Source organism: Pantoea sp. Fr-CA_6, from assembly GCF_024520895.1.
GTDB classification, from domain to species: domain Bacteria; phylum Pseudomonadota; class Gammaproteobacteria; order Enterobacterales; family Enterobacteriaceae; genus Pantoea; species Pantoea agglomerans.
In genome coordinates this window covers 1-57,671 of sequence record NZ_JALNPO010000014.1, presented here as the reverse complement: position 1 = coordinate 57,671, position 57,671 = coordinate 1, and the positions used below count along the sequence as shown (strand labels likewise).

At 56.6% G+C, this 57,671-nt stretch carries 52 protein-coding genes (1 of these 52 running past the window's edge); 12 read left to right on the top strand and 40 right to left on the bottom strand.

Annotated elements, in window-relative coordinates:
- Both NR201_RS19685 and NR201_RS19680 read right to left on the bottom strand, forming a co-directional pair.
- Window positions 1-48, bottom strand: partial view of a nitrate reductase subunit alpha gene (locus NR201_RS19685; protein WP_256850089.1) — the start only. Its footprint begins 3,714 nt before the window's first position; only the first 48 of its 3,762 coding nucleotides appear in the window; the start codon lies at window positions 46-48; the stop codon falls past the left edge of the window.
- A gap of 101 nt (window positions 49-149) precedes the next feature.
- On the bottom strand, window positions 150-1,541 hold the full coding sequence (locus NR201_RS19680) for a NarK family nitrate/nitrite MFS transporter (RefSeq protein WP_256850088.1): 1,392 nt from the start codon (window positions 1,539-1,541) through the stop codon (window positions 150-152).
- A 316-nt stretch (window positions 1,542-1,857) separates the two neighbouring features.
- Between NR201_RS19680 and narL the strand changes: the two genes are divergently transcribed.
- Window positions 1,858-2,505, top strand: coding sequence for a two-component system response regulator NarL (gene narL, locus NR201_RS19675; protein WP_010672127.1), 648 nt, complete (start codon window positions 1,858-1,860; stop codon window positions 2,503-2,505).
- Between the two features lie 306 nt (window positions 2,506-2,811).
- Window positions 2,812-5,373 (top strand): DNA mismatch repair protein MutS, encoded by a 2,562-nt coding sequence (gene mutS, locus NR201_RS19670; protein ID WP_122889669.1) that lies wholly within the window; start codon window positions 2,812-2,814, stop codon window positions 5,371-5,373.
- 139 nt (window positions 5,374-5,512) lie between these two features.
- Here the strand turns inward: mutS and rpoS are convergent, their stop codons facing one another.
- The 13 genes from rpoS to cysG form a co-directional block, all read right to left on the bottom strand.
- Complete coding sequence (gene rpoS / locus NR201_RS19665; RefSeq protein ID WP_003849090.1) at window positions 5,513-6,505, bottom strand: RNA polymerase sigma factor RpoS; 993 nt, start codon at window positions 6,503-6,505, stop codon at window positions 5,513-5,515.
- Window positions 6,506-6,562: 57 nt separating this feature from the next.
- Window positions 6,563-7,663, bottom strand: a complete 1,101-nt coding sequence (gene nlpD, locus NR201_RS19660) for a murein hydrolase activator NlpD (RefSeq protein WP_010248535.1) — start codon at window positions 7,661-7,663, stop codon at window positions 6,563-6,565.
- 162 nt (window positions 7,664-7,825) lie between these two features.
- Entirely contained in the window at window positions 7,826-8,452 is a 627-nt protein-coding gene (locus tag NR201_RS19655; protein WP_010248537.1) for a protein-L-isoaspartate(D-aspartate) O-methyltransferase, read from the bottom strand.
- A complete protein-coding gene (surE, locus tag NR201_RS19650; protein WP_003849099.1) occupies window positions 8,446-9,207 on the bottom strand; it encodes a 5'/3'-nucleotidase SurE in 762 nt (253 codons plus the stop codon). The genes NR201_RS19655 and surE overlap by 7 nt, the downstream gene beginning before the upstream one ends.
- A 191-nt stretch (window positions 9,208-9,398) precedes the next feature.
- Entirely contained in the window at window positions 9,399-10,439 is a 1,041-nt protein-coding gene (gene truD, locus NR201_RS19645; RefSeq protein ID WP_033786729.1) for a tRNA pseudouridine(13) synthase TruD, read from the bottom strand.
- Entirely contained in the window at window positions 10,436-10,918 is a 483-nt protein-coding gene (gene ispF, locus NR201_RS19640; protein ID WP_010248541.1) for a 2-C-methyl-D-erythritol 2,4-cyclodiphosphate synthase, read from the bottom strand. Before ispF ends, truD begins: the two co-directional genes overlap by 4 nt.
- Window positions 10,918-11,634, bottom strand: a complete 717-nt coding sequence (gene ispD, locus NR201_RS19635) for a 2-C-methyl-D-erythritol 4-phosphate cytidylyltransferase (protein ID WP_031593988.1) — start codon at window positions 11,632-11,634, stop codon at window positions 10,918-10,920. The genes ispF and ispD overlap by 1 nt, the downstream gene beginning before the upstream one ends.
- Window positions 11,635-11,637: 3 nt before the next feature.
- A complete protein-coding gene (gene ftsB / locus NR201_RS19630) occupies window positions 11,638-11,955 on the bottom strand; it encodes a cell division protein FtsB (RefSeq protein WP_010248545.1) in 318 nt (105 codons plus the stop codon).
- A gap of 177 nt (window positions 11,956-12,132) precedes the next feature.
- Window positions 12,133-12,453, bottom strand: coding sequence for a DUF3561 family protein (locus tag NR201_RS19625; protein WP_010248547.1), 321 nt, complete (start codon window positions 12,451-12,453; stop codon window positions 12,133-12,135).
- Between the two features lie 54 nt (window positions 12,454-12,507).
- Window positions 12,508-13,113: an adenylyl-sulfate kinase gene (gene cysC, locus NR201_RS19620; protein ID WP_033786734.1), complete on the bottom strand. Its 606-nt coding sequence runs from the start codon at window positions 13,111-13,113 to the stop codon at window positions 12,508-12,510.
- Window positions 13,113-14,540, bottom strand: a complete 1,428-nt coding sequence (gene cysN / locus NR201_RS19615; RefSeq protein WP_010248552.1) for a sulfate adenylyltransferase subunit CysN — start codon at window positions 14,538-14,540, stop codon at window positions 13,113-13,115. The genes cysC and cysN overlap by 1 nt, the downstream gene beginning before the upstream one ends.
- Before the next feature lie 11 nt (window positions 14,541-14,551).
- Window positions 14,552-15,460, bottom strand: a complete 909-nt coding sequence (gene cysD / locus NR201_RS19610; RefSeq protein WP_010248554.1) for a sulfate adenylyltransferase subunit CysD — start codon at window positions 15,458-15,460, stop codon at window positions 14,552-14,554.
- Between the two features lie 9 nt (window positions 15,461-15,469).
- Window positions 15,470-16,885, bottom strand: coding sequence for a siroheme synthase CysG (cysG, locus tag NR201_RS19605; RefSeq protein ID WP_010248556.1), 1,416 nt, complete (start codon window positions 16,883-16,885; stop codon window positions 15,470-15,472).
- A 363-nt stretch (window positions 16,886-17,248) separates the two neighbouring features.
- Here cysG and NR201_RS19600 point away from each other — a divergent pair, with 363 nt between their 5' ends.
- Both NR201_RS19600 and NR201_RS19595 read left to right on the top strand, forming a co-directional pair.
- Complete coding sequence (locus tag NR201_RS19600; protein ID WP_187484743.1) at window positions 17,249-18,262, top strand: aminopeptidase; 1,014 nt, start codon at window positions 17,249-17,251, stop codon at window positions 18,260-18,262.
- 9 nt (window positions 18,263-18,271) lie between these two features.
- A complete protein-coding gene (locus NR201_RS19595) occupies window positions 18,272-18,556 on the top strand; it encodes a YciI family protein (protein WP_010248560.1) in 285 nt (94 codons plus the stop codon).
- Window positions 18,557-18,616: 60 nt separating this feature from the next.
- Here the strand turns inward: NR201_RS19595 and NR201_RS19590 are convergent, their stop codons facing one another.
- The 3 genes from NR201_RS19590 to cysJ are packed head-to-tail and all read right to left on the bottom strand — an operon-like array spanning window position 18,617 to window position 22,880.
- Window positions 18,617-19,351: a phosphoadenylyl-sulfate reductase gene (locus tag NR201_RS19590; protein WP_010248562.1), complete on the bottom strand. Its 735-nt coding sequence runs from the start codon at window positions 19,349-19,351 to the stop codon at window positions 18,617-18,619.
- The gene (gene cysI / locus NR201_RS19585; RefSeq protein ID WP_022623798.1) at window positions 19,348-21,069 is read right to left on the bottom strand and encodes an assimilatory sulfite reductase (NADPH) hemoprotein subunit; all 1,722 of its coding nucleotides are present in this window, start codon (window positions 21,067-21,069) and stop codon (window positions 19,348-19,350) included. The genes NR201_RS19590 and cysI overlap by 4 nt, the downstream gene beginning before the upstream one ends.
- Window positions 21,069-22,880 (bottom strand): NADPH-dependent assimilatory sulfite reductase flavoprotein subunit, encoded by a 1,812-nt coding sequence (gene cysJ, locus NR201_RS19580; RefSeq protein ID WP_256850087.1) that lies wholly within the window; start codon window positions 22,878-22,880, stop codon window positions 21,069-21,071. The genes cysI and cysJ overlap by 1 nt, the downstream gene beginning before the upstream one ends.
- 299 nt (window positions 22,881-23,179) lie before the next feature.
- Here cysJ and queD point away from each other — a divergent pair, with 299 nt between their 5' ends.
- Window positions 23,180-23,539, top strand: a complete 360-nt coding sequence (gene queD / locus NR201_RS19575) for a 6-carboxytetrahydropterin synthase QueD (protein WP_010248568.1) — start codon at window positions 23,180-23,182, stop codon at window positions 23,537-23,539.
- Window positions 23,540-23,648: 109 nt separating this feature from the next.
- On the opposite strand, the gene queE is transcribed toward queD, so the two are convergent.
- From queE to rlmD, 6 genes are all read right to left on the bottom strand, one after another.
- Window positions 23,649-24,320: a 7-carboxy-7-deazaguanine synthase QueE gene (gene queE, locus NR201_RS19570; RefSeq protein ID WP_010248569.1), complete on the bottom strand. Its 672-nt coding sequence runs from the start codon at window positions 24,318-24,320 to the stop codon at window positions 23,649-23,651.
- A gap of 400 nt (window positions 24,321-24,720) precedes the next feature.
- A complete protein-coding gene (gene eno, locus NR201_RS19565; RefSeq protein WP_010248571.1) occupies window positions 24,721-26,016 on the bottom strand; it encodes a phosphopyruvate hydratase in 1,296 nt (431 codons plus the stop codon).
- A 76-nt stretch (window positions 26,017-26,092) separates the two neighbouring features.
- Window positions 26,093-27,730, bottom strand: coding sequence for a glutamine hydrolyzing CTP synthase (gene pyrG / locus NR201_RS19560; protein ID WP_010248572.1), 1,638 nt, complete (start codon window positions 27,728-27,730; stop codon window positions 26,093-26,095).
- Window positions 27,731-27,959: 229 nt separating this feature from the next.
- Window positions 27,960-28,748, bottom strand: coding sequence for a nucleoside triphosphate pyrophosphohydrolase (mazG, locus tag NR201_RS19555; protein ID WP_256850086.1), 789 nt, complete (start codon window positions 28,746-28,748; stop codon window positions 27,960-27,962).
- A 158-nt stretch (window positions 28,749-28,906) separates the two neighbouring features.
- A complete protein-coding gene (gene relA, locus NR201_RS19550; RefSeq protein WP_010248576.1) occupies window positions 28,907-31,138 on the bottom strand; it encodes a GTP diphosphokinase in 2,232 nt (743 codons plus the stop codon).
- Window positions 31,139-31,167: 29 nt separating this feature from the next.
- Entirely contained in the window at window positions 31,168-32,484 is a 1,317-nt protein-coding gene (gene rlmD, locus NR201_RS19545; protein WP_256850085.1) for a 23S rRNA (uracil(1939)-C(5))-methyltransferase RlmD, read from the bottom strand.
- 94 nt (window positions 32,485-32,578) lie between these two features.
- Between rlmD and barA the strand changes: the two genes are divergently transcribed.
- The gene (gene barA / locus NR201_RS19540) at window positions 32,579-35,308 is read left to right on the top strand and encodes a two-component sensor histidine kinase BarA (protein WP_010248580.1); all 2,730 of its coding nucleotides are present in this window, start codon (window positions 32,579-32,581) and stop codon (window positions 35,306-35,308) included.
- A 54-nt stretch (window positions 35,309-35,362) separates the two neighbouring features.
- On the opposite strand, the gene NR201_RS19535 is transcribed toward barA, so the two are convergent.
- From NR201_RS19535 to NR201_RS19510, 6 genes are all read right to left on the bottom strand, one after another.
- Window positions 35,363-36,502: a glycerate kinase gene (locus NR201_RS19535; protein WP_187495234.1), complete on the bottom strand. Its 1,140-nt coding sequence runs from the start codon at window positions 36,500-36,502 to the stop codon at window positions 35,363-35,365.
- Window positions 36,503-36,577: 75 nt separating this feature from the next.
- Window positions 36,578-37,462, bottom strand: a complete 885-nt coding sequence (gene garR, locus NR201_RS19530) for a 2-hydroxy-3-oxopropionate reductase (RefSeq protein WP_010248583.1) — start codon at window positions 37,460-37,462, stop codon at window positions 36,578-36,580.
- A gap of 19 nt (window positions 37,463-37,481) precedes the next feature.
- Window positions 37,482-38,252, bottom strand: coding sequence for a 2-dehydro-3-deoxyglucarate aldolase (garL, locus tag NR201_RS19525; RefSeq protein WP_033769945.1), 771 nt, complete (start codon window positions 38,250-38,252; stop codon window positions 37,482-37,484).
- Window positions 38,253-38,297: 45 nt separating this feature from the next.
- Window positions 38,298-39,629 (bottom strand): glucarate dehydratase, encoded by a 1,332-nt coding sequence (gudD, locus tag NR201_RS19520; protein WP_010248587.1) that lies wholly within the window; start codon window positions 39,627-39,629, stop codon window positions 38,298-38,300.
- Between the two features lie 10 nt (window positions 39,630-39,639).
- A complete protein-coding gene (locus tag NR201_RS19515) occupies window positions 39,640-40,986 on the bottom strand; it encodes an enolase C-terminal domain-like protein (RefSeq protein ID WP_010248589.1) in 1,347 nt (448 codons plus the stop codon).
- On the bottom strand, window positions 40,983-42,344 hold the full coding sequence (locus NR201_RS19510) for an MFS transporter (protein ID WP_010248591.1): 1,362 nt from the start codon (window positions 42,342-42,344) through the stop codon (window positions 40,983-40,985). Before NR201_RS19510 ends, NR201_RS19515 begins: the two co-directional genes overlap by 4 nt.
- Window positions 42,345-42,918: 574 nt before the next feature.
- Here NR201_RS19510 and garD point away from each other — a divergent pair.
- On the top strand, window positions 42,919-44,478 hold the full coding sequence (gene garD / locus NR201_RS19505; protein WP_256850084.1) for a galactarate dehydratase: 1,560 nt from the start codon (window positions 42,919-42,921) through the stop codon (window positions 44,476-44,478).
- A gap of 78 nt (window positions 44,479-44,556) precedes the next feature.
- Here garD and NR201_RS19500 read toward each other — a convergent pair whose 3' ends face one another.
- From NR201_RS19500 to syd, 4 genes are all read right to left on the bottom strand, one after another.
- On the bottom strand, window positions 44,557-45,003 hold the full coding sequence (locus NR201_RS19500) for a flavodoxin (protein WP_010248594.1): 447 nt from the start codon (window positions 45,001-45,003) through the stop codon (window positions 44,557-44,559).
- 12 nt (window positions 45,004-45,015) lie between these two features.
- Complete coding sequence (truC, locus tag NR201_RS19495; protein WP_163762499.1) at window positions 45,016-45,795, bottom strand: tRNA pseudouridine(65) synthase TruC; 780 nt, start codon at window positions 45,793-45,795, stop codon at window positions 45,016-45,018.
- On the bottom strand, window positions 45,795-46,124 hold the full coding sequence (locus tag NR201_RS19490) for a YqcC family protein (protein WP_022623807.1): 330 nt from the start codon (window positions 46,122-46,124) through the stop codon (window positions 45,795-45,797). The genes truC and NR201_RS19490 overlap by 1 nt, the downstream gene beginning before the upstream one ends.
- Window positions 46,125-46,711: 587 nt before the next feature.
- Window positions 46,712-47,260 carry a SecY-interacting protein gene (gene syd / locus NR201_RS19485; protein WP_256850083.1) on the bottom strand — a complete coding sequence of 183 codons (549 nt, stop codon included), beginning with the start codon at window positions 47,258-47,260 and terminating at the stop codon, window positions 46,712-46,714.
- A 62-nt stretch (window positions 47,261-47,322) separates the two neighbouring features.
- Here syd and queF point away from each other — a divergent pair, with 62 nt between their 5' ends.
- The 3 genes from queF (at window position 47,323) to xni (ending at window position 50,492) form a co-directional block, all read left to right on the top strand.
- Window positions 47,323-48,168: an NADPH-dependent 7-cyano-7-deazaguanine reductase QueF gene (gene queF / locus NR201_RS19480; RefSeq protein ID WP_256850082.1), complete on the top strand. Its 846-nt coding sequence runs from the start codon at window positions 47,323-47,325 to the stop codon at window positions 48,166-48,168.
- A gap of 169 nt (window positions 48,169-48,337) precedes the next feature.
- Window positions 48,338-49,702 (top strand): nucleotide 5'-monophosphate nucleosidase PpnN, encoded by a 1,365-nt coding sequence (gene ppnN / locus NR201_RS19475; RefSeq protein WP_010248605.1) that lies wholly within the window; start codon window positions 48,338-48,340, stop codon window positions 49,700-49,702.
- A gap of 34 nt (window positions 49,703-49,736) precedes the next feature.
- The gene (gene xni / locus NR201_RS19470; RefSeq protein WP_158131411.1) at window positions 49,737-50,492 is read left to right on the top strand and encodes a flap endonuclease Xni; all 756 of its coding nucleotides are present in this window, start codon (window positions 49,737-49,739) and stop codon (window positions 50,490-50,492) included.
- A 24-nt stretch (window positions 50,493-50,516) separates the two neighbouring features.
- On the opposite strand, the gene rlmM is transcribed toward xni, so the two are convergent.
- From rlmM to NR201_RS19450, 4 genes are all read right to left on the bottom strand, one after another.
- Entirely contained in the window at window positions 50,517-51,617 is a 1,101-nt protein-coding gene (gene rlmM / locus NR201_RS19465; protein WP_256850081.1) for a 23S rRNA (cytidine(2498)-2'-O)-methyltransferase RlmM, read from the bottom strand.
- Window positions 51,610-52,005, bottom strand: a complete 396-nt coding sequence (locus NR201_RS19460) for a DUF423 domain-containing protein (RefSeq protein ID WP_010248611.1) — start codon at window positions 52,003-52,005, stop codon at window positions 51,610-51,612. Before NR201_RS19460 ends, rlmM begins: the two co-directional genes overlap by 8 nt.
- A 50-nt stretch (window positions 52,006-52,055) precedes the next feature.
- Window positions 52,056-52,973: a transcriptional regulator GcvA gene (locus tag NR201_RS19455; RefSeq protein WP_003854641.1), complete on the bottom strand. Its 918-nt coding sequence runs from the start codon at window positions 52,971-52,973 to the stop codon at window positions 52,056-52,058.
- Window positions 52,974-53,307: 334 nt separating this feature from the next.
- Window positions 53,308-53,532, bottom strand: a complete 225-nt coding sequence (locus NR201_RS19450; protein ID WP_010248613.1) for a YgdI/YgdR family lipoprotein — start codon at window positions 53,530-53,532, stop codon at window positions 53,308-53,310.
- A gap of 209 nt (window positions 53,533-53,741) precedes the next feature.
- Here NR201_RS19450 and csdA point away from each other — a divergent pair, with 209 nt between their 5' ends.
- Together csdA and csdE are read left to right on the top strand one after the other, a co-directional pair.
- Window positions 53,742-54,950 carry a cysteine desulfurase CsdA gene (gene csdA, locus NR201_RS19445; RefSeq protein ID WP_061901165.1) on the top strand — a complete coding sequence of 403 codons (1,209 nt, stop codon included), beginning with the start codon at window positions 53,742-53,744 and terminating at the stop codon, window positions 54,948-54,950.
- 2 nt (window positions 54,951-54,952) lie between these two features.
- Window positions 54,953-55,408, top strand: coding sequence for a cysteine desulfurase sulfur acceptor subunit CsdE (csdE, locus tag NR201_RS19440; RefSeq protein ID WP_010672147.1), 456 nt, complete (start codon window positions 54,953-54,955; stop codon window positions 55,406-55,408).
- On the opposite strand, the gene tcdA is transcribed toward csdE, so the two are convergent.
- Window positions 55,387-56,199, bottom strand: coding sequence for a tRNA cyclic N6-threonylcarbamoyladenosine(37) synthase TcdA (gene tcdA, locus NR201_RS19435; RefSeq protein WP_033786744.1), 813 nt, complete (start codon window positions 56,197-56,199; stop codon window positions 55,387-55,389). The two genes, csdE and tcdA, sit on opposite strands and share 22 nt — an antisense overlap.
- Before the next feature lie 48 nt (window positions 56,200-56,247).
- Window positions 56,248-57,396, bottom strand: a complete 1,149-nt coding sequence (gene mltA, locus NR201_RS19430) for a murein transglycosylase A (RefSeq protein WP_010248620.1) — start codon at window positions 57,394-57,396, stop codon at window positions 56,248-56,250.
- Window positions 57,397-57,671 lie beyond the last annotated feature (275 nt).

The window sequence follows — 57,671 nt, the reverse complement described above, 5'->3', positions numbered from 1 at the left end:
CTCGGCCAGCTGTTTGAAATAGCGAAACCGATCAAGAAACTTGCTCATCCGGAATACTCCTGAAGGCTTAATGTGACATTGCTGACTCTGCATCTGTCCCGACACAGAAAGTGAAATTGTGCCGGTGCGCCACACCGGCTTTGTCGTTATCAGGCGCGTGCTTTTCGGCCGTAAACCAGCCAGGTCACCGCGATGCAGCAGAGATAAAAGACCAGGAAGATTTTCATCGCGCCGGCGGGTGAACCGGTCATGGCGAGCGACAGGCCAAAAGTCTGCGGAATAAAGAAACCGCCCAGCGCGCCAATGGCGGAGATAAAGCCGAGCGCAGCAGAGGTTTCTGTTGCCGCTTCGCGCTGTGCCAGCGCATCGTCGCCGCCCTCAGTTTTGATACGTTCCAGCGTCAGCTTACGGAAGATCACCGCAATCATCTGGTAGGTGGAGCCGCTGCCCAGACCGGACGTCAGGAACAGGCCCATAAACACGGCGAAGAAGGCCACGAACGAGCCATCATGTCCGGCACCCGGCAGGGTGAGGAACAGCAGCGCAGCAAACAGCGCCATCAGCACGTAGTTGACAAGCGTGACGCGGGTACCGCCGAAGCGGTCAGAAATGATGCCGCCTGCTGAACGGGCCAGCGCGCCAATAAAGGGGCCGAAAAAGGCGTAATGCATGATCACGACATCAGGAAATTGCGTCTTCGTCAGCATCGCAAAACCGGCAGAGAAACCGATAAATGAGCCAAAGGTGGCAAGATAGAGCAGCGCCATAACCCACAGGTGTGGACGTTTTAGCACCGGCAACTGCTCACGCAGCGAGGATTTCGCCGCCGCCAGGTCGTTCATGCCGAACCAGGCCGCCAGTGTGCCGATCGCCAGGAACGGCACCCAGATCCAGGCGGCATTTTCCAGCCAGATGCTGTCGCCGGTGACGGTGGTCTGACCCACATCGGCAAAACCAAAAATGGCACAGGAGATCGCCAGCGGGGCGACAAACTGCATCACGCTGACGCCGAGATTGCCCAGGCCGCCGTTGATACCCAGCGCGCCGCCCTGACGGGCTTTGGGAAAGAAGAAGCTGATATTGCCCATGCTCGACGCGAAGTTAGCGCCACCAAAACCGCACAGCAGGGAAATCACCATAAAAGTGGTGAATGAGGTCTGGCTGTCCTGTACGGCAAAACCGAGCCACAGGCAGGGGATAATCAGGATGCCGGTACTGAAGGCGGTCCAGCGACGTCCCCCAAAGATGGGAATAACAAAAGAGTAAGGCACACGCAGCAACGCGCCAGAAACCGACGGCAGCGCGGTCAGTAAAAAGAGCTGCTCAGTGCTGAAGGTAAAGCCAACTTTATTCAGGTTAACCGCAACGGTGCTGAACAGCATCCAGACGCAGAAGCCCAGCAGCAGACAGAAGACAGAAATCCACAGGTTACGGCTGGCGATACGTTTACCACGCGCCTGCCAGAACGCATCGTTTTCCGGTTGCCAGTCCTGAATTAACGCGCCGCGCGTCGGGGTTTGCAAAGAGGTGGATTGGGTCATAAATCTCTCATCAGCAGAATAATAATTGTGCGTATCCTGCGCATCCGGCGTGGTGTCGGGCTTGATACAAATCAACGGCAATGCAGGTTACAGAGGCACGCCGCCCTCTCTTCACCCCGGTTAAGTAGTTGACTGAATTCAGATAACCCTTATAAATCATAGGGTTTAAACACGGCCGCCCATGCCTTCTGTAAAAGGGTGTCCGACTGGAAATAAAGGAGTAGTCCATTGGGGGTATATAGCGACCCCGCTTCACCGGTAAGATAGGCTCTCCGCCCGCTCAGGGCTGGCGTATGTGACAGGAACAGGAGCCATTGTGACGGCAGAGAAATTTACGCTTTTATTGATCGACGACCATCCCATGCTGCGCAACGGCCTGAAGCAGCTGATTGCGCTGGATGAAAGACTGCAGGTGGTTGCCGAAGCGGGTAATGGCATTGATGGCCTGGCGCTGGCACAGCAGCATGATCCCGACCTGATCCTGCTTGATCTTAATATGCCAGGTCTGAACGGACTGGATACCCTGACCCAGCTGCGTGAGATAGCCCTTTCTGGCCGGGTGGTGGTGTTCAGCGTTTCAGATAATGAAGAGGATGTGGTCAGCGCGCTGAAGCGCGGCGCTGATGGGTATCTGCTGAAAGATATGGAACCGGAAGCCTTACTGAAAGCGCTGCATCAGGCTGCTGCCGGTCAGATCGTGCTGAGCGAGGCGTTAACCCCGATTCTGGTCGCCCGGTTGCGTGAAGCGCAGCCTGCTCAGACGCGCGACATCAATCAGCTGACCCGGCGCGAACGCGATATTCTGCAACTGATCAGCGACGGGATGACCAATAAAGCGATTGCCCGCAAGCTGGTCATCAGTGAAAGCACGGTCAAGGTTCACGTTAAATATCTGCTGAAAAAGATGAACCTTAAATCCCGACTTGAAGCCGCCGTCTGGGCGCTGCAGAACGGGCTGCACTGACACTTTCCCCTTCCCGATGCGGCGCATTGCCCTCCTGCCGGCCGTAAACTACCGCAGAAATCGCGAGCCGCCTCGCAGCCCCGCCTCAGCATCATGAGAACAGGCACTTTTTTGTCGCCAGCCGCCGCCACATTTGCCAGGATGCCTGTCAGGTTACACCCGGTCAGGATCGCGGCTGTGCATCACGCTGGCATATGCCCTGCCCTATTCGTTATCATCTGATTATCCTGCGCGCCTGGAATCCCTTTCGGTTTCATGGGCGTTGACCGCCAGAAATTTACCGCATTAAAAATGAGCTAAAACCTTATGCAAGAGCCAACCGAAAAGGACTTTCCTTCCCATACGCCGATGATGCAGCAGTACCTGCGTCTCAAGGCGGAGCATCCTGACATTCTGCTGTTTTACCGTATGGGTGACTTCTACGAGCTGTTTTATGACGACGCAAAACGAGCCTCGCAGCTGCTGGAGATTTCACTCACCAAGCGCGGTGCGTCAGCGGGCGAACCGATCCCGATGGCGGGTGTGCCCTATCATGCGGTTGAAGGTTACCTGGCTAAACTGGTGCAGCTGGGCGAATCCGTTGCCATCTGCGAGCAGATAGGCGATCCGGCGCTGAGCAAAGGCCCGGTCGAACGCAAAGTGGTGCGCATCGTTACCCCAGGCACCATCAGTGATGAGGCGCTGTTGCAGGAGCGACACGACAATCTGCTGGCGGCGATCGTGCAAAGCCCGCGTGGTTTTGGCTACGCCACGCTGGATATCAGCTCAGGCCGTTTTCGCCTCAGCGAACCTGCCGATGCTGAAACCATGGCGGCAGAACTGCAGCGCACCAATCCGGCGGAGCTGCTCTACCCCGAAGATTTCCAGGCGATGTCGCTGATCGATCAGCGACGCGGCCTGCGACGCCGTCCGCTGTGGGAGTTTGAGATCGACACCGCACGCCAGCAGCTGAACCTGCAGTTCGGCACCCGCGATCTTAATGGCTTCGGCGTGGAGAATGCGCACCTCGGACTGAGCGCGGCGGGCTGCCTGCTGCAGTATGCCAAAGATACCCAGCGCACCACGCTGCCCCACATCCGCTCTCTGAGCATGGAGCGGCAGCAGGACAGTATCATCATGGATGCGGCCACCCGCCGTAATCTGGAAATCACCCAGAACCTGGCAGGCGGCACCGACAACACCTTAGCGGCGGTGCTGGATAAAACGGTCACCCCGATGGGTAGCCGGATGCTGAAACGCTGGCTGCATATGCCGCTGCGCGATGCGCGCATCATTAACCAGCGTCAGGAGTCGATTGCTGAGCTGCAAAATCTCAGCGACGTGCTGCAACCGGTGCTGCGTCAGGTAGGGGATCTGGAGCGAATCCTGGCTCGCCTGGCCCTGCGCACCGCACGTCCGCGCGATCTGGCTCGCATGCGTCATGCGTTTCAGCAACTGCCGGAACTTAACCAGTTGCTGGCCGATGTTGAGGCGCCACAGTTGCAGAAGCTGCGCACGCAGATGGGCGAGTTCACCGCGTTGCGTGAGCTGCTGGAGCAGGCGGTGATTGAGTCACCGCCGGTGCTGATCCGTGACGGCGGAGTCATTGCGCCCGGCTACAACGCGGAACTGGATGAGTGGCGCGCACTGGCAGATGGCGCAACCGACTATCTTGACCGGCTGGAGATCCGCGAACGCGAGAAGCTGGGACTGGATACCCTGAAGGTCGGCTTTAACGGCGTGCATGGTTATTACATTCAGGTGAGCCGCGGACAGAGCCATCAGGTACCGATGCACTATGTCCGTCGTCAGACCCTGAAAAATGCTGAACGCTATATCATTCCGGAGCTGAAAGAGTACGAAGACAAAGTACTCACCTCCAAGGGTAAAGCGCTGTCGCTGGAAAAAAGCCTGTATGAGGCGCTGTTCGATCAGTTGCTGCCGCATCTTGAAGCGCTGCAGCTGAGTGCCGCCGCGCTGGCAGAGCTGGATGTGTTAAGCAACCTGGCAGAACGTGCCTGGTCCCTGAACTATTGCCGCCCGGTATTGCAGGATAAAGCCGGGATTAAAATCAGCGGCGGACGCCATCCGGTGGTGGAACAGGTTCTGAAAGAGCCGTTTATTGCCAACCCACTGTCACTGGCACCCCAGCGCAGAATGCTGATTATTACCGGCCCCAACATGGGCGGTAAAAGTACCTATATGCGCCAGGCGGCACTGATTGCGCTGATGGCATGGATTGGCAGTTTTGTTCCTGCCGATGAGACGCTGATTGGCCCGCTGGATCGCATCTTTACCCGTGTCGGTGCCGCTGACGATCTCGCCTCCGGGCGCTCGACCTTTATGGTTGAGATGACCGAAACCGCTAACATCCTGCACAATGCCACCGAAAATAGCCTGGTGCTGATGGATGAGATTGGACGCGGAACATCCACCTACGACGGTTTATCGCTCGCCTGGGCCTGCGCCGAAAACCTGGCGAACCGTATCAAGGCGATGACGCTGTTTGCCACCCATTACTTCGAGCTGACAACCCTGCCGGAAAAAATGGAAGGCGTGGTTAACGTCCATCTGGATGCCGTTGAGCATGGCGACACAATCGCCTTTATGCACAGCGTCCAGGAGGGTGCGGCCAGTAAGAGCTATGGTCTGGCGGTGGCGGCGCTGGCCGGCGTACCCAAAGAGGTAATTAAGCGGGCACGCAATAAGCTGAAGGAACTTGAGACCGTTTCAAACCACTCCGCGTCATCGACGGTCGATGGCTCTCAGCTGCCGCTGCTGGTTGAAGAGACCTCGCCTGCCATGGAGGCGCTTGAGGCGCTGGATCCGGATACGCTGACACCGCGTCAGGCACTCGACTGGATTTATCGTCTTAAATCGCTGGTCTGACATTACATCCCGTACATCGCACCGCGTTAATGCGCGGTGCTATGCTCGCTCGCCCGCAAATCACTTTTCTGCTGACATAAAAAAAGCGATGGTTTTCACCATCGCTTTTCGCATTCAAACTCAGATTTACTGTTAACGATTATTCACGAAACAGTGCTTCAATGCTGAGGCCCTGCGCCTGCAGGATTTCACGCAGACGGCGTAAACCTTCAACCTGAATCTGGCGTACACGCTCGCGGGTTAAGCCGATTTCACGACCCACATCCTCAAGTGTTGCCGCTTCATAGCCCAACAGGCCGAAACGACGTGCCAGCACTTCACGCTGCTTGGCGTTCAGTTCGAACAGCCATTTAACGATGCTTTGTTTCATATCATCGTCCTGCGTGGTGTCTTCCGGGCCGTTGTCTTTCTCATCGGCCAGAATATCCAGCAGCGCTTTTTCAGAATCACCGCCTAATGGCGTATCAACCGAGGTAATGCGTTCGTTGAGACGTAACATGCGGCTTACGTCATCAACTGGTTTATCAAGCTGCTCTGCGATCTCTTCCGCACTCGGCTCATGGTCGAGCTTGTGGGAAAGTTCACGCGCAGTACGCAGATAAACATTCAGTTCTTTCACAATGTGAATCGGCAGACGGATGGTACGGGTTTGATTCATGATCGCCCGTTCAATAGTCTGACGAATCCACCAGGTGGCGTACGTTGAGAAACGGAACCCGCGCTCCGGGTCAAATTTCTCTACGGCGCGAATCAGGCCGAGGTTACCTTCTTCAATCAGGTCCAGCAGAGCTAAACCACGATTGCTGTAACGACGAGCGATTTTCACCACCAGGCGTAAGTTACTTTCGATCATACGGCGACGGGAAGGGATATCACCCCGCAATGCACGGCGAGCGAAGAAGACTTCTTCCTCTGCCGTTAACAACGGAGAATAGCCAATCTCCCCGAGATAGAGCTGCGTCGCATCTAACACACGTTGCGTCGCACCCTGTGATAGCAACTCTTCTTCCGCTACGTCGCTATCACTGGCTTCATTTTCAACGAGTGCCTTCTCGTCAAAAATTTCAGCTCCGTTCTCATCGAATTCCGCGTTCTCATGTAACTCGTTTACTTTCAGCGTATTCTGGCTCATAAGCGGCTCCTACCCGTGATTCCAGGGCAGAACATAAACCTGTTTTGTTCTGCCGGATTATCGCTGCGGTAAATAACGCAACGGGTTTACGGATTTCCCCTTGTAACGAATTTCAAAGTGTAATCTGACTGAACTGGTTCCGGTGCTACCCATGGTAGCGATCTTTTGCCCCGCCTTAACTTCCTGTTGTTCCCGGACCAGCATTGTATCGTTGTGGGCGTAGGCGCTCAGGTAATCATCGTTGTGTTTAATGATGATTAAATTACCGTAACCCCGGAGTGCGTTACCTGCGTAAACCACTCGTCCTGAAGCAGTGGCGACCACAGATTGTCCGCGCGTCCCGGCGATATCGATACCTTTATTGCCACCTTCGGCGGCAGAGAAGTTATCGATGATCTTCCCGTCAGTCGGCCAGCGCCAGCTTCCGACCGGCGTTGAACTGTTGGTTGTACTGCTAACCGTTGGGGGTGCGGTAACGACTGGAGCTGTTGTCGTTGCAACATTTGCTCCATTCGAAGGCAACATTTTGCTGCCACCCGAATTACCTGAATCATCAGAATACGTAATAACAGGTTGCTGTGCAACAGCAGGCGATTTAATTTGTGGCGCCGCCGGAACGCCGCCCTGCGTTGCATCAGCAACGGTAATGGGATTGCCGCCAGTAATCGGCTGACCCGACCCATTGCCAATCTGCAAAGTTTGTCCGACATTCAGGCCATATGGCGCCGGAACATTGTTGCGCTGGGCTAAATCACGGAAATCGTTGCCGGTAATCCAGGCGATGTAAAACAATGTGTCGCCACGCTTAACGGTATAAGTTTCACCGGAGTAGCTACCCTTAGGAATGTTCTGATAACTGCGATTGTAAACAATCCGGCCATTCTGCGTCTCAACATTGCTGTTGGTACTAATCATTCCACCACTAGCGGGGGCAGATGCTGAATTTTTGCTTAACATTTGTCCCTGGGCTGGCGTGGCAGGAACGCCGCCTGAACTCATGTCTGCTCCAGACTGGTTAGTGTTCATGCCACCATTGTCGCCAACGCGACTGATGGGTGCCTGTGAGTTGTCGCTGGAGCTACAGCCTGCCAGCCAAAAACCTACCAGTGAAAGCGCCGCCAGACGGCGTAACTGAAAAAGTGTGCTTCCCGTGCTCATTAATCCCCCGTGATGGCAACTCTGATCTATCTGTTTCACTGTATCTGCCAGCAGGATACTCTGCGCGGCGCGATAAAATCTGCGTTTTCGATGAATAAACTGGATAGTAACAACATCAGGTACGTGGTGCTATGAAACAGTTGTGAAGAAATACGAAGAGGGTCAGGCCAGATCGCCCTGCACCAGCGGGACAAAACGCACTGGTTCAATGGTCTCTTCCATCACCTCTTCGCCCTGACGACGCAGGCGCTTCAGTACCTGCTGATCTTCACCAACCGGCAGCACCATGATGCCGCCTTCTGCCAGTTGTGCTATCAGCGCAATCGGAATTTCAGGCGGTGCAGCCGTGACGATGATGGCATCGAAGGGGCCACGTGAAGGCCAGCCCTGCCAGCCATCACCATGACGGGTTGAGACATTATGCAGATCCAGCTGTTTCAGACGGCGCTTGGCCTGCCACTGCAGCCCTTTAATGCGTTCCACTGAATAAACATGGTCCACCAGATGGGCAAGAATCGCCGTCTGATAACCTGAACCCGTACCAATCTCCAGCACACGCGAATGCGGATTAAGTCCAAGCAGCGCAGTCATCCGCGCGACCATGTAGGGCTGTGATATCGTCTGACCGGAGCCGATGGGCAAGGCAACATTGTCCCAGGCTTTATGCTCGAACGCTTCGTCGATAAAACGTTCGCGCGGCACCTCGCTGATGGCTTTCAGCAGGTTTTCATCATCGATGCCCTGCTGACGCAGTTGTGACAGCAACGTCTCAATACGCCGATTCACCATGCCAGGTTCACCTCAGCTTTAGCCAGCCAGTCACTGAGAACGTTCTGCGCGCTGTGCGCCGTTAAATCGACATGCAGTGCCGTGACAGAGACGTAGCCCTGATCCACGGCGGCGAAGTCCGTATCGGGGCCCGCATCCAGTTTTTCGCCTGGCGGACCAATCCAGTAGAGTGTATTGCCACGCGGATCCTGCTGCGCAATCACCTGATCCGCCGGATGGCGACTGCCACAGCGCGTCACGCGGATGCCTTTGAGTTCAGACAACGGCAGATCGGGAACGTTGATATTGAGAATGCGGCCGGTGCGCAGCGGTTCATGCGTCAGCGCCCTGAGGAGCGCGCAGGTCACGGCCGCCGCGGTGGCGTAGTGCTGATGGCCGTTGAGCGAAACCGCGATAGCCGGTAAGCCAAGATGTCGCCCTTCCATCGCTGCCGCCACCGTGCCGGAGTAGATCACATCATCGCCCAGATTGGGGCCGGCATTGATGCCCGACACCACAATGTCGGGACGCGGCTGCATCAGCGCATTCACCCCCAGATAGACGCAGTCGGTCGGCGTCCCCATCTGGACGGCGATATCGCCGTTTTCATGGGTGAAGGTGCGCAGAGGCGTTTCCAGCGTTAATGAGTTCGAGGCACCGCTTCGGTTACGATCGGGGGCAACAACCTGCACGTCAGCAATCTGCCGCAGGGCTTTCGCCAGAGTCTGAATGCCTGGCGCATGAATGCCGTCATCGTTACTGAGCAATATCCGCATTTCGTTCTGACCTTTTTTTATTCGACTGGTCGCCGTGACGGAACCTGTTTTAACGGCATGGCAACAGGTGAGGAATAGACGGCGATTTTTGCATTCTAGCGAGGCGCGCAAGGAAGTGGTAGGCGTAAATCACACGACGGTGGGGGTTTGCCGCAACATTACCCACACTGCGGGTCAGGTTGCGGCGAAGATTACTCATCAATCTGATCGGGCGAGTCCGCGTGGGTCAGCAGCTCCCGGACCACGCTGGTGGCAAAGCTGCCCGCTGGCAGCCAGAATGCCAGTTCCAGGGTGACATCATCCCACCAGCTCCACTGCATATCGCGCGGCACCACCAGCATGGCGCGGCGTGCAGCATCGACCTTCTCACGTTCAATCAGTCCCAGCAGCAGCGTCTCATCAGCCAGCGCCTGCTGTTCAAAGGCCAGCGCGTCAGCCTGCGGGCCAGGCTCGCCCCGTCCCGGCAGCGGCGCGGTGATGCGCAGCTCATGCTGCTCTACCCGGCGCTGTGACTCTGCCAGTTCATCAGGCTGTGCGACAAACCAGCTGCCTCGTCCGGTCAGCTGCAACGCATCGCCGTTAAGCACCTGAGTCAGCCTACCCTGCTGTTGCAGACGCGCACTGGTCACCTGATTAAACAGCGCACTGCGCGCGGCAGAGAGCATCAGACTGCGCTTGTTGCGGTCGCGAATAATGATCTCATTGCGTGCCCACTTTTCAGCCATCACCAGATTATTGCCGCCGCGGCCAAAGCGCTGTTCACCAAAATAGTTCGGCACGCCCGCATCGCGAATCTGCGCCAGACGCGTTTCAACCGCATCACGGTCACTGATCTGGCGGATGATCAGCCGGAACGCGTTCCCCGCCAGTGCGCCGATGCGCAGCTTACGTTTGTGGCGCACCGCCTGCAGAATCTCGACCCCTTCCAGCTCAAAACCGCGCAGATCGGGCATCGCATTACCCGGCAGGCGAAAACAGAGAGTCTGTTCCGTCACCGCATGGCGATCTTTCATTCCGGCATAACTCATGTCGCGCTGATGAATACCGAGATACTTCGCCAGTGCCTCAGCCACAAAGCGGGTATTGGCCCCCACTTTACGGATACGCACCAGCAGGTGCTCACCTTCACCATCCGCGCCATAACCGAGATCCTCAACCACCACGAAATCTTCCGGATTGGCTTTGATCACTCCGGAGGCCACGGGTGTACCGTGCAGGTAATTCAGCATCATTGGCTGTCAGCTTTCAGGACTAACGCCACCGCTTCACAGGCGATGCCTTCGCCGCGCCCGGTAAAGCCCAGCTTCTCGGTGGTGGTCGCTTTGACGTTGACCGCATCCATATGGCAGCCCAGATCTTCTGCAATATTGATCCGCATCTGTGGCACGTGCGGCAGCATTTTCGGTGCCTGAGCAATAATCGTGACGTCGACATTACCGATGCGATAGCCTTTGGCTTCGATACGGCGCCAGGCCTCACGCAGCAGGCCGCGGCTGTCCGCCCCTTTAAAGGCCGGATCGGTGTCAGGAAACAGCTTGCCGATATCGCCCATCGCCACTGCGCCCAGCAGCGCGTCAGTCAGCGCATGCAGCGCCACATCGCCATCCGAATGGGCGATAAAACCCTGCTCAAACGGGATCCGCACACCGCCAATCACTAACGGACCCTCTCCGCCAAAGGCGTGAACGTCAAAACCGTGACCGATACGCATCATGCGCTCTCCTTTAATTGAATCTGACTCAGATAAAAAGCCGCCAGCGCCAGATCTTCTGGCCGGGTGACTTTGATGTTATCACTGCGTCCGCTGACTAACAGCGGGTGGTAGCCGCAATACTCCAGCGCCGAGGCTTCATCGGTGATGGTCGCGCCTTCTGCCAGCGCCCGCGTCAGGCAGGCGGTGAGCAGCGCATGAGGGAAAAATTGCGGCGTTAAGGCGTGCCAGAGATCGTCGCGCTCTACGGTATGGGCCACCGCGGCTTTGCCCGGCTCGCCCCGTTTCATGGTGTCACGCACTGGCGCGGCCAGAATCCCGCCAACGTGGCTCTTTTCACGCACGTTGAGCAGTTGCTGGAGATCGTCGGGATGCAGACAGGGACGCGCGGCGTCATGGACCAGCACCCAGGCGGAACCCTGTGCAGCCTGCAATCCGGCCAGCACCGATTCGGCGCGGGTCTCTCCGCCTGTCACCCTGAGCACGCGCGGATCGCGTGCCAGCGGCAGTGAAGCGAAGTGCTGGTCATCAGGACTGAGGGCGACAATCACCTGTTTGATAGCGGGATGGGAAAACAGACGCGCAATGCTGTGTTCCAGAAGGGTGTGCTGACCAATCGTCAGATACTGCTTCGGACAGGTTGCCTGCATGCGGCTGCCGATCCCGGCAGCGGGCACCACGGCAATCACATCCGCAAGGGAGGCCAGAGTGTTCATGTTTTATCGTTGTTGGTTAAGCGCTGCTTGTTGCGCGTTGCGTTTGTTCTGGTCAGGCACCAGACGATAGAAAGTCTCACCGGGCTTAATCATGCCCAGTTCATTGCGTGCACGCTCCTCGATCGCTTCCGAGCCGCCATTGAGATCGTCAATTTCGGCAAACAGCTGATCGTTTCGCGATTTCAGTTTGGCATTGTTTGCCTGTTGCACCGCGACATCATCATTGACGCGCGTATAGTCATGGATGCCATTTTTCCCCAGCCACAACGAATATTGCAGCCAGCCAAGCAGCACCAATAACAGTAACGTCAGTTTTCCCATCCCGCCCCCTAAAAACGGCCCAATCATCCCATAACTTTGCACAGGACTCCACACCAGCGGAGAAAATGGCGCGCTTTGCTGCGCGTCTGCGCAAAATATGAATCAGTACCGATTCAGACGGGAAAAGATTTGTAACCTGCCGATGCGTTTGCACATCAGCGCGGGCGCACTGAGGGCTTACCAGCCAGAGAGAAAAGAGAACATTAACCAGAAGAGCGTGACCACCATGATCACCGTGGCGAGCGCGGCCCACAGCCACTGTCCACTCAGCAGCGTATTCAGCGCGATACCCGTGACCACCGCAACCGGCAGCAGCGCCAGAAAGAATGGCCAGGTATAAAGAAAGAAGAACAGCGTGTTAGAGCCGAACAGCAGGAAAGGAATCGCCAGCGCGCACCAGTAAGCGAGAAAGCCGATAACGCCGCCCGGTAGCAATGAGCGCGGCTCATCCGGGGAGGAGTCATCTTTTCGAGCGAGCATTGGGGTAATGTTCTGCATAGGCATCCTGTTGGCGCGAGGGCGGCAAATCAGAAACGATTTGCCGCTGTCTCTTCAGGATTTGATGATATCGCGGTCACGCAGCAGGTCTAACAATTGGGCGGCGAGTTTTGTAACCAATTGTTCGCCATCCAGCTGGATTTCCGGGCTATCGGGCGCCTCATAGACGCTGTCGATGCCGGTGAAATTACGCAGTTCACCGGCGCGCGCTTTGCGATACAACCCTTTCGGATCACGCGCTTCACACACGGCTAACGGCGTATCGACAAATACCTCGATAAACTGTCCCGGCTCCAGCAGATCGCGCACCATCTGACGCTCGGCGCGATGCGGCGAAATAAAGGCAGTGAGCACCACGAGTCCGGCATCCACCATCAGTTTCGCCACTTCACCGACGCGACGGATATTCTCTTTACGGTCATCATCGCTGAAACCGAGGTCACGACAGAGGCCGTGACGCACATTGTCACCATCCAGCAGATAGGTGCTGACGCCGATGCGGTGCAGCGCCTGCTCCAGCGCACCGGCAACGGTGGATTTCCCCGAGCCCGAAAGCCCGGTAAACCACAGCACCACGCCCTGATGGCCATGCTGCTGTTCGCGTGAGACGCGTGTCACCGGATGATCATGCCACACCACGTTATCGTCGTGCTGCGCCATTACTGACCGCCCAGCAGGTCGCGCGCATTCCAGTGTGGGAAGTGGCGGCGCACCAGCGCATTCAGTTCCAGCTCAAACGCGCTGAACTCGCCGGTATTAACCGGGGCATCATGGTTTGGCTGATGGATCATGCCGGCACCCACGGTGACGTTGCTCAGGCGATCGATAAAGATCATGCCGCCGGTTACCGGATTCTGCTGATAGCTGTCGAGCACCATCGGTTCGTCAAAGGTGATCTCAATGCGACCGATACCGTTCAGCGGCAGCGTATCGACCTGACGCGTCTCCAGCGAGTTGATCTCGACCTGATGCAGCACCTTCTCTACCCGGCCACGGGTTTTCTTACCGGCGATTTTCAGGTCATAGCTCTGACCGGCCTGCAGCGGCTGTTCTGCCATCCAGACCACGTCAACGCTGGCAGACTGAACCGCTGCCAGCTCTTCACTGGCATCCACCAGCAGATCGCCACGGCTGATATCAATCTCATCCTGCAGCACCAGGGTAATCGCTTCGCCTGCACCCGCTTCCTGCAGATCGCCATCGAAAGTCACAATGCGGGCAATGGTCGACTCCACGCCAGAAGGCAGCACTTTAACGCGCTGGCCTACCTGCACGCTGCCCGACGCCAGGGTGCCGGCATAGCCACGAAAATCGAGGTTCGGACGGTTGACATACTGCACCGGGAAACGCATCGGCTGATGATCGACGACGCGCTTCAGCTCCACGGTCTCCAGCACATCCAGCAGCGTCGGGCCGCTATACCACGGCATGGTCTGACTGGCAGAGGCGACGTTATCCCCTTCCAGCGCCGACATCGGCACAAAGCGGATATCGAGGTCTTCCGGCAGCTGCGCAGCAAAGTCGAGGTAATCCTGTTTGATCTGCTCGAAGCGCTCCTGGTTGTACTCCACCAGATCCATCTTATTGATCGCCACCACCAGGTGTTTGATCCCCAGCAGCGTCGAGATAAAGCTGTGGCGGCGGGTCTGATCCAGTACGCCTTTACGCGCATCGATCAGCAGGATCGCCAGATCGCAGGTTGACGCGCCGGTCGCCATGTTACGGGTGTACTGCTCATGTCCCGGCGTGTCGGCAATAATAAATTTACGCTTTTCGGTCGAGAAGTAGCGGTAGGCCACATCAATGGTAATGCCCTGCTCACGCTCAGCCTGCAGACCATCCACCAGCAGCGCCAGATCGAGCTTCTCGCCCTGGGTGCCGTGACGTTTGCTGTCGTTGTGCAGCGACGAGAGCTGATCTTCATAGATCTGACGGGTGTCGTGTAGCAGACGTCCAATCAGGGTACTTTTTCCGTCATCAACGCTGCCGCAGGTCAGAAAACGCAGCAGGCTCTTGTGTTGTTGCGTGGTCAGCCAGGCTTCAACGCCGCCCTGGTCGGCAATCTGTTGTGCAATTACGGTATTCATCTGGCGTCTCCTTAGAAATAACCCTGACGTTTTTTCAGTTCCATCGAACCGGACTGATCGCGATCGATCATGCGGCCCTGACGCTCGCTGGTGGTGGAAACCAGCATCTCTTCGATGATCTCCGGCAGCGTCTGCGCCTCGGACTCTACCGCGCCGGTCAGCGGCCAGCAGCCGAGCGTACGGAAACGGACCATCCGTTCGGTGATCTCTTCACCCGGCTGCAGGTTGATGCGATCGTCATCGATCATCATCAGCATGCCATCACGCTCCAGCACCGGACGCGGTGCGGCGAGATAGAGCGGCACGATCTCGATGTTTTCCAGGAAGATGTACTGCCAGATATCCAGTTCGGTCCAGTTCGACAGCGGGAAGACGCGGATGCTTTCACCCTTGTTGATCTGACCGTTGTAGTTGTGCCACAGCTCAGGGCGCTGGTTTTTCGGATCCCAGCGATGGAAGCGGTCACGGAATGAGTAGATACGCTCTTTGGCGCGTGACTTCTCTTCATCACGACGTGCGCCGCCAAAGGCTGCATCAAAACCATATTTGTTCAGCGCCTGCTTCAGCCCTTCGGTTTTCATGATGTCAGTGTGTTTGGCACTGCCGTGAACAAAGGGGTTGATGCCCATCGCCACGCCTTCCGGGTTGCGGTGAACCAGCAACTCTGCGCCCATCGCTTTCACGGTGCGGTCGCGAAATTCGTACATTTCACGGAATTTCCAGCCGGTATCCACATGCAGCAACGGGAAGGGCAGCGTGCCTGGGTAGAAGGCTTTACGCGCCAGATGGAGCATGACCGAGGAGTCTTTGCCGATGGAGTACATCATCACCGGATTGCTGAACTCCGCCGCCACTTCGCGAATGATGTGGATACTCTCCGCCTCCAGCTGACGCAGATGAGTGAGTCGTTTTTGGTCCATGATTTTCCCTCAAGCCAGATTGACAACGGCGGACTCGCGAGCCCCCTGCTGTGCTGAATGTTTAAACCAGGCGAGTTGCCCGTGCAGATTAACCACCTCTCCGATCACCAGCAGCGCCGGAGTGGGTGCCGAGGCGGCCAGCGCCTCAAGTTGTTCTAAGGTGCCGGTCAGCACTTGTTGATCCTGGCGGGTGCCGCGACTGATCACCGCCACCGGCGTTGATGGCGCGCGACCGTGCTGAATCAGCGCCTCGCTGATGGCAGCGGCTTTAACAGTTCCCATGTAGATCGCCAGCGTCTGACGCGCACGCGCCAGCGATGGCCAGTCAATGTCATCCCCATCGGGACGGCAGTGACCGGTAATAAACATCACGCTCTGCGCGTAGTCGCGGTGGGTCAGCGGAATACCGGCATAGGCCGTCGCACCGGCTGCCGCGGTGACGCCCGGCACCACCTGGAACGGCACACCCGCCTGCTGAGCCGCCTGCAGCTCTTCGCCGCCGCGGCCAAAGATAAAGGGATCGCCGCCCTTGAGGCGCACGACGCGCTTGCCTTTCAGCGCCAGTGAAACCAGCATCTGATTGATCTCTTCCTGCGGCAACGTGTGGGCGCTGGCCCGTTTGCCGACGCAGATGCGATCGGCATCGCGGCGCACCAGATCCAGCACCTCTTCGCTGACCAGATGGTCGTAGAGCACCACATCGGCTAACTGCATCACCTGCAGGCCACGCAGCGTCAGCAGACCGCTGTCGCCCGGCCCGGCGCCCACCAGAAAGATCTCACCCTGACGGGTCGGCTCTTCCTGCAGCTCACGGTCCAGCGTGCGTTTCGCCTCTTCGACGTTACCGGCAGACATCTCACTGGCGAACCGGCCGTCGAAAGCGCGTTCCCAGAAGCGCCGACGGTCAGACATGCGGCTGAAGCGCTGTTTGACTTTATCGCGCCAGAGTCCGGCCACTTCAGCCATCTGACCCAGACTGGCAGGCAGCAGCGTTTCGATTTTTTCGCGCAGCATGCGTGCCAGCACCGGTGCGGTGCCGCTGGAGGAGATCGCCACCACCAGCGGTGAGCGGTCAACAATCGAGGGGAAGATAAAGGTGCATTTTGGCTGGTCATCCACCACGTTAACCAGCTTATGCCGCGCATTGGCGGCTTCAAACACCTGGCTGTTGAGATGGTTGTCGTCGGTGGCGGCAATCACCAGGAAAACGCCATCCAGCTGGGCCGGGTCAAATTCGGTCGCCAGCCACTCCAGCTCCTGCTTATCCAGCAGTGCCTGCAGTTCAGGGCAGAGTTCACGAGATGCGATCAGAACGCGCGCGCGTGCACGGCGCAGCAGTTCAATTTTTCGCGCCGCAATATCTCCCCCGCCGACAACCAGAACCGGGCGGCCAGAAAGATCGGCAAAAAGAGGCAAATAGTCCACGTTAACCCTGATGTTTTAACTTTGTATTAACGCGACTATACGTCGCTGAGTTTATCCAGATGAAATTACGAATTGGAATGAGTAGTTACCGAATGGAATAACGACGCCGCAAAGCACAGAACAATTTGGTCTTAACAGATGAAATTTAATGGCTTTTTCGTGAACAGGCTCACATATTGAAAGCCACACCTGCGGCAGCAAAAGCAGATAAGTGCCAGCGATAATGGTCCGTTACGCCTTTCGGTAGTGACAGCGCCCGATTCCACTAACAAAGTCACGGGACAAAAAGGATATAATGCGCGCGGCATGGCTGGCCCTGGCCCCCATGCGGAACGGCTCCCGAATAATGAAAAAGGATGCACTATGTTTTATTCCCTCCGCTTGAGGGTAGCGACAATTTTATTTGGCGCACTCATTTCTCCGCTGGCTCTGGGCACTCCGCCTGGCCAGTTTGCCGAACAGCAGGTCCGGCACATCGCCACCTTGTTTCCTGGCCGGATGAGCGGCAGCCCGGCTGAGCTGATGGCAGCCGACTACCTGCAACAGCAATTTACCGCGCTGGGTTATAAGACCAATACCCGCCAGTTCAGGACCGGCTATAAGTGGCAGGAAGAGGACGGCACGCAGCGCTGGCATAAGCTCACAGCAACCTCGGTGATTGCCGCGCGTGCAGGCAGCGTGCCGCAGGAGATTCTGATCGTGGCACATCTGGATACCTGGACGCCGCAAAATAGCAGCCAGGCCCAGCACAACCTGGGCGGCTTACGCCTGCAGGGCGTCGATGATAATGCATCGGGTCTTGGCGTGATGCTGGAGCTGGCGCAGCAGCTGAGCCGCAAACCGCTGCACTACGGCATACGCTTTGTGGCGCTGAGCGCCGGAGAGGCAGATCTGCACGGCATGGATGATTATGTTGAGCGGATGAGCACGCGTGAGAAGAAGAATACCCTGCTGGTCATCGATCTGAATAGCCTGATCACCGGCGATCATCTCTATTTTAACAGCGGCATGAATACGCCCCGGGCGGTGCGCAAGCAGACCAGCGAACGAGCCCTGTTACTGGCACGCCAGCAGGGCATTCCCGCCGCCAGTCATCAGCTGAACCGTAAAGATTTTGACGCTCTTAATGCCTTCGACAAGGCGGGCTTTCCGCTGCTGGATGTGACCGCCAGCAACTGGACGCTGGGTAATAAAGATGGTGCGCTGCAGCGTCATCGTAGTCCCCACTTTCCTGATGGCGTTACCCGCCATCAGACTGACCTGGATAATCTGAGCTATCTCGACCGCTGGCTGCCGGGGCAGATAACCTTGCGAACCCGCGACAGCGTTCGCGTGCTGCTGCCGCTGCTCAGTGAACTGACCAACCCCAAAGTGTAAGGATCTGACATGTACGTGGTCTTTCTGAATTACGTTCGTCCGGTAGAAGAAGTTGAAGCGCTGCTGGCAGCCCATATCGAATGGCTGGATCGCTATTTTGACGCGGGCTTTTTTATTGCAGCGGGACGTAAAGATCCGCGCACGGGCGGCATGTTACTGGTCAGGGAGATGGAACGAGAAGAGCTGGATGCAATTTTAGCGGAAGATCCGTTTGTCACGGTGGCAGAGTATGAGGTGACGAAAGTGAATGTGACCCGTGCAGCAGAGGCGTTTGCCGGATTAAAAGGCGCTTAGCTTTCCGCCTGACTGCAGCCAAAAACTTCTCTCCCTGTGTGCGGGGAGAGAAGTCCTGCGTCAGCCTTCGTGCAGACCACACTCGCGCTTGAGGCCGAAGAAGCGCGTCTCTTCTTCTGCCATACCCGGCTCCCACTTGCGGGTGGTATGGGTATCGCCCACGGAAAGATAGCCTTCATCCCACAGCGGATGGTACTTCAGCTTATGCTGTTCCAGATACTGATGAATCTGGCGGTTATCCCAGTCGATAATCGGCAGCAGCTTAAAGACGCCACGCTGGACGCCCAGCACCGGCAGATTCGCCCGACTGCCCGACTGGTCGCGCCGCAATCCGGCAAACCAGGTCTGCGCGCCCAGGGTTTCAATGGCGCGATTCATCGGCTCAACTTTGTTGATCTCGTTATATTTCTCAATCCCCTCGACGCCCTGCTCCCACAGTTTGCCGTAGCGCGCTTCCTGCCAGGCCGGTGAGGTTTCGGCGCGGAACACTTTAAGGTTGAGATTGAGCTGGTCCGCCAGCTCATCAATAAAACGATAGGTCTCCGGGAACAGATAGCCGGTGTCGGTCAGGATCACCGGAATATCGGGCTGCTGACGCGTCACCAGATGCAGCGACACCGCGGCCTGAATACCGAAACTGGAGGAGAGCACGTAGGCACCCGGCAGATTCTCCAGTGCCCAGCTGACCCGCTCTTCCGCTGATGACTTCTCCAGCTGCGCATTGGTCGCGGCCAGCGCCATAGCACGCTGGACTTTGGACATCTCATTCAGTGCTGCGAGGTCGGGGTGACTCATTTTGCTTCCTCCCAAAAATCGCGTGCCGGGTCCAGCACCGGCGCAACAATGCCCGCGCGGATGGTGAAGTCACCAAAGCCTTCAGCGGCCTGGCGCTCAGTGGCCCAGCGTCCCACCAGCTCATCAATGGTGGCGAGAATTTCGCTTTCGTTAATGTTTTCACGGTACATGCGGGGAATACGCGTTCCGCTGCGGTTTCCACCCAGATGCAGGTTGTAGCGACCTGGCGCTTTACCCACCAGACCCAGCTCAGCCAGCATGGCACGGCCACAGCCGTTGGGACAACCGGTAACGCGTAACACTATGTGCTCATCACCAACGCCATGCGCATGCATGATCCCTTCCACTTTGGTCACGAAGGCAGGCAGGAAGCGCTCGGCTTCTGCCATCGCCAGCGGACAGGTCGGGAACGCCACGCAGGCCATCGAGTTTTCGCGCTGTGCCGTAACGTGATCCATCAGACCATGTTCGCGCGCGATTGCTTCGATCTGCGCTTTTTCGCTTTCCGGCACGCCCGCCACAATCAGGTTCTGGTTAGCGGTCAGGCGGAAATCGCCCTGATGGATTTTCGCAATTTCAGCGATGCCGCTTTTCAGCGGTCGGCCCGGATAGTCGAGCAGGCGACCATTTTCGATAAACAGCGTCAGGTGCCATTTGTTGTCGATGCCTTTAATCCAGCCAATGCGATCGCCACGGGTGGTGAACTCATAAGGACGGATCGGCTCAAACGTCACGCCTGCCCGTTTTTCAACTTCGGCTTTAAAGGTCTCGACGCCAACGCGTTCCAGGGTGTACTTGGTTTTGGCGTTTTTACGGTCGGTACGGTTACCCCAGTCGCGCTGCGTCGTGACCACCGCCTCGGCAACGTCGAGGATCTTCTCCACCGGGAAATAGCCAAACTCGCTGGCGGTGCGCGCATAGGTCGCTTTGTTACCGTGCTCAATCGACAGCCCGCCACCCACCAGCAGGTTAAAGCCCACCAGCTTGCCGTGCTCGGCGACAGCGACAAAGTTCAGATCGTTGGCGTGCAGATCCACGTCGTTATGCGGCGGGATCACCACGGTGGTTTTGAATTTACGCGGCAGATACGTTTCACCGAGGATCGGCTCTTCGTCGGTGGTGGCGACTTTTTCTTTATCCCACCAGATCTCCGCATAGGCACGGGTGCGTGGCAGCAGATGCTCAGAGAGTTTCTTCGCCCACTCATACGCTTCCTGATGCAGCTCCGACTCAACCGGGTTCGACGTACAGAGCACGTTACGGTTAACGTCGTTGGCGGTCGCCAGCGCATCCAGCCCCACCTCATGCAGCATCTGATGCGTCGGCTTAACGTTCTTCTTCAGAATGCCGTGAAACTGGAAGGTCTGACGGTTAGTCAGACGGATGCTGCCATAGATAGTTTTATCGGTGGCAAATTTGTCGATGGCCAGCCACTGAGTCGGCGTAATGATGCCGCCCGGCAACCGGCAACGCAGCATCATGGCGTGGCGCGGCTCCAGCTTCTGCTCCGCACGTTCGGCACGAATATCGCGATCGTCCTGCTGGTACATGCCGTGAAAACGGATCAGCAGGAAGTTGTCGCCGGTAAAACCGCCGGTCAGACCCTCTTCCAGATCTTCTTTAATGGTGCCGCGCAGATAGTTGCTCTGCTTCTTCAGACGCTCAGCGTCTGCTAATTTGCCTTCTACAACCAGCGGTCCAGGGTGTTTATCGCTCATTAGTAAACGTCTCGCTGATAACGGCGCTCAATGCGCAGCTCACTTAAAAATTCGTCGGCCGTTTCACGATCCATTCCGCCGTGTTCGACCACCACATCCAGCAATGCCTGCTCGACGTCTTTTGCCATACGATTCGCGTCGCCACAGACATAAAGATGCGCGCCCTCTTCGATCCAGCGCCACACTTCGGCCCCTTTCGCGCGGATCTTATCCTGTACGTAAATCTTCTCTGCCTGATCGCGTGACCAGGCGAGGTCGATATGGGTCAGCAGACCATCCTTAACATATTTCTGCCACTCTACCTGATAGAGGAAATCGTCGGTGAAGTGCGGATTACCAAAGAATAGCCAGTTTTTGCCGCCGGCACCGTCGTTGTCGCGCTGCTGCATAAAGGCGCGGAACGGCGCGATGCCGGTGCCCGGGCCAATCATGATCACCGGCGTATCCGGATTAGCCGGCAGGCGGAAGTTGTCGTTGTGTTCGATGAAGACCCGGACTTCGCCCTCTTCTTCGATGCGATCGGCCAGCCAGGTCGATGCACCGCCGCCACGCTGGCGACCTTCAATATCAAAGCGAACGGCACCGACGGTGATATGCACTTCGGTATCGGTTTCAGCCTGCGAAGAGGCGATAGAGTAGAGTCGCGGCGTCAGCGGTCGCAGCAGTCCGGTCAGCTGTTCAGCGCTGAGTTCGGACGGTGCCAGGCGCACCATATCCACAATCGGATAGTGCTGCGCATAGTGCTGCAGCCTGGCTTTATCATCCACCAGTGAGAGCAACTCCGCGTTGCGTGACAGCTGGGCATACTGCGCCACGATCTGCGCGGTGTTAACCGTCAGCTCGAAATGCTTCTGCAGCGCCTCCGCCAGCGGCAGGGTTTTCCCCTGAACCTCTACCGGCTCATCGCCTTTCAGCCAGACCAGCTCCAGCAGTTCGCTGACCAGCGCCGCGTCGTTCTCATACCAGACGCCCAGCGCATCGCCAGGCTGGTAGCGCAGACCGGAATCGCCCAGATCGATTTCGATATGGCGCACATCTTTATCTGAGTCCCGTCCGGTAATTTTCTGATTCACCGCCAGACTCGCGCTGAGGGGCGACTCTTTAGTATAGGGGCTGGTGGTGACTTCGTTGACGCTGCCGGCTGCTGTCGCCGCAGCCTGCGCCGGGGATTCAGTGGGAACGCGTTTCTTGAGAATTTCCGTCAGTGCATTGCGCCAGGCGGCGGCCTGCTCCGCATACTCAACATCCGCATCAACGCGATCCAGCAGACGCTCGCCGCCCAGCTCCGCCAGTCGGCTGTCAAAATCTTTACCCGCCTGACTGAAGAATTCATAAGAGGTGTCGCCCAGGCCAAACACTGCGAAGGCGGCACCCTCCATTTTCGGTGCCTTTTTCGACATCAGGAATTTATGCAGCGCCACCGCCTCTTCTGGCGGTTCGCCTTCGCCCTGGGTGGAGGTTACAACCACCAGCATTTTTTCCTGGCCAATCTGTTTGAACTTGTAATCACCGGCATTCACCAGGTTTACGTTCAGCTTTGCGGCCAGCAGGTCATCACGCAACTGCTCAGCCAGACGACGTGCGTTGCCGGTCTGGGAAGCGGAAAGCAGCGTAATGGCGGGCGCTTCGGCCGGAGCCGGAGCAGATGCAGTGCTGGCGACGGCGCTACCCGGGGTCTGTTCCACCCTGCCCCAGAAATAGCCTGACAGCCACGCCAGTTGAGTCGGGGAATAATCTGTCGTCGCCGCCTGTAAGCGAGCGAGTTGTTCCGGGGAGAGCGGAAGCATTGAACCAGGTGCCTGAGTCGTCATCGCGTTAAAAATTCCAGTATCAGAAGTCCGGACCGTAAAATGGCGGAAGAGTGCGTAGGTTACCGGTCCGTATATTAACGATTAAATACACCTTCGACATATCAAATAACCAAAATGACTAAATGGTTTTCCAGGTAGGAATAATCGTTAAAAGTGGTAAGCAAAGCGGTGATATATCAGTTAATTAGCTGGACGCCACTGTATAAACGCGCAGGAAAAGTATCGGTTTGTGCGGTTCGGGTGCGAAAAAAGCGGTAATCAGGTAGAATTCAGCGGTTTTTTAATGTCTGAGAACCATTATGTCTACCACCTTGTTTAAAGAGTTCCAGTTCGAAGCCGCGCATCATCTACCGAATGTGCCGGCCGGACACAAATGTGGCCGTCTGCACGGTCATTCGTTCCTGGTTCGTCTGGAGATTACCGGCGAAGTGGATGCGCATACCGGCTGGGTTATGGATTTTGCTGAGCTGAAGGCGGCGTTTAAGCCTGTCTACAATCGGCTGGACCACTACTATCTGAATGATATTCCCGGCCTGGAAAATCCCACCAGCGAAGTGCTGGCGAAATGGATCTGGGATCAGATGAAGCCGCAATTGCCGCTGCTAAGCGCGGTGATGATCAAAGAAACCTGCACCGCAGGCTGCGTTTACCGCGGCTAACCCTGTCGGATCGAACTCTTCGATCCGACGCGGCTCTTCTCTCCGTCCTGCCTCTGACGCTCAACGCTTTCCTGTAGTTAACGGCTCATTGCGTGCCGCTTTATCAGGATCAGGCGATATTGAGATATTTATGGGTCTGCATCGACAGACGCCAGTTACGGGCAATGCAGGTCTCAATACAGAGCCGGGTTGCATCATCTTTGCGGCTGATTGGCTGCAGGGCGATGATACGCGCTTTGGTGTCATCAATGCCTGCCAGCAGCCGATCCAGCGCTTCCACATCACGCTCGCGCGCCACCGGATGCTTGATTTCATCGGCCCGGCTCAGCGCCTGGGGCAGAACATCGTAGCCGCCGCGCATGTTGACCTTCGGCGAGACAGTCACCCAGGTCCGTTCGGAACAGTGAATCTCGTGGGTTCCGCTGGTCTCAATCTGGCACTGGAAACCGTGCTGCTCCAGCGCAGTGGTTAACGGACGCAGATCGTAAATCGCCGGTTCACCGCCGGTGATGACCACATGACGCGCCGTCCAGCCCTGCTGCGCAATGGCACTCACCAGGGTCGCCGCGTCGGCATCCCCCCAGGCGTCGCTTTCCACCGTCTTGATCAAAATATCGCCCAGCGACGTTTCCCGATCTGTCCGCTTTTCCCAGGTGTGTTTGGTATCGCACCAGCTACAGCCCACCGGGCATCCCTGCAAACGAATGAAAATGGCAGGCACGCCGGTGTAATAACCTTCGCCCTGCAGTGTCTGGAACATTTCGTTAATCGGGTATTGCATTACGGACTCGCTTGAAAAAAACAGGGCGCTGATTATGGCAGATTTGCCGCGCAGCTCAACCACGCGTTGTGCCTTTTCTCCGCGCCGGACAAAACCCAAAAGAGGGGCTTCAGACGGCTGACAGGCGCAAAACGTGGATGGCCAGGACCGAAGAGCAAAGCGTCCCGCGCTCAGGACAAAAGCGCCGGAAGCGTTTTTGAACAACGCAAAGCGTTGGCCCGGTAAGGGGCGCACCTCAGGGATGAGGTGCGTAATCGCGCGGACCGGGCCGGCAGAGATGCCGCTTTTGCGATCGGGCCTTGCCATCTGCGTCTGAACACCGCCACCAACAAAAAGCCCCGCACAAGGCGGGGCTTCAGAGGCCGATGATGTCACTTAGCGCGACATCAACGCACAGTCATTACTGACCTTTAACTTCTTTCAGACCGTTGAATGGCGCTTTTGAACCCAGCGCTTCTTCGATACGGATCAGCTGGTTGTACTTAGCAACACGGTCAGAACGGCTCATTGAACCGGTTTTGATCTGGCCCGCTGCAGTACCTACCGCCAGGTCAGCGATGGTCGCATCTTCGGTTTCGCCTGAACGGTGAGAGATCACGGCAGTGTAGCCCGCGTCTTTCGCCATTTTGATCGCAGCCAGAGTTTCGGTCAGAGAACCGATCTGGTTGAATTTGATCAGAATGGAGTTAGCGATACCTTTATCGATACCTTCTTTCAGGATTTTGGTGTTGGTAACGAACAGGTCATCACCCACCAGCTGGATTTTGTCGCCCAGTACTTTGGTCTGGTAAGCGAAGCCGTCCCAGTCAGATTCGTCCAGGCCATCTTCGATAGAAACGATCGGATACTGTTTAGTCAGATCTTCCAGGAAGTGGGTGAACTCTTCAGAGGTAAACGATTTACCGCCTTCACCGGCCAGAACGTATTTGCCATCTTTGTAGAACTCAGATGCCGCACAGTCCATCGCCAGGGTGATGTCTTTGCCCAGCTCGTAGCCTGCTGCTTTTACCGCTTCAGCGATAACAGCCAGCGCTTCGGCGTTGGAACCCAGGTTAGGCGCGTAGCCGCCTTCGTCACCCACTGCAGTGCTCATGCCTTTGCTTTTCAGCACTTTTGCCAGGCTGTGGAACACTTCAGAACCCATACGGATGGCTTCTTTCAGGTTCGGAGCGCCAACCGGCTGGATCATGAATTCCTGGATGTCGACGTTGTTGTCGGCATGTTCGCCGCCGTTGATGATGTTCATCATTGGCAGTGGCATAGAGTATTTGCCTGGGGTGCCGTTCAGTTCAGCGATGTGCTCATACAGCGGCTGACCTTTAGAGGCTGCAGCGGCTTTAGCAGCTGCCAGTGAAACAGCCAGAATGGCGTTAGCACCGAAGTTAGATTTGTTCTCAGTACCGTCCAGGTCGATCATGATCTTATCGATGTTCGCCTGATCTTTCGCGTCTTTGCCTTTTACCGCTTCAGCAATCGGACCGTTTACTGCAGCAACGGCTTTGGTTACGCCTTTGCCCAGATAACGTGATTTGTCACCGTCACGCAGTTCCAGCGCTTCGCGTGAACCGGTAGAGGCACCTGATGGTGCAGCTGCCAGGCCTACGAAACCGCCTTCCAGATGCACTTCAGCTTCAACAGTCGGGTTACCACGTGAGTCGATAATTTCGCGACCGATGACTTTTACGATTTTGGACATTACGATTTTCCTCAGTACAAGTTAGTCAATCCTAAGACAAGCAACGCGCGAAAAGTTCGCGCGCTGCCTGTGAAACTTACTTCGCTAAACGCTTCTGATGCTCATGTGCGGCTTTAACAAAGCCGGCAAACAACGGATGGCCGTCGCGTGGGGTCGAGGTAAACTCAGGATGGAACTGGCAGGCCACAAACCACGGATGGTTCGGGATCTCGATAATCTCAACCAGTTGATCATCACCAGAGCGACCTGCTACGCGCAGACCGGCTGCTTCAATCTGCTTTAACAGCATATTGTTCACTTCATAGCGGTGGCGATGGCGCTCAACGATAGTGTCAGAGCCGTAGAGCTGGCGAACCTGGCTGCCCGGCGTTAACTGACACTGCTGGCTGCCCAGACGCATGGTGCCGCCCAGATCGCTCTGCTCGCTGCGGACTTCGACGTTGCCATCTTCGTCACGCCATTCGGTGATTAATGCCACCACCGGATATTTACAGTCTGGCACAAATTCCGTGGAGTTGGCGCCCGGCATCCCGGCGACATTGCGGGCGAACTCCATCAGCGCAACCTGCATGCCCAGGCAGATGCCCAGGTACGGCACGTTGTTTTCACGTGCATACTGCGCGGTCATCAGCTTGCCTTCCACGCCACGGTAACCGAAGCCACCCGGGATCAGAATCGCATCCAGATCTTTCAGTAATTCGACACCGCGTGATTCAACATCCTGCGAATCGATCAGTTTGATGTTCACGGTGACGCGATTTTTCAGGCCGCCATGTTTCAGCGCTTCGATGACCGACTTGTAGGCATCCGGCAATTCCACATACTTGCCCACCATACCGATGGTGACTTCACCACCCGGATTGGCTTCTTCGTAGATCACCTGCTCCCATTCGGCCAGATTGGCTTCCGGTGCATTCAGGTTGAAGCGCTTGCAGATATAGTCATCCAGGCCCTGCGATTTCAGCATGCCAGGAATCTTGTAGATGGAATCAACGTCTTTCAGCGAGATAACCGCTTTTTCAGGGACGTTACAAAACAGGGCGATTTTAGCGCGTTCGTTGGCCGGTACGGCACGGTCAGAACGGCAAATCAGCACGTCTGGCTGAATACCAATCGACAGCAGCTCTTTCACCGAGTGCTGGGTCGGTTTGGTTTTCACTTCACCGGCAGCCGCCATATACGGCACCAGCGTCAGGTGCATATACATGGTGTGTTCGCGGCCCACATCAACGGCCATCTGGCGAATCGCTTCCAGGAACGGCAGTGATTCGATATCACCGACCGTGCCGCCGATTTCGACCAGTACCACATCATGACCTTCACCACCTTCAATAATGCGTTCTTTGATGGCGTTGGTGATGTGCGGAATAACCTGAATGGTTGCGCCCAGATAGTCGCCACGGCGCTCTTTGCGCAGGACTTCTGAGTAGATACGGCCAGTAGTGAAGTTGTTACGACGCGACATTTTGGTACGGATGAAGCGCTCGTAGTGACCCAAATCCAGATCGGTTTCAGCGCCGTCATCAGTGACGAAAACTTCACCGTGCTGCGTCGGGCTCATGGTGCCTGGATCCACGTTGATATACGGGTCCAGCTTCATGATGGTCACGTTCAGACCACGGGCTTCGAGAATGGCTGCGAGGGAGGCTGCGGCAATGCCTTTACCCAGAGAGGAAACGACCCCGCCGGTCACAAAAATATAATTCGTTGTCATGCTGAACCTGAGAGTTTAGGTTTAAAGACGGTGGAATAACCAGGACGGGAAAACAGTATACTGGAAACCGCTATCAGCCACAATTGATGAATCACCGCCATCCTCCAACGCATTGCTGCGGCTAACATAGCCGATAGCCGCCAATGAAATGTTGACGTGCGTCACAAAGTTGCCGTCAGGCTGAATCGAGTAAGCGAAAGCGGTGACTTTATGCACAGCGCTGGAATAATCAGCGCTTCTCGCCCCGTTTCACCTGCTGCCAGGCGGCTTCCATCTGCTCCAGTGTGGCACCCGGCATACTTAACCCCTGTTCAGCGATGATCGCTTCGACTTCGCGGAAGCGGCGCTCAAACTTGTCGTTGGCCTTTTGCAGCGCGGTCTCTGCTTTGCTGCCAAGATGACGCGACAGGTTAACCGTGGCGAACAGCAGGTCGCCAATCTCCTCTTCCAGCTTCTCACCATCCACCACGCTCTGCTGCGCCTCGTGCATCACTTCATCAATCTCTTCGTGCACTTTGGCCACCACCGGCCCCAGCGTGGTCCAGTCGAATCCGACATTGTGACAACGCTTCTGAATCTTGTGGGCGCGCATCAGTGCGGGCAGTGCCTTAGGGATATCATCCAGCGCCGAATGCTGGGCTTTGTCAGCCCGCTCAGCGGTTTTTATCGCTTCCCAGTTTTTCAGCACTTCGCTGCTGGTTTCTGCTGTGGCATCGCCAAAAATATGTGGATGACGGCGCTCCAGCTTGTCGCTGATTGCGTGGCAGATATCCTCAAAATTAAAGCGATCCTGTTCGCTGGCCATCTGCGCATAGAACACCACCTGAAACAGCAGATCGCCCAGCTCACCGCGCAGATCGTCAAAATCTTCGCGCTGGATAGCGTCCAGCACTTCGTAGGTCTCTTCCAGCGTATAGGGCGCGATAGTGGCGAAGGTCTGTTCACGATCCCACGGACAGCCATGTTGTGGATCGCGCAGGGTTTTCATTATGCCAAGCAGGCGCTCAATAGCGTTCATTCAGGAGGATCCTTGATTAGTGAGATGACAGGCAACGGGCGAAGAGGCAAAGCGTACAACACGGCAGGACGCTATTCACCGCGTCCGGCCGTGTCTGGTGGTGCAGAAAACGCCTGCGCAACCTCCAGCTGCCGGTTGCCTCAGTGCCTGCCTGAATATCAGTGCAGGCGACGGGCGTCAATGATATCAGAGACCTGGTTCAGACGCGCCAGGACACGTCCCAGTACCTGATGGTTGTAGATCTCGATATCCATGTCGATGGTCGCCAGCTGTTTTTTGGTGTCGCTGCGGCTTGAGACGCCCAGGACATTCACTTTCTCGTTGGCGAGAATGGTGGTGATGTCACGCAGTAAGCCGCTGCGATCGTTGGCGGTCACGCGCACCACCAGCGAATAGCCGCTGGAGTAACTTTCGCCCCACACCGCATCGACGATACGTTCCGGCGCATGCGAAATGAGTTCAGCCAACTGGTCGCAGTCGGCGCGATGAATAGAGATGCCGCGCCCCTGGGTGATGAAGCCGACAATATCATCCCCCGGAATCGGCTGGCAGCAGCGGGCAATGTGGTGCATCAGGTTGCCCACGCCTTCCACGACGACGCGTCCGCTCTCTTTGCGTGAAGAGGGAGTGTACGATTTCTGGGTCAGCTGGCGCAGTGCTTCGCGATCTTCCTCTTCGGCGCTCGGCTTGTTCAGCTTCGCCTGCAGGAAGTTAACCATCTGGTTAAGACGGATATCGCCGCCGCCAATCGCCGCCAGCAGCTCTTCAAGCGAGGTCACGTTATAGCGCGGCAGCAGCAGTTTTTCGGCTTCACGCAGGCTGATATCCAGCTGATTCAGTTCGTTATCCAGAATCTGCCGTCCGGCGATAATATTCTTGTCGCGATCCTGCTTGCGGAACCAGTTGTGGATCTTCGAGCGCCCACGGTTGGTGGTGATGTAGCCCAGATTCGGATTGAGCCAGTCGCGGCTCGGGTTCGGCTGCTTCTGGGTGATCACTTCAACCTGATCGCCCATCTGCAGCTGGTAGGTGAACGGCACGATGCGGCCACCGATTTTCGCGCCGATGCAGCGGTGACCGATGTCGCTGTGAATATGATAGGCAAAGTCGAGCGGCGTCGATCCAGCGGGCAGATCCACCACGTCGCCTTTCGGGGTAAAGACGTAGACCCGGTCATCGAACACCTGGCTGCGGACCTCTTCCAGCAGTTCGCCGGAGTCCGCCATCTCTTCCTGCCAGCTGATGAGCTTACGCAGCCAGGCGATCCGCTCTTCATGACCGGCCGCGCCACGCGCGCTGCTGGAAGTTGGCCCCTCTTTATATTTCCAGTGCGCCGCCACGCCCAGCTCCGCATCTTCATGCATCTGGCGGGTACGGATCTGGATCTCCACCGTTTTGCCCTGCGGCCCTAACACCACCGTATGAATCGACTGGTAGCCGTTGGGTTTGGGGTTAGCGACGTAGTCATCAAACTCGCTGGGCAGATGGCGATAGAGCGTATGCACCGTACCCAGCGCACCGTAGCAATCCTGCAGGCGATCGGCGACGATGCGCACCGCCCGCACGTCAAACAGCTCATCAAAGGCCAGCGATTTTTTCTGCATCTTGCGCCAGATGCTGTAGATATGTTTCGGACGGCCATAGACTTCGGCGCGCACGCCCTCTTTGACCATCTCTTTGCGCAGATTGCTGACGAAGTTTTCGATGTACTGCTCACGGTCAATACGCCGCTCATGCAGTAATTTGGCGATGCGCTTATATTCGTCGGGATGCAGGTAGCGGAAGCAGTAATCTTCCAGCTCCCATTTGAGCTGACCAATACCGAGACGGTTGGCCAGTGGCGCATAGATATTGGTGCTCTCTTTGGCGGCCAGTACCCGCTCATCTTCCGGCGCATCTTTCATTTCGCGCAGGTTCATGATGCGTTCAGCCAGCTTCAGCACTACGCAGCGGAAATCTTCTACCATCGCCAGCAGCATGCGGCGAACGTTATCCACCTGTTCAGAGGCCATGGAGTCGTTGTGGATCGCTTTCAGCTGGCGGATAGCATCCATATCGCGCACGCCGTGTACCAGCGAAACAATGCCTTTGCCGACGGCGGTTTCCAGCTCCTCTTCACTCACCACTTCATCGTTAGCCAGCGGGAAAATCAGCGCCGCACACAGGCTTTCGATATCCATGCTGAGCATTGAGAGGATTTCAACCATCTCAATACCGCGCCACAGCAGCAGCGACTGATCAGGATGGCCCTGCGTCTGCGCTTCACAGTAGCGCCAGGTCTCGGCCACACGTTGACATGATTGCGGGTTGGCAATACCGAGACTGGCGATCCACTGGTCGAGGGCGAAATCCCCCTCAGTATTTAAATGCGCACTTCTGACCGCAACCATAACCTCTCCTGCACAACGACATACATCGCTTATGTTTTTCTGAACAGCACCATGGATTCGAGATGACGGGTATGTGGGAACATATCCAGCATCGCGACCCTTTCCAATTGGTAGCCTGCCGACAGCAATGTCTGGCTGTCGCGGGCGAGTGTGGTGGGATTACACGAAACATAGACCACGCGATCTGGTGCAAGTTTAACCACATGCGCCATTACGCCCGCAGCCCCGGCGCGTGCCGGATCGAGTAATACCTTGTTAAATCCCTGTGCCGCCCACGGCTGGCGCGACACTTCTTCTTCCAGATTATGCTGAAAGAAACTGACATTTTTAAGATTATTCAAATCAGCATTATACGCTGCCTGCCGCACTAATGCTGCAATCCCCTCCACACCAACCACATTATGTACGAAGATTCCTATAGGAAGTGTGAAGTTTCCCATGCCGCAAAACAGATCCAGCACCCGGTCTTCCGGCTGCAGATCGAGCCAGGCAATTGCCTTCGCGACCATCTGCTGATTAACACCATCGTTAACCTGAATAAAATCCTGTGGGCTGAAGGTTAGCTTAAGCTGGTGAGATTGATAAAACGGCGTCGACTTACTTAACGCACTCAATTCTTCCTCGCCCGCATCCAGGAACAGCATCAGCTCATGCTTATGCGAAAACTGTTCCAGTTTTTCACGGTCATCCGCATGCAGCGCATCAAGATGGCGCAGAATCATCAGCGGCCCGTTGTCTGCCAGCACCAGCTCCACATGCCCGAGACGCCTGACAGCGCGTAAGTCACTGAGACACTGGTGCAATGGAACCAGTAAAGCCTCAAGTTCGGGCACTAAAATGGGGCATTGCTGAATATCGACCAGATCGTTGCTGGCTTCCTGACGGAAGCCCATCTGCAAACGCTGCGCCTTATTTTGCCATTGCAGCCCCAGACGGGCGCGACGACGATAGCCCCAGGGCTGACCGGCGATCACCTCATCCACCGCCACGTCTTGTGCGGCGGCCTGGCGCAGCATCCGGCTCAGCGCCTGGGCTTTGCTCTGCTGTTGCAGCGCCACATCGGCATGCTGCTGCTGGCAGCCGCCGCAGCGTTCATAATGTGGGCAGCGCGGCGTGACGCGCGCCGGACTGCGGCTAATCAGTCGTGTCACTTTCGCCCGGGCAAATTGACGTTTATCCTCTGTCAGCATGACCTCCGCCTGTTCCCCAGGCAGGGCACCGGCGACAAAAAGGGTTTTGCCCTTGTGACGCGCCACCCCTTGTCCGAACGGATCGAGCGCCTCAATGGTGACGGTGATCCGTTGTTGCGTCGTCACGCGCTGTTTTGCAACGTAAAATTGCGCCATAGTGTTATTAATTCTCTTTATCGAAAACGACCTGCATTGTTTTTGTCGACAGCATGCACAGGGACGTTAATGCCGGAGTAGCCAGGCGACTATTATGACCAAATACAGCCTGCGGGCGCGAATGATGATTTTAATTCTGGCACCCACGCTGATGGTTGGCCTGCTGCTCAGCTCATTTTTTGTGGTGCACCGCTACAATGAACTGCAGCGCCAGGTGATCGATGCCGGAGCCAATATCATTGAACCGCTGGCGATCTCCAGCGAATACAGCATGACCTGGCACAATCGTGACGCCATGCGTGAACTGGTCAGCCTGCTGCACCGCCGCCATTCGGGCATCGTCCGGGCGATCTCGGTGTTTGATAATCACAACCAACTCTACGTCACCTCCAATCACAAGCAGAACCTCAGCCTGCTGCAACAGGATGATATCCGCGCCCTGCCCGACGATGTCTCCATGGAGCGTCACGGCAACGTATTGATTCTGCGCACACCGATCACCACCGAGCGTTACGATGTGGATGAATTGCCGGACGAAGATGCCAAGCCGTCGGGCAATCCGCTGGGCTACGTGGCGATTGAACTGGATCTGCAGTCGGTGCGCCTGCAGCAGTACAAAGAGGTGTTTGTCGCCACGCTGATGCTGCTCTTCTGTCTCTGCCTGGCCATGCTGTTTGCCTATCGTCTGATGCGTGATGTCACCGGCCCTATCCGCAATATGGTCACCACCGTTGACCGCATCCGTCGCGGCCAGCTCGACAGCCGCGTTGAGGGATACATGCTGGGTGAACTCAGCATTCTGAAAAACGGGATTAATGCGATGGCAATGTCGCTGACCGCCTATCACGAAGAGATGCAGCACAATATCGATCAGGCGACCTACGATCTGCGAGAGACGCTGGAACAGCTGGAGATTCAGAACGTTGAGCTGGATCTGGCGAAGAAACGCGCCCAGGAAGCGGCGCGCATCAAATCTGAGTTTCTGGCCAATATGTCGCATGAGCTGCGTACGCCGCTTAATGGCGTGCTGGGCTTTACCCGGCAGATGCTGAAAACCCAGCTGCGCACCACCCAGCGCGACTATATGCAGACCATTGAACGTTCAGCCAATAACCTGCTTAGTATTATCAATGACGTGCTCGATTTCTCGAAGCTGGAAGCGGGCAAACTGATGCTGGAGGCGATCCCCTTCCCGCTGCGTGCCACACTGGATGAAACGCTGGTGCTGCTGGCCCCGTCGGCGCATGACAAAGGGCTGGAGCTGACGGTGGTGTGTGACAGCAGCGTGCCGGACAACGTGATTGGCGATGCGCTGCGCCTGCAACAGATTCTGATTAACCTGATCGGCAACGCCATCAAGTTTACCGAGAAAGGGTATATCGGCCTGCGCGTCGGACAGCGGGTGATTACGCAGTCGCGCGTCGAGCTGGAGATTCAGGTTGAAGATAGCGGCATCGGCATCTCTGAGCAGCAACAGACACAGCTTTTCCAGGCGTTCCGTCAGGCTGACGCCAGCATTTCGCGCCGTCATGGCGGCACCGGGCTGGGGCTGGTGATCACCCAGAAACTGGTGCGGGAGATGGGCGGCGAAATCACCTTCAGCAGTCAGCCGGACAAGGGCTCCACCTTTGTGATTCGCGTGCAGCTGGATCTCAATCCCAATGCGCCCGGCATGCCACGCGTGCTGGATGCGCTGTCACATGCGCGCATTGCCTATGTTGAAGCGGATGCTAACGTTGCCAGCGCAGCACTGGAGATGTTAAGCGCCACACCATTGCAGATCGATTACAGCGAAACGCTGGAGGGTTTAAAAGCGTCTCACTATCCGCTGCTGCTGATGGCGATGCCGGTCGACATCAGTCAGCCCGAGCTGCTCAATGAACGCATGATTAATGCGCTGCTGGATCGGGCCGACAACGTGCTGATGGCGCTCCCCAGCCCGATGATGTTGCTGGCGGATGAACTGAAGGTACGCGGCATCGACGGTTGCATCGCTAAACCGATCTCCCTGACGCGACTCCTGCCGATGTTACTGGATCTGCATACCCGTCAGATCAGTGAACTGCCGCTTTCACCCCGGCTGCCGCTGACGGTGATGGCGGTGGATGATAATCCCGCCAACCTCAAGCTGATTGGCGCGCTGCTGGAGGAGCAGGTGCAGAACATCCTGCTGTGCAGCAGCGCCGAACACGCCATCCGCGAAGCACGTCAGCAGTCGCTGGATGTGATTCTGATGGATATTCAGATGCCGGACATCGATGGCATTCGCGCCAGCGAAATTATCCGCAGCATGCCGCATCATGCCAGTACACCGATTGTGGCGGTCACCGCCCATGCAATTGATGGCGAGCGTGAGCAATTGATCAAGGCGGGCATGAATGACTATCTTGCCAAACCGATTGATGAGAGCAAGTTAAGACAGTTGCTGGCGCGCTATACGCCACCACCGGTGGTCACCGTGCCGGAACTGCTGCCAATATTACCCACGCTGGACTGGCAACTGGCGCTGCGACAGGCGGCGAACAAAGCCGATCTGGCGCGCGATCTGCTGCGGATGCTGCTGGAATTTTTACCGGAAGTGCATGCGAAGATGGCGCAGTTTATGTCGACCAATGAGGTCAACGCCTTGCGTGAGATTATTCACAAGTTGCACGGCAGTGCCAGCTACAGCGGCGTGCCGCGCATGAAGCAACTCTGCCATCAGCTGGAAAGAGAGCTGCTGGAGGCCAGCGATATCGCTGCGCTGGAGCCGGAACTGCTGGAGCTGCAGGATGAGATGGAGAACGTCGCCCGAGAAGCCCGCCAGCTGTTAGGGATTGGATAAGGCTGGCGGTGAATTAAACCCGGCCGATGTGGAGTGGCCGGGTAATGCTGGTGGTTAGTTAAACCCGGCCAGCTTTAACGTGGCTGCCACATTACGCGCCGTCATCTCAACATTCTTTCCGGCGCTGGCGAGTGCCTCATCCAGCGTACAGATGCTGTAGAGCACGCTGAATACCGCATCGATCCCGTGCTGATGCACCACGCCGACATCGGCCGTCAGACTTCCGGCGATGCCAATCACCGGCTTATTAAAGCGCTTTGCCACGCTGGCGACCCCGATCGGCACCTTGCCATTAATACTCTGGCTGTCGATACGCCCTTCACCGGTAATTACCAGGTCAGCATCTTTTACCTCTTCAGCCAGCCCCAGCGCCTCAGTAACAATCTCAATGCCGCGTCGCAGCTCCGCCTGACAAAAGGCGTGCAGCGCCGCCCCCATACCGCCCGCTGCGCCGCCGCCCGGAATATGCAGCACATCAATATCGAGATCGCGGTGAATAATCGCGGCGTAATGGGCCAGCGCCTGATCGAGCTGCTGCACCAGCGCCGGTGTCGCCCCTTTCTGCGGGCCGAAAATGGCCGATGCACCCTCTTTGCCCGTCAGCGGATTCGTGACGTCACAGGCCACTTCAATGCGGCACTGATGAATGCGGGTGTCCAGCGCGTCAATATCTATGCTGGCAAGATCGGCGAGTGCACCGCCACCGTGACCGATCTCGCAGCCCTGGTCGTCCAGCAGCCGGGCGCCCAGCGCCTGCATCATGCCGGCTCCGCCATCATTGGTGGCGCTGCCGCCGATACCAATGATGATGTGGCCGACCCCCTTATCCAGCGCATGTCTGATCAACTCGCCGGTGCCAAATGAGGTCGTTATCAGCGGGTCACGCTGCGATGCAGGCACCCGCTCCAGTCCACTGGCCGCTGCCATTTCGATATAGGCGGTGGACTCATCGCCGGACAGGCCATAGAAGGCGTCAACCTGTGTACCCAGCGGCCCCGTCACCTTCAGCCTGACGATTTTTCCCTTCGTCGCCGCCACCATCGCTTCTACCGTTCCTTCACCGCCGTCGGCGACCGGTATTTTCACGTAATGCGCATCGGGAAAGATGTCACGGAAACCCGCTTCAATCGCCGATGCCACATCCAGGGCGGATAAACTCTCTTTATATGAATCCGGTGCGATTACGATTTTCATAGGCAATCCGAGCGCAGTTGAGTAATTGAAACGGCTCTGAACCAGTCCGGTTTCCGCAGAGACCGACACCGGGTTTTAGCGGGCGATTTCAACCTTCGCTAACTTCTCATAATAGCAGGCCAGCGCGCTGTGGTCGGCGCTACCCTGCCCGTCGTTACGCAGCGCCTGCATCATCTCCATCACCGCCGCCGTCAACGGCAGATGCGCGCCGATGCTGTGCGAGGTATCCAGCGCGTTCGCCAGATCTTTGATATGCAGGTCAATGCGGAAGCCGGGTTTGAAGTTGCGATCCATCACCATGGGCGCTTTGGCATCCAGTACCGTGCTGCCGGCCAGGCCGCCACGAATCGCCTGATAGACCAGATCCGGATTCACACCCGCTTTGGTCGCCAGTGATAACGCCTCGGACATCGCCGCAATATTCAGTGCCACAATCACCTGGTTGGCCAGCTTAGTCACGTTACCCGCACCGATGTCGCCGGTATGCACCACCGATCCCGCCATCGATTTCATGATGTCGTAGCAGGTATCGAACACCGCTTTATCACCGCCGACCATCACAGAGAGCGTGCCTTCAATCGCTTTGGGTTCACCGCCACTGACCGGCGCATCCAGCATTTTGATCCCTTTTTCTGCCAGCGCATCGTGGACTTCACGGCTCGCCAGCGGCGCAATTGAGCTCATGTCGATGACCACCAGGCCTGGCTTCGCCCCTTCGATAATGCCATTTTTACCCAGGCAGACTTCGATGACCTGCGGCGAGTTGGGCACCATGGTAATCACCACATCGCACTGCTCAGCCACCTCTTTTGGCGATTTCGCCACGGTCGCGCCCAGTTCAGTCAGTTCCGCTTCGTTGTCAGCGTTATGATCGCGCACCACCAGCGAATAACCGGCTTTCACCAGATTTTTACTCATTGGTTTGCCCATAATACCCAGGCCGATAAATCCAATTTTCATTGCGTTTCCCCTTGATTGATTAGCGCTTAAATTTGTCGCATAACGCCTGAGAGGCGTTGCGGAACATACCGACATCGCTGCCGACGGCGACAAAAGTGGCACCCCACTCCAGATAACGACGCGCGTCCGCTTCCACCGGTGCCAGAATGCCGCTCGGCTTACCGGCGGCTTTGGCGCGTTCAAAAATGTGTTTAATCACTTTCAGCACTTCAGGATGCGCAGGCTGACCGAGATAGCCCAGCGCAGCAGAGAGATCGCCCGGCCCGACAAAAATACCGTCGACACCGTCAACCGCCGCGATGGCGTCAATGTTATCGACCGCCTGCTGGGTTTCGATCTGCACCAGCACCGTGACGTTGTCATTGATGGTGCTGTTGTAATCGGGCAGGGTGCCGTACATGTTGCTGCGATGCGAAACTGAGACACCGCGAATGCCGGCTGGCGGATAGCGGGTTGAGGCGACGGCACGCACTGCTTCCTCTTCGGTCTCGACAAATGGCACCAGGAAGTTGTTAAACCCGATATCCAGCAGACGCTTAATAATCACCGGCTCGTTGCAGGGCGGACGCACCACGGGCGCACTGTGGCTGCCTTTAAGCGCCATCAGCTGCGGCACAAACGTGGTGATATCGTTGGGCGCGTGTTCGCCATCCAGGACCAGCCAGTCAAAACCGGCCAGCCCTAAAATCTCGGTAGAGATCGGGCTGGCAAGCGCACACCAGCTGCCGATCAGGGTTTCACCCGCTAACAAACGACGACGAAATCCATTTGGCCAGGCTGCATTACTCATGGTTAAACTCCTGTGACGATGGCTCCCCGTGGGGAGCCGAAAAGGTTAACGTACCAGGCAGGGACGTTTGTTGTCGTAGGTCCATCCCGGCACTAAAAATTGCATCGCTTCGGCATCGTCACGCGCGCCCAGCCCCTGCTTCTGATAGAGCGCGTTGGCCTGCATCACCTGATCCATATCCAGCTCGACGCCGAGACCGGGCTTCTGCGGTACCTGCACCATGCCGCCTTTGATCTGGAATGGCTCTTTGGTCAGGCGCTGATTGCCCTCCTGCCAGATCCAGTGGGTATCAATGGCGGTGATCGCGCCCGGCGCGGCAGCGGCGACGTGGGTGAACATCGCCAGCGAAATGTCGAAGTGGTTATTGGAGTGCGAGCCCCATGTCAGGCCGAAGTCGTGACACATCTGTGCTACCCGCACCGAACCCTGCATGGTCCAGAAGTGCGGATCTGCCAGCGGAATGTCCACCGACTGCAGCGACAGGGTATGGCCCATCTGACGCCAGTCGGTGGCGATCATATTGGTGGCGGTTGGCATGCCGGTGGCGCGGCGGAACTCCGCCATCACTTCACGGCCGGAGTAACCCTGCTCCGCGCCACAGGGATCTTCTGCGTAGGCGAGCACATCTTTGAGCTGTTTGCCGAGCATGATCGCTTCGTTGAGCGACCAGGCCCCGTTGGGATCAAGGGTGATACGGGCTTCAGGAAAACGCTTAGCCAGCGCTGTGACCGCTTCGGCCTCTTCGCCGCCGCGCAGTACGCCGCCTTTGAGTTTGAAATCGTTGAAACCATATTTCTCATACGCCGCTTCCGCCAGCCGCACCACCGTCTCCGGCGTTAGCGCCTCTTCGTGGCGCAGGCGATACCAGTCGCAGGGATCGCTCTCCTGGCTCTGGTAAGAGAGGGACGTTTTGCGGCGGTCGCCGATGTAGAACAGATAGCCGAGCATCTCAACGCGGTCGCGCTGCTGTCCGTCGCCCAGCAGCGAGGCCACATTAACCTCCAGATGCTGACCCAGCAGGTCGAGCAGCGCCGCTTCAATGCCGGTCACCACATGAATAGTGGTGCGCAGATCGAAGGTCTGGGTGCCGCGCCCGCTGGCATCGCGGTCGGCGAAGGTGCTGCGCACCAGGCTGAGAATGTTTTTGTATTCGCCCACGGTTTTGCCAATCACCAGCGACGCCGCATCTTCCAGCGTCTGGCGTATTTTTTCGCCGCCCGGGATTTCGCCGACGCCGGTGTGTCCGGCGTTATCTTTGATAATCACAATGTTGCGGGTAAAGAATGGCGAGTGAGCGCCGCTGAGGTTCAGCAGCATGCTGTCGTAGCCTGCGACCGGAATAACCTGCATGGCGGTGACTTTCGGTGTTGAACTCATCTCCTGCTCCTTATGCTGTTGCACGGCCAAATGCCGGGCGTTTGCGATCAAATGTCCAGCCGGGGACCAGATATTGCATCGCCGTGGCGTCGTTACGCGCACCGGCGGGCAGTGACTGATAAAGCTGATTGGCTTTGTTTACCTGCTCCCAGTCGAGCTCAATGCCCAGACCCGGCGCATCCGGTACGGCAATTTTCCCGTTGCGGATTTGCAGCGGATTTTTCGTCAGGCGCTGATCGCCCTCCTGCCAGATCCAGTGGGTATCAATCGCGGTAGGATTACCTGGCGCCGCCGCACCCACATGGGTGAACATCGCCAGCGAAATATCGAAGTGGTTATTGGAGTGGCAGCCCCAGGTGAGGCCCCACTCATCGCAGAGCTGCGCGACCCGCACAGCGCCGCTCAGCGTCCAGAAGTGAGGATCCGCCAGCGGAATATCGACCGCATTGAGCATCACCGCGTGATTCATCTCTCGCCAGTTGGTGGCGATCATATTGGTGGCCACCGGTAAGCCGGTTGCGCGCCGGAACTCGGCCATCACTTCACGTCCCGAATAGCCCTGCTCCGCGCCGCACGGATCTTCAGCGTAGCTCAGCACATCCTGCATCCCTTTACACAGCGCTATCGCCTCGTCCAGCAGCCAGGCGCCGTTCGGGTCGACCGTAATGCGGGCGTCGGGAAAGCGCTGCTTCAGCGCCGCCGCGGTGGCAATCTCCTGCTCGCCCGGCAACACGCCGCCTTTGAGCTTAAAATCTTTGAAGCCATATTTATCCGCAGCCGCCTCAGCCAGCCGCACCACGGCATCGCTGGTCAGCGCTTCCTGATGACGCAGGTGATACCAGTCGTGGCTGGCCTGCTCACCACTCAGATAGGGCAGATCGGTCTTGCGGCGGTCGCCGAGATAGAACAGATAGCCCAGCACCGTCACTTCATCACGCTGTTTACCTGGCCCCAGCAGTTCAGCCACCGGTACGCCCAGACACTGTCCCAGCAGATCGAGCAGCGCTGCTTCCAGCGCGGCTACCGCGTTGACCCGCAACTCAAAAGTCCAGGCACCGTTGCCAAAGGTGGTGAAGTCAGCCGACTGATTGCCTTTGTGCACCTGCTGCACCAGACGGTTCATTCGCGCAATCTGCTGGCCTTTCACCTGCGGAATCGCCTCAACCAGCGTCTGATAGATGGTGTCGCCGCCGGGAGCTTCACCGACGCCGGTGTGACCGGCGCTGTCAGTGAGAACCACAATATTGCGGGTAAAACAGGCGTTGTGCGCACCGCCAATATTGAGCAGCATGCTGTCATAACCGGCGACCGGGATAACCTGCATCTCAGTAATCACCGGCGAACTTTGCGTATTCATAATGCATCCTTACCGGGCCAGGTTTTCAGTTCGACACGTTTGATATCGCCCGCGATCACCAGGAAGCTGAATGCGGCGACAAAGGCATGAATACCGACATAGATCAGCGCGCCTTCAAAGGAGCCGCTGGTGGCGATGATGTAACCGATGGCGATAGGCGTCACGATGCCAGAGAAGTTACCGAACATGTTGAACAGACCGCCGCTCAGGCCACTGATCTCTTTCGGCGCAGTATCTGCCATCACCGCCCAGCCCAGCGCACCAATGCCTTTACCAAAGAACGCCAGTGCCATGAAGAACACCACCACCCATTCGGTATCGGTGTAGTTACACATCACCATCGAAATAGAGAGCAGCATGCCGAGCACGATCGGCGTTTTACGCGCGATATTCAGCGAGCCGGTTTTACGCATCAGCCAGTCGGAGATCACCCCGCCCAGTACGCCGCCGAGGAAGCCGCACACCGCCGGAATCGAGGCAATAAAGCCCGCTTTGAGAATCGACATGCCGCGCGCCTGTACCAGATAGACCGGGAACCAGGTGATAAAAAAGTAGGTTAAGGCGTTAACGCAGTACTGACCGAGGTAGATACCCAGCATCATGCGTGACGTCAGCAGCTGTTTGATCTGGAACCACTTCTCGCTCCAGCTCACTTTGCGGCTATCCTTTTTGACATCCATGTTGATCAGCGCACCGCCCTGCTCCATGTACTCCAGTTCGGCTTTATTCACGCCAGGGTGATCGGTGGGATCGTGGATCACTTTCAGCCAGATGAAACTGAGGATGATGCCCAGGCCGCCCATAAACCAGAACACGTGCGCCCAGCCCACGGAAGAGACCAGCCAGCCCATGATGGGCGCGAAGATAACGGTGGCGAAGTATTGGGCCGAGTTGAAGATCGCCACGGCCGTGCCGCGCTCCTGCGCCGGAAACCAGGCCGCGACGATGCGGCTGTTGCCAGGGAAAGAGGGCGCTTCGGCCAGTCCCACCAGGAAGCGCAGAATAAACAGCGACATGATGATGCCGAAGCCGCTGAACAGATCGACGAACCCTTGCAAAAAGGTAAAGAGCGACCAGGTAAAGATGCTCCAGAAATAGACGCGTTTTGAGCCGAAGCGGTCAAGCAGCCAGCCGCCCGGAATCTGACCAATAACATACGCCCATGAGAAGGCAGAGAAGATATAGCCGAGTCCGACCGAATCGAGGCCAATATCTTTTGACATCGCCGAACCGGCAATCGAAATCGTTGCGCGGTCACCGTAGTTGAATGAGGTGACGATAAATAACATCACCACAATCCAGTAACGGGCATTGGTGCGTTTCTGCACCGTTTCCGCGGTCTGGCTGAAACTATTCATGATGCACTCCTGAAATATAGCGTGAGCTACATTCGCTCTGACTGCATACACATCGCGTTGGGTATCAGAGAGAAGTTGGGTTAAACACGGCGATCTTTTTGTTTTGGCAAACTTTATTTATCCATCCGGCGTCTGGCAGCCGCGGCCGGTAATAACTCCAGGCAACCTCTTTCGGATGAATAATACGTCGTGACAGATAACCTGACTTTGGCTAACGGAACTCAGTATAAGAACAGCCTGTGGCGATCACATTGGCGCATCGCCCTGGAATAATCGCCTTATTGAAGTGATTGTCTTGCGGATGCACAAAAGCCTGCGGTATAGCTCACGAAAGTGGCAAATACCCGTGCAAAATCCGCCCCGGATAACGCTTTCCCACGCTGTTTGTGAGGGTCTTCACTTGCTTTTGGATAATCGACCCAAAACAGCGAGACGAATTGCCTTAATGGTGGTCATTTGCACAATGCGCGACCCGCCCCGCCTCCCTATACTGAAGCTGGCAAACAAGGGCGTGACAGGTCAGATCATTACAGCGTGCCGCACAAGTACGGTACGACAGACGGGAAGGTGAGCGATGAACCCAAAAACAGATGAACAACCGCTCTATATCAAAGTCCATGAGCACGACAATGTGGCGATTGTGGTTAACAGCCTGGGTCTGCCAGCCGATACGCAGTTTGCGGATGGCCTGACCCTCACTGAGCATGTGCCGCAGGGCCACAAAGTGGCGCTGAGCGCGATTAATCAGGGTGCAGAAATCGTGCGTTATGGCGAAGTCATTGGCTATGCATTGCGGGATATTGCCCAGGGCAGCTGGATTGATGAGTCACTGGTCGCGCTGCCGGAAGCCCCTCCGCTGGAGAGTCTGCCGCTAGCCACCCAGGTTCCGCCTGATTTGCCGCCGCTGGAGGGCTATACCTTTGAAGGTTACCGCAATGCGGATGGCAGCGTAGGCACGCGTAACCTGCTCGGCATCACCACCAGCGTCCACTGCGTGGCCGGTGTGGTGGATCATGTCGTACAGATCATTGAACGGGATTTACTGCCGCGCTATCCGAACGTGGATGGTGTGGTTGCCCTGAACCACCTTTATGGCTGTGGTGTGGCGATCAACGCACCGGCGGCGGTCGTGCCGATTCGCACCATTCATAACCTGGCGCTGAATGCGAATTTCGGCGGCGAAGTGATGATCGTCAGCCTCGGCTGTGAAAAGTTACAGCCAGAGCGTCTGCTGACTGGCACCCCCGACGTGCAGGCGATTTCGCTGGACGAACATGACATCGTGCGTCTGCAGGATGAAAAGCTGGTGGGCTTTGGCGCGATGGTCAATGAGATTCTGCAGGTGGCGGAGCGTCATCTCCAGCGGCTGAATCAGCGCCAGCGCGAAACCTGCTCTGCAGCAGAACTGATTGTCGGCATGCAGTGTGGTGGCAGCGATGCGTTTTCGGGCGTGACGGCAAATCCTGCAGTGGGCTTTGCCTCTGATCTGCTGGTGCGTTGCGGTGCCACCGTGATGTTCTCCGAAGTCACTGAAGTGCGTGATGCGATTCACCTGCTGACGCCGCGGGTGATTAATCAGGAAGTCGGTAAGCGCTTACTGGAGGAGATGGCCTGGTATGATAATTACCTCGACCAGGGCCAGACCGATCGCAGCGCTAACCCGTCGCCGGGCAATAAGAAAGGCGGGCTGGCGAACGTGGTGGAAAAAGCGCTTGGCTCGATCGCAAAATCGGGACGCAGCGCCATTGTTGAAGTGCTCTCGCCCGGCCAGCGGCCCACGCGACGCGGATTGATCTACGCGGCCACGCCCGCCAGTGATTTTGTCTGCGGTACACAGCAGCTGGCATCCGGTATCACCCTGCAGGTGTTTACTACTGGTCGCGGTACGCCTTACGGTCTGGCCGCAATTCCGGTGATCAAGATGGCGACGCGTAATGCGCTGGCAGAGCGCTGGCACGATCTGATGGACATCAATGCCGGGACGATTGCTACCGGTGAAGAGAGTATTGAGCAGGTGGGCTGGCGACTGTTTGAGTTGATTCTGGATATCGCCAGTGGCAGGAAGCAGACCTGGTCCGATCGCTGGGGCATTCGTAATCAGCTGGCGGTGTTTAACCCGGCGCCTGTCACCTGACAGTGCACTCAACGGATATCGCCGTGCGCACACTACAGGCTTATCTCTGTTAAGGCAGAGATAAGCCTGGCCTTGCAATCAGAGCTGCGCGCCCCAGGCTTCAACCCACGGCGAGGTAACCGCCTCCGGTTCCGGATTTTCAGTGGCATCAACCAGTAACACCTCACCAACCCGCTGAGCGCCCTGCTCCTGCAGCAGCGCGTCAAAGGTTTTACCCGCGCCACAGAAATGGTCATAGCTGCTGTCACCCAGCGCAATCACGCCATAGCGCAGCGCGGGCTGATGACCGAGCTGATCTTTTATCGCATGAAACAGACCTGAAATCGTGTCGGGAAAATCGCCATGCCCGGTAGTAGAAGTGACAATTAACGCCACGTCGCTGGCATAGTTTTGCCAGTCAGCCAGCGTCGGATCGTCAAACACCGTTACGCTGTGCCCCTGCTGCTGCAGAATGGGCTCTGCTTCTTCCGCGACCAGTAGCGCATTGCCATATACCGTACCTACAAAAATGCCAATCTTTGCCATCTGCTTTCTCCCTTATTCTGAAACGTTATCCTGTCCTGGCGCTGCGTCAAACTCAACCCGCGGCACCTCAGGAATGCGATCCTGCCAGCCAAACTGGCTCATCAGATTCTGCCAGACGCCATCCAGTCCGGCGCGAAGCAGCAACGGTTCACCGGTTACCGGATGAGTTAATGCCAGGCTGCTGGCGTGCAGCATCAGGCGGTTAGCGCCAAAATGTTCGGCAGCACCCCGGTTCTGACGCAGATCGCCGTGCGCCGAATCGCCAATAATCGGATGACGCAGGTGTGACATATGACGACGCAGCTGATGCTTGCGACCGGTTTTAGGAGCCAGTTCAACCAGGCTATAACGCGAAGTGGGATAACGGCCAATGCCGACCGGCATCTCGACCGTTGCCAGTGACTGATAATCGGTGACCGCGGGCTGTGCGGTGCGCGCTTCCGTGGCGTGTTTATCGGCAATCTTATCCAGCTCTTCCACCAGTGGATAATCGAGCGTCCCGCTGCTCTCCAGCCAGCCGCGAACCACAGCGTGGTAGGTTTTCTGCATCTGGTGCTGTTCAAACTGCAGGGAAAGCAGACGTCCGACTTCACTGGAGAGCCCCATCAGCAGTACCCCTGACGTGGGCTTGTCGAGACGATGCGCCGTAAACACATGCTGCCCAATCTGATCACGAACGGTCTGCATCACAAACACCGTTTCATGGCGATCCAGCCAGCTGCGATGAACCAGCCAGCCGCTGGGCTTGTTGACGGCAACCAGCCACTCATCCTGATAGAGTATCTCCAGCATCAGTGGGCAGCATCCGTGATTAACGCATCAAGTTGACGCAGGGTCAGCAACAGCGGCGCAATACCCGGCTGGTCAGGCACCAGAGCCACCTCATAATAGGGGGCCACGGCAAAATTTTGTGGTAACGGATGTCGGGCCGCAATCAGGGCATGCATCCGCGGGACTAACACCCACTGGAGCCACTGCAGCGGCTCCAGCGTATCCAGGCAAAAGGGTTCGCGGCTCTCGAGCGCCCCCTCGGCCGGCGGGGTACTCTGCCAGAGATGATGCTCACGCATCACCGCTTCCAGTTGTTCCAGCCGTTGCGTAATCAATTGTTCAGGCGTCATGCGCCACCTCCGCGAGCAGTCAAAAATGGGCGGCAAGCATATCACTTGTTGGCACAGGCACAAAAAAAGGGAGCACTGTATAAACAGTGCTCCCGGTTCGTTTGCAGCCATCCCGCCACGTTAATGCTCCCTGCTCTTCCATGACAACTTGTCCAGTGCGAACTCCTGTCGCGCATCGTCCTGATGTATCCTTAGCATCCTGGCCCACCACCTCTTCTGAGGGGGTTCTCATTCTCCATCCTGGAGGTGTCCCTTGCTCAATCCTGAGCGATCCTGTTTCATCCTGAAACCTTCCGTGTGCCGTAAGCTCCGTTACGTTCCTGCCTCATGGCTTATCATCATCCTGACGATATCTTTTTCCTGAGCCTCCTGCAGTGCGAAACATTTTGACAGAACTCGTTACGTGCACAAGGTACTCACAGCAGAACTTTACGAAATGTGCGGCGTAAATTCAGATAAACGCCATTAAGTTGATGATTCACAATATTTTTACATCTCAGCCTTCCGGAAGTCTCACCTGTTATATAGCGATCTCTCACAGCACATGTAAGAGATGTCTCACAAGACCAGGGGCAAATCACTGCAACTCAGATGATAACCGGTTGTAATGACTTAAGAAATATCTCAAGCGTTTCCGCTAATTTTACACGCTGTTTACCGCCGGGCTGCTCCAGAATCACTTCGCCGCTGAGATTAGAAAGCGAGATGATCTCCTGTTCTGACTCGGTGGTGGCGATAAACAGCGTAGGCGACTGTTTAAGGCGGCGCTGCATCACCAGATGCCCGATCAGATTCTCCTGTAAACGCAGGAAATCATCCTCATTCCAGACCTGTAAGAGTGTCAGTTGATTCTCACCAAAACTGGCCTGCATATCGCCGGCAAACTGCGTGGTATAGAAAGCCGTGATCTGCGGCTGGAGCTGGATGTCGATCGCCCGCTCAACCGCATCCAGCGTCTGTGGCAGAGTAAAAGGCTGCGGCTGCCAGACGACCCGCTGATCGCGATCCTCCAGGGCACAGGGCGAAGGTACACCAAAGAGATCGCTGCTGGCCGGCGCATGCCCGGCCTGCTGAAGCCAGTGCTGGCAGTACCGGGTGGTAAAGTCGCGCAACGCGGCGGCAGTTTGCTGCATCATTCATATTCTCACTTCTGATGGGTTACACTTAGCCACTTTGATTAATTTTGGTGGTAACCGCAATGACTACTCACGAACAGGATCAGGCACTCAGCAACCTGACGCTGGGCAAACCCACAGCCTATCACGATCATTATGACAACAGCTTACTGCAGGCGGTGCCGCGCAGCCTGAATCGTGAACCCCTTGGCCTGTTTCCCGATAGTCTGCCCTTTACCGGCAGTGATATCTGGACCCTGTATGAACTCTCGTGGCTCAACAGCAAAGGTCTGCCACAGGTTGCCGTTGGCGAAGTGGTGCTCGATGCGCAGAGCCGCAACCTTATCGAGTCAAAAAGCTTCAAGCTCTACCTTAACAGTTTCAACCAGACCCGCTTTGCCGACTGGGGCGAGGTTCGTCAGACGCTGGAGCGGGACCTGAGTGCCTGTGCTGAAGGTGAAGCGCGGGTCGCGCTGTTCCGTCTCAATGAAGTGGAAGGTCAGCCCATCGGCCATTTTGAGGGGGTTTGTATTGATGAGCAGGATATCGCCATAGAGGATTACCGCTTCAATGCTGACTATCTGGCCGATGCTGCGGGCAGCGAAATCGTTGAAGAGACGCTGGTCAGCCACCTGCTCAAGTCAAACTGTCTGATTACCAATCAGCCCGACTGGGGCTCCGTGATGATTCGTTATAAAGGCCCGCGTATCGACCGTGAAGCGTTGCTGCGCTATCTGGTCTCATTCCGCCAGCACAACGAATTTCACGAGCAGTGTGTCGAACGCATTTTTAATGATGTGATGCGTTTCTGCCATCCGGAAGTGCTGACGGTGTATGCACGCTACACCCGTCGTGGCGGGCTGGATATCAATCCATGGCGCACTAATGTGCCCTTCTCGCCCGGTTTTTCGCGGCTGGTCCGTCAGTAGTTTGCGAGACTTCTCGCAGGCTGCATGCACTAAGCGCAGTTCCGCTTGAGCTGTGCGGGCCGACAAGGCTACTCTGGTGATGGCGGCTACCTGCGGGTGGCCGACCAGGGATTTTCGTCACTGCCGTTGCAGTGCCAACACGCACCCAGGCGGGTGTAAAGGAGTTCATTTGATTACCCATATCAGCCCTCTTGGCTCAATGGATCTGCTTTCACAGCTGGAAGTCGATATGCTCAAGCGCACAGCCAGCAGCGACCTCTACCAGCTGTTTCGCAACTGCTCTCTTGCCGTGCTTAACTCCGGCAGCCAGACTGACAGCAGCCAGGAGCTGCTCTCCCGCTTTGAAAATTTCGACATCAATGTGTTGCGCCGTGAGCGCGGCGTCAAACTGGAGCTGATCAATCCACCGGAAGAGGCGTTTGTGGATGGCCGTATCATCCGTTCACTGCAGGCTAACCTGTTTGCGGTGCTGCGTGACATCCTGTTTGTCAGCGGCCAGCTCAACATGCCGGGTCGGTTAACTGCGGCTGAAGAAAATGACTCCGCCACTATCACCAACACCGTGTTTTCCATTCTGCGTAACGCGCGGGCGCTGCACATCGGCGAGTATCCCAACACCGTGGTCTGCTGGGGCGGTCACTCGATCAACGCCGTTGAGTACCAGTATTGCCGCAATGTCGGAACTCAGCTTGGACTGCGTGAACTGAACATCTGTACCGGCTGCGGGCCGGGCGTGATGGAAGCGCCAATGAAAGGGGCCGCCGTAGGCCATGCTCAGCAGCGCTATCGTGACAGCCGCTTTATCGGCCTGACCGAACCCTCCATCATTGCGGCAGAACCGCCGAATCCGCTGGTGAATGAGTTGATCATCATGCCGGACATCGAAAAACGTCTGGAAGCTTTTGTGCGCATCGCCCATGGCATTATCATTTTCCCGGGCGGCGTAGGGACCGCAGAAGAGTTGCTCTATCTGCTGGGCATCCTGATGAATCCGCAGAACAGCGATCAGGTATTACCGCTGATCCTGACCGGGCCGGAAGAGAGCGCCGACTACTTCCGCGTGCTGGATGATTTCATCGTTAACACCCTGGGCGAACAGGCGCGTAAGCATTATCAGATCATCATCAACGATGCAGCCGAAGTGGCGCGTCTGATGAAGAAAGCGATGCCGCAGGTAAAAGAGAATCGTCGCGAAACCGGCGATGCTTACAGCTTTAACTGGTCGATTCGCATTGAACCCGATCTGCAGGTGCCGTTCCTGCCAACCCATGAAAACATGGCGAATCTCAATCTCTACACCAATCAGCCACCCGAAAAGCTGGCTGCTGACCTGCGCCGCGCCTTCTCAGGCATCGTAGCCGGTAACGTCAAAGAGATGGGCATCCGCGAAATCCGTGAGAAGGGACGCTACAAACTCCATGGCGACCCCGACATCATGCACCGCATGGATGAGCTGCTTCAGGGATTCGTTGCACAGCAACGCATGAAACTGCCAGGCACCGCCTACATTCCCTGCTACGAAATTATCAAATAAACCAGGAGGCAGCCCCCGGGCTGCCCATACTCTCATGGCTCTTCATCTTGTTATTGTTGACGCATTGAATCTGATTCGCCGTCTGCATGCGGTACAGGGCTCCCCCTGTGTCGAAGGCTGCGTGGCCGCGCTGCGCCAGATACTGGGTCACGCCCATCCGACTCATGCGGTGGCGGTATTTGATGGCGAAGCGCGTCATCAGGGCTGGCGTCATCAGCTGCTACCCGATTACAAAAGCGGTCGCCCGCCGATGCCAGACGATTTACAGGCAGAGATGCCGGCGTTACAGGAGGCCTTTCGCGCCGCAGGCGTAAGCTGCTGGATAGCGGGCGAGGATGAGGCGGATGATTTAGCGGCGACGCTGGCGGTGAAAATGGCTCAGGCCGGACATCAGGCCACCATTGTTTCAACCGACAAAGGCTACTGTCAGCTGCTGGCACCCGAGATCCGCATCCGCGACTACTTCCAGAAACGCTGGCTTGATCTGCCTTTTATCGAGGCTGAATTTGGTGTGGCGCCCCAGCGGTTACCCGACTACTGGGGGTTGTGCGGCATCAGCAGCAGTAAAATTCCGGGCATCACCGGCATCGGTCCGAAAAGCGCGAAACAGCTGCTGACAGAGTTTCACACGCTTGAAGGGATCTATCAGCAACTGGATCAGGTGCCAGCCAGATGGCGGGAGAAGCTCGCTGAGGGTCGGCAGATGGCAGAGATCAGCCGTCAGGTCGCAACCCTGAAGCGGGATCTGGTGCTGCAGGGCAATCTGAATACGCTGCGTTATACCGGCTGAGTGCCCTTGCACTCAGCCCGGCGATTAACGTTCGTCGCGACGACCACCGGCAGCCGCCCAGATTCGGCGCACATGTACGGTCACCTCTTCGCGGTCATGATAAAGCTGACGAGCGCGAATCTGCACGTTAATGCCATTATCATCAAATCGTTCCTGCATCATGGCCAGATTCTGCGTCACCTCTTCATAGCGCTTTTTCATGGGCAACTTAAGGTTGAAGATCGCTTCACGGCACCAGCCGTTGACCAGCCAGTCGGTCATCAGGTTAGCCACGCGCACCGGCTTCTCCACCATGTCACACACCAGCCAGCTGATGTTGGTGCGTGGCGGACGGAATTTAAAGCCATCCGCTTTCTCGTGCATCACCTGGCCCGTATCCATCAGGCTCGGTGCCATCGGTCCGTTGTCCACCGCATACACCATCATGCTGCGCTGCACCAGCTGATAGGTCCAGCCGCCCGGACAGGCACCGAGATCCACGGCGTACATGCCGCTGGCTAAACGCTCATCCCACTCATCCGCAGGGATAAAGACGTGAAACGCCTCCTCCAGCTTAAGGGTGGAACGGCTTGGCGCATCGGAGGGGAACTTAAGGCGTGGAATACCCATGTAAAACGGCGAGCTGTTTTCCCGGATGGAGTAGCCGACGTAACAGGTGCCCGGTGCGATGAAAAACACATGCACGACCGGGCGCTTCGGGCTCTCATAATTCAACAGGATCTTGCTTTCACGCAGTGCCGAGCGCAGCGGCACGGTGAACTTGCGGCAGAACTTAGTCAGCTCTTTGGCTTCGTTGGTGTCTGGCACTTCAACACGCAGTTCGCCGCCCTTTTCCAATACGCCGGTCAGCATGCCGACAATCGGGGTAATGCGATCTTCCTGCGGCAGGTCACGCAGCATTTCGCCGACGACCAGCATCTGACGGGCAAAAATCAGCTCGTCAAACGGCAACTCACGTGCCAGCCGCTCGGCATCTTCAAACTGATAGCACTCAAACAGCACGTAGCCAGAGTCATCTTTAACCCGTGGAAAGCCGTAGATTTCACGTTCAGCCGCTTTGGCGCTGATTTCCGCCGCACACTCTTTTTCAAAACCGGGGCGACAATAGAGTAAAACTTTATTCATGGCGTTCTGCCTTTCGTTTAAGACGCAGCGCGCCAATCAACATCAATACCCAACCGGCGAGGAAACAGACCCCGCCCACGGGTGTGATAAAAACCCAAAACTTCAGATGTGACAGCGCCAGACAATAGAGGCTGCCACTAAACAGCACGGTGCCGAGCGCCATCAGCGCACTGCTCCAGTAAAACCAGATATTGGCGCGGCGTAACATCGCAGCACCCAGCCCCATCACCGCTAAGGTGTGATAAGCCTGATATTCCAGCCCGGTATGAATCCAGGCCATTTCAGCCGCACCAAGCGACTGACTTAAAACGTGGGCACCAAATGCGCCAAAAGCCACCAGCAGAAATCCGCTGATAGCCGAAAAAACAAACATGGCACGACTGGACATTAACCGATCCTCAGAGTCCTTTTGCATCTGAATGCAAATAAATCAATACGTTATTGTTGATAGCGAAAGCGGAATTTTTCTTGTTCGGTTGCAGCTTTTTCCAGGATCCACTGTCGGAAGGCGGCTATTTTACCCAGTTCTGCCTGACTGTCATGACAAACCAGATAAAAAGCGTTTTTACTGACTAATACATCATTAAACGGGCAGATTAATCGCCCGGCTTCTATTTCGCTCTGCGCCATGACGTTATTCGCCAGCGCCACGCCCTGACCATGAATCGCCGCCTGCAATACCATGGCGCTGTGGCTGAAGATTGGCCCCTGCTGCACATTGATATGCTGCAGGCCCAGTTGCCGGATATAAGATTGCCAGTCCCGGCGGGAGGCATCATGCAGCAGAGTAAAACGCGACAGATCCATCGGTGTTTTTAGCGGATTATCCCCGGTCATCAGCGACGGTGAACAGACAGGCAGCAGATATTCGGCGTAGAGTTTTTCAACCCGCAGGCCGGGCCAGTTACCCCGGCCGTAAAAAATCGCCACGTCGACATCGTCGGCCAGTTTCTCTTCGTCGCGGTCAACCGCCTGGATACGCACGTCGATTCCCGGATAAGCCATATTAAAGCTGGAGAGGCGGGGAACCAGCCACTGAATGGCAAAGCTCGGCAGTAAACTAACGGTCAGCGCACCCTTGGCACTGCGCGCCTGCAGTTTGCGGGTCGCTTCGTTGATTGCCGAGAAAATCTCTTTGATATCGAGATAGTAGCTTTGTCCTTCTTCGGTCAGTAATAGCGAACGATTCCTCCGGCGAAATAGCTTTAACCCCAGAAAATCTTCCAGAGATTTAATCTGATGGCTTACAGCAGCCTGGGTGACAAACAGCTCTTCTGCGGCTTTGGTAAAGCTTAAATGGCGTGCAGCTGCATCAAAAACACGCAGTGCGTTGAGAGGAGGAAGGCGTTTCGACATGGTTTTCCGTATCCGGATCGGCAAAAAATACGCTGGCTTATACAAAGCGTTTACGTATTAGAATTTTTAATCCGAGGCATTATAATTTGTCCGTTGAGGAACCTCCAGCAAATACCTATAGTTGCCGCACTTCCTGAGCCGGAACGAAAAGTTTTTAGATTTGTGAGTGAGTTCGCAGATTTTCTGAAAGCTTTTGGCTTGTGGTCGTGATGTTGTGTTTGCAATTTTTGATCCGACGATTGCGGATCGAACTCTTAATTCCTGTAGATTTACCCTGTCTGTCCATAGTGATTTTTAAATAGCACCGCAAATTGCGGTGCTTTTTTTTTGCTGCTTAGTTGCCAGACTCTACCATCTCTTTGACATCAGAGCGGTTGATTTGCTGCTCGTTGCCATTCGCATCTTTATAGCTGATCATGCCGGTATCGTTATCGACTTTAGGCTTGCCGGCAGCCACAATGGTGCGACCATCATTGGTATGCATCACGTAATTGCTTGAACAGGCACTCAGGGTAAAAGCCAGGGTACACACGGCCAGTACTGCGGTTAATTTTTTCATCTGCTATCTCCTTGTAGATTGATTGCATCAAACCACCCGCGTTACGCTAACCAGAGGCAGCCGATAAGTGAGATCGACTAGTAAACGTCCGATCGTTATGCGGGTTTGGTTCAAACCTTGCAATATTCAGCATAACGCGCTTTTCCAGCTTTGCCAGACGCAGACCATTCTTTCAGTGTGGTCCTAATTTTTCTTATCATGGACCAGGCATGACCGCATTTAATCCCACCGCATTTCGCCAGCAGTTTCCCGCACTCGCCGACGCAGGCGTTTATCTCGACAGCGCAGCGACCACGCTGAAGCCGCAGGCCGTCATTGACAGCACGCAGCAGTTTTACAGCCTCAGCGCGGGTACAGTCCATCGCAGCCAGTTTGCCGCCGCCCAGGCCTTAACCCATCGCTATGAGCAGGCGCGCAACCAGGTTGCCCGCTGGCTTAATGCCGCTGACGATCGTGAGATTGTCTGGACGCGCGGCACCACCGAAGCGATAAACCTGGTGGCGAACAGCTGGCTGCGCCCGCGCTTACAGCCTGGTGATGAGATTGTGGTCAGCGAGGCAGAACACCACGCCAACCTGGTGCCCTGGCTGATGGCTGCGCAGGCGTGCGGTGCCCGCGTCGTAAAATGGCCGTTAGGCGCGGATCGCCTGCCGGATATCAGCCAGCTGCCCGCCCTGCTCAACAGCCGTACCCGCCTGCTGGCGATCGGACAGATGTCGAACGTCACCGGCGGGTGTCCCGCACTCGCTCAGGCGATACCGCTGGCTCACGCCGTGGGCGCGAAAGTGATGGTCGATGGCGCACAGGGCGTGGTGCATTGTCCGCCTGACGTACAGGCGCTGGATATCGACTTTTACGCCTTTTCCGGACATAAGATTTACGGCCCGATGGGCATTGGCGCGTTATATGGCAAAGCGGAACTGCTGGAGGCGATGGAGCCCTGGCAGGGCGGCGGTAAGATGATAACGGATGTCGATTTCAGCGGATTCACGCCGCAGCCGGTGCCGTGGCGGTTTGAGGCTGGCACCCCGAATGTGGCGGGCGTGGTGGGCCTGAGTGCAGCACTGAGCTGGCTGGGGCAGTACGATCTGCCCGAAGCGGAGCGCTGGAGTCAGCAGCTTGCGACGCTGGCGGAAGAGCAGCTGGCGGAATTACCCGGTTTCCGCAGCTTCCGCTGTTCAAATGCCAGCCTGCTGGCATTTGAATTCGCTGGCCTGCATCACAGCGATCTGGTGACGCTGCTGGCTGAGCAGGGAATCGCCCTGCGCGCTGGCCAGCACTGCGCGCAGCCGTTGCTGGCGGCGCTGGGCGTCAGCGGCACGCTGCGGGCCTCTTTTGCACCCTATAATAATCTGCAGGATGTTGATGCGCTGGTGCGCGCTATGAAGAGCGCCATCTCGCTGTTATCGGAGTTTTGATTATGCATTCATCGCCGTTAGCGCCACACCCGTTTGGCGAACAGATTACCGTTGCCAGCCTGAAAGAGAGCTTTGGCCGCTTTCATCAGTGGGAAGATCGTTATCGTCAGCTGATCCAGCTGAGCCGCCAGTTGCCTGCCTTACCCGGGGAACTGAAAACAGCAGAAATTGAACTGAGCGGTTGTGAAAATCGGGTCTGGCTGGGCAGCCAGTTACGCGAAGATGGCACGCTGCATTTCTATGGTGACAGTGAAGGACGTATTGTGCGCGGCCTGCTGGCCGTGCTGCTGACCGCCGCTGAGGGCCAGACGCCGCAACAGCTGCTGGCGATGGATCCCTTAAAACTGTTTGATGAACTGGGCCTGCGCGCCCAGCTCAGTGCCTCCCGCAGCAGCGGCCTGCAGGCGCTGGCCGCCGCAGTGGAGCACGCCGCGCGTCAGGCGCTGACGGCGTCCTGACGGGCAGCACGCGCCAGAAACTTCTTCAGCGCATGCGAGACGGCAACAAAGCCGAAGGTGGCGGTTACCATGGTGGCCGCGCCAAAGCCGGAGGTGCAATCCATTCTCTTCGGCCCCTCCGCTGTGCTGCGTGAAGCACAGACGCTGCCATCAGCCTGCGGATAGACCAGCGCTTCGGTAGAAAAGACGCAGTCGATGCCAAGTTTGCCCTTGCTGTTTTTCACCACGCCCAGGCTTTTCAGTCGTTCGCGCAGCTTTGCCGCCAGCGGATCCTGGATGGTTTTCGCCAGATCGGCGACCTGGATCTGAGTGGGATCGATCTGCCCACCCGCGCCACCGGTGGTGATCAGCGGGATCTTATTCCGGCGGCACCAGGCGATCAGCGCCGCTTTCGGTCGCACGCTGTCGATAGCATCGATCACATAGTCGAAACCGGCTGCCATCAGTTCGGCGGTGTTCTCTGGCGTAATAAAGTCATCAATGCAGATCACTTCACAGTCAGGATTAATCGCACGCAGCCGTTCTGCCATCACGTCCGTTTTAGCTTTGCCGACGTTGCCCTGCAGCGCATGAAGCTGTCGGTTGGTGTTGGTGATACAGACATCATCCATATCAATCAGGGTGATTTTACCAATTCCGGTGCGCACCAGCGCTTCCGCCGCCCAGGATCCGACACCGCCAATCCCGATGACGCAGAAGTGTGCGTCAGCAAAACGTTGCAGCGCATCCTGGCCATAGAGACGCGCCGTGCCGCCAAAGCGCTGATGCCAGGCGTCATTTAACACTTTCATAGTTGAACCTGTTACGTCGTGCGGGCCCGAAGGCCCGCAGAGAAGAAGTTAGTTAGCGCCGAGAAGCAGTGAACCATTATTACCGTTTTGCGGGCTGGAGAACAGCGGTTGTCCGGCACCCGGTGCGGCTTTAATTACCCAGACGCGTCCGTAGTGATTATAGAAGCCCGCCAGATGCGCAGCGTCGGGGCCGATACCCTGATAGATATCAAAGTGCTGGCCTTTAATCGCGCCACCCACGTCGAGTGCCACCATCAGGCGCATCTCATATTTGCCGTTGAATTTGCCCTTCTCATTTAACTGCGGCACTTCAGCCAGCAGTACGGTGCCCGCCGGAATAATTGAGCGGTCAGACGCAACGGAGGCTTTCGCCACCAGCGGAACTGCGCTGGCACCGCGCACCGGCGTAAATGGCTCAGCCTTAAAGAAGACGAATGATGGGTTGGTTTCCAGCAGCGCACGGACCTCCTGCGGTGAGTGCTCCTGCGCCCACTGACGAATCGCCTGCATCGACATATCTTCGCGCTTCACTTCACCGCGATCGATCAGCTCTTTGCCAATGCTGTGATAACCCCAGCCATTTTTACCGGCGTAACCAAAGAAGGTCATCGGGCGGCCATCGCCAAAGTCGACATAACCACTGCCCTGCACATCCATCATGAAGTTATCAATCAGGGAATTGCTGTAGGCGATGATGTAGCGGTCATCGAGTCCGCCACTATAGATAGAGGCGCGGCTCGGTAATTTTTCTCCGCGTTTGCGCGGCGGCATACGGTAGATGGGATACTGGAATTCACCCTGACGGGTGTAGCGCGCTTCTACTACCGGTGTGTAGTAACCGGTGAACTGCACGTTACCGTAGTTATCCGTTCCCTCCATCTGCCAGGCGTTAAGCCCATACTGACGAAGCTGTCGGGTATCGGCACCCGCCATCAGCCAGCTCTCAATCGCGCTATAGGTGCCGTTCTGACGGCTATACAGGGCGGATGAGGCGGACTGAATCTGACGGACCTGCTCGCCAAAGTCTCTGCCATTAACCGGTGCGCCTTTGGCATTGGGCTGATTCACCAGCGCCAGCGGTTGTTCCAGTTTGCCATCTTTATATTGCTGACCGCGATCGGTCGGTTTGGAGCTACAGGCCGCCAGCAGCGTTATTAACGCGCCAGTGAGTGCATACTTCACCCAATGTGATTTCATTATCTTCTCTTTTTATAACTGTTCGCCCCGCGACGATAGCAAAGCCCCCGACAGAATGAAATGCATCCGCTCAGACGTCACGCATATCAGTTTAATAATTAACCAGATGGTTGAATCCTTCAGCAACTGGCTGTTAATTTGGCTTTTATCTGCAAAAAGGGGTTGCATGAATTAGCGCGGAGAGTATAGTGCGCTTCCACGGACGCGGGGTGGAGCAGCCTGGTAGCTCGTCGGGCTCATAACCCGAAGGTCGTCGGTTCAAATCCGGCCCCCGC

What these genes read in the sequence shown, in the direction of transcription:
- rpoS (WP_003849090.1), bottom strand. Translation starts at nt 6,505, where the DNA reads ATGAGCCAGAATACGCTGAAAGTAAACGAGTTACATGAGAACGCGGAA.
- mutS (WP_122889669.1), top strand. Translation starts at nt 2,812, where the DNA reads ATGCAAGAGCCAACCGAAAAGGACTTTCCTTCCCATACGCCGATGATG.
- queE (WP_010248569.1), bottom strand. Translation starts at nt 24,320, where the DNA reads ATGCAATACCCGATTAACGAAATGTTCCAGACACTGCAGGGCGAAGGT.
- NR201_RS19510 (WP_010248591.1), bottom strand. Translation starts at nt 42,344, where the DNA reads ATGAATAGTTTCAGCCAGACCGCGGAAACGGTGCAGAAACGCACCAAT.
- NR201_RS19590 (WP_010248562.1), bottom strand. Translation starts at nt 19,351, where the DNA reads ATGAGTCACCCCGACCTCGCAGCACTGAATGAGATGTCCAAAGTCCAG.
- NR201_RS19490 (WP_022623807.1), bottom strand. Translation starts at nt 46,124, where the DNA reads ATGACGCCTGAACAATTGATTACGCAACGGCTGGAACAACTGGAAGCG.
- garR (WP_010248583.1), bottom strand. Translation starts at nt 37,462, where the DNA reads ATGAAAATTGGATTTATCGGCCTGGGTATTATGGGCAAACCAATGAGT.
- cysN (WP_010248552.1), bottom strand. Translation starts at nt 14,540, where the DNA reads ATGAATACCGTAATTGCACAACAGATTGCCGACCAGGGCGGCGTTGAA.
- rlmM (WP_256850081.1), bottom strand. Translation starts at nt 51,617, where the DNA reads ATGAATAAAGTTTTACTCTATTGTCGCCCCGGTTTTGAAAAAGAGTGT.
- queD (WP_010248568.1), top strand. Translation starts at nt 23,180, where the DNA reads ATGTCTACCACCTTGTTTAAAGAGTTCCAGTTCGAAGCCGCGCATCAT.
- truC (WP_163762499.1), bottom strand. Translation starts at nt 45,795, where the DNA reads ATGCTGGAGATACTCTATCAGGATGAGTGGCTGGTTGCCGTCAACAAG.
- mltA (WP_010248620.1), bottom strand. Translation starts at nt 57,396, where the DNA reads ATGAAATCACATTGGGTGAAGTATGCACTCACTGGCGCGTTAATAACG.
- ispF (WP_010248541.1), bottom strand. Translation starts at nt 10,918, where the DNA reads ATGCGTATCGGTCACGGTTTTGACGTTCACGCCTTTGGCGGAGAGGGT.
- NR201_RS19450 (WP_010248613.1), bottom strand. Translation starts at nt 53,532, where the DNA reads ATGAAAAAATTAACCGCAGTACTGGCCGTGTGTACCCTGGCTTTTACC.
- pyrG (WP_010248572.1), bottom strand. Translation starts at nt 27,730, where the DNA reads ATGACAACGAATTATATTTTTGTGACCGGCGGGGTCGTTTCCTCTCTG.
- tcdA (WP_033786744.1), bottom strand. Translation starts at nt 56,199, where the DNA reads ATGAAAGTGTTAAATGACGCCTGGCATCAGCGCTTTGGCGGCACGGCG.
- NR201_RS19625 (WP_010248547.1), bottom strand. Translation starts at nt 12,453, where the DNA reads ATGCAGAACATTACCCCAATGCTCGCTCGAAAAGATGACTCCTCCCCG.
- queF (WP_256850082.1), top strand. Translation starts at nt 47,323, where the DNA reads ATGACTACTCACGAACAGGATCAGGCACTCAGCAACCTGACGCTGGGC.
- cysC (WP_033786734.1), bottom strand. Translation starts at nt 13,113, where the DNA reads ATGGCGCAGCACGACGATAACGTGGTGTGGCATGATCATCCGGTGACA.
- ftsB (WP_010248545.1), bottom strand. Translation starts at nt 11,955, where the DNA reads ATGGGAAAACTGACGTTACTGTTATTGGTGCTGCTTGGCTGGCTGCAA.
- truD (WP_033786729.1), bottom strand. Translation starts at nt 10,439, where the DNA reads ATGATGCTGAATTACCTGCACGGTACACCCGTGGCCTCCGGAGTGATC.
- NR201_RS19595 (WP_010248560.1), top strand. Translation starts at nt 18,272, where the DNA reads ATGTACGTGGTCTTTCTGAATTACGTTCGTCCGGTAGAAGAAGTTGAA.
- NR201_RS19500 (WP_010248594.1), bottom strand. Translation starts at nt 45,003, where the DNA reads ATGGCAAAGATTGGCATTTTTGTAGGTACGGTATATGGCAATGCGCTA.
- cysD (WP_010248554.1), bottom strand. Translation starts at nt 15,460, where the DNA reads ATGGACCAAAAACGACTCACTCATCTGCGTCAGCTGGAGGCGGAGAGT.
- eno (WP_010248571.1), bottom strand. Translation starts at nt 26,016, where the DNA reads ATGTCCAAAATCGTAAAAGTCATCGGTCGCGAAATTATCGACTCACGT.
- cysJ (WP_256850087.1), bottom strand. Translation starts at nt 22,880, where the DNA reads ATGACGACTCAGGCACCTGGTTCAATGCTTCCGCTCTCCCCGGAACAA.
- syd (WP_256850083.1), bottom strand. Translation starts at nt 47,260, where the DNA reads ATGATGCAGCAAACTGCCGCCGCGTTGCGCGACTTTACCACCCGGTAC.
- garL (WP_033769945.1), bottom strand. Translation starts at nt 38,252, where the DNA reads ATGAGTAATGCAGCCTGGCCAAATGGATTTCGTCGTCGTTTGTTAGCG.
- NR201_RS19515 (WP_010248589.1), bottom strand. Translation starts at nt 40,986, where the DNA reads ATGAATACGCAAAGTTCGCCGGTGATTACTGAGATGCAGGTTATCCCG.
- NR201_RS19655 (WP_010248537.1), bottom strand. Translation starts at nt 8,452, where the DNA reads ATGGTGAATCGGCGTATTGAGACGTTGCTGTCACAACTGCGTCAGCAG.
- mazG (WP_256850086.1), bottom strand. Translation starts at nt 28,748, where the DNA reads ATGAACGCTATTGAGCGCCTGCTTGGCATAATGAAAACCCTGCGCGAT.
- xni (WP_158131411.1), top strand. Translation starts at nt 49,737, where the DNA reads ATGGCTCTTCATCTTGTTATTGTTGACGCATTGAATCTGATTCGCCGT.
- NR201_RS19680 (WP_256850088.1), bottom strand. Translation starts at nt 1,541, where the DNA reads ATGACCCAATCCACCTCTTTGCAAACCCCGACGCGCGGCGCGTTAATT.
- gudD (WP_010248587.1), bottom strand. Translation starts at nt 39,629, where the DNA reads ATGAGTTCAACACCGAAAGTCACCGCCATGCAGGTTATTCCGGTCGCA.
- NR201_RS19460 (WP_010248611.1), bottom strand. Translation starts at nt 52,005, where the DNA reads ATGTCCAGTCGTGCCATGTTTGTTTTTTCGGCTATCAGCGGATTTCTG.
- csdA (WP_061901165.1), top strand. Translation starts at nt 53,742, where the DNA reads ATGACCGCATTTAATCCCACCGCATTTCGCCAGCAGTTTCCCGCACTC.
- garD (WP_256850084.1), top strand. Translation starts at nt 42,919, where the DNA reads ATGAACCCAAAAACAGATGAACAACCGCTCTATATCAAAGTCCATGAG.
- cysI (WP_022623798.1), bottom strand. Translation starts at nt 21,069, where the DNA reads ATGAGCGATAAACACCCTGGACCGCTGGTTGTAGAAGGCAAATTAGCA.
- nlpD (WP_010248535.1), bottom strand. Translation starts at nt 7,663, where the DNA reads ATGAGCACGGGAAGCACACTTTTTCAGTTACGCCGTCTGGCGGCGCTT.
- rlmD (WP_256850085.1), bottom strand. Translation starts at nt 32,484, where the DNA reads ATGGCGCAATTTTACGTTGCAAAACAGCGCGTGACGACGCAACAACGG.
- csdE (WP_010672147.1), top strand. Translation starts at nt 54,953, where the DNA reads ATGCATTCATCGCCGTTAGCGCCACACCCGTTTGGCGAACAGATTACC.
- barA (WP_010248580.1), top strand. Translation starts at nt 32,579, where the DNA reads ATGACCAAATACAGCCTGCGGGCGCGAATGATGATTTTAATTCTGGCA.
- NR201_RS19600 (WP_187484743.1), top strand. Translation starts at nt 17,249, where the DNA reads ATGTTTTATTCCCTCCGCTTGAGGGTAGCGACAATTTTATTTGGCGCA.
- surE (WP_003849099.1), bottom strand. Translation starts at nt 9,207, where the DNA reads ATGCGGATATTGCTCAGTAACGATGACGGCATTCATGCGCCAGGCATT.
- relA (WP_010248576.1), bottom strand. Translation starts at nt 31,138, where the DNA reads ATGGTTGCGGTCAGAAGTGCGCATTTAAATACTGAGGGGGATTTCGCC.
- NR201_RS19535 (WP_187495234.1), bottom strand. Translation starts at nt 36,502, where the DNA reads ATGAAAATCGTAATCGCACCGGATTCATATAAAGAGAGTTTATCCGCC.
- NR201_RS19455 (WP_003854641.1), bottom strand. Translation starts at nt 52,973, where the DNA reads ATGTCGAAACGCCTTCCTCCTCTCAACGCACTGCGTGTTTTTGATGCA.
- ispD (WP_031593988.1), bottom strand. Translation starts at nt 11,634, where the DNA reads ATGAACACTCTGGCCTCCCTTGCGGATGTGATTGCCGTGGTGCCCGCT.